This is a genomic window from Runella sp. R5_40 (assembly GCF_057652295.1).
In genome coordinates, this window is sequence record NZ_JBYFCH010000016.1 from 115,344 (window position 1) to 157,534 (window position 42,191).

General features: G+C 46.4%; 28 protein-coding genes (1 of these 28 only partly in view). 10 read left to right on the forward strand and 18 right to left on the reverse strand.

The annotated features are described in order from the left end of the window. The 15 genes from AC23N5_RS22460 to AC23N5_RS22530 all read right to left on the reverse strand — a co-directional run. Positions 1-433 carry the 5' portion of an OprD family outer membrane porin gene (locus tag AC23N5_RS22460; RefSeq protein WP_487757344.1) on the reverse strand. It extends 983 nt beyond the left edge of the window, so the window shows 433 of its 1,416 coding nt (coding positions 1-433); its start codon is at positions 431-433; its stop codon lies beyond the left edge, outside the window. 69 nt (positions 434-502) lie between these two features. Then, positions 503-2,164, reverse strand: coding sequence for a bifunctional metallophosphatase/5'-nucleotidase (locus AC23N5_RS22465; protein WP_487757345.1), 1,662 nt, complete (start codon positions 2,162-2,164; stop codon positions 503-505). 85 nt (positions 2,165-2,249) lie between these two features. Beyond that, positions 2,250-2,672 carry a DsrE family protein gene (locus AC23N5_RS22470; RefSeq protein WP_487757346.1) on the reverse strand — a complete coding sequence of 141 codons (423 nt, stop codon included), beginning with the start codon at positions 2,670-2,672 and terminating at the stop codon, positions 2,250-2,252. 19 nt (positions 2,673-2,691) lie between these two features. Further along, entirely contained in the window at positions 2,692-3,738 is a 1,047-nt protein-coding gene (locus tag AC23N5_RS22475) for a c-type cytochrome (protein WP_487757347.1), read from the reverse strand. 141 nt (positions 3,739-3,879) lie between these two features. After that, the gene (locus AC23N5_RS22480) at positions 3,880-5,559 is read right to left on the reverse strand and encodes a RagB/SusD family nutrient uptake outer membrane protein (RefSeq protein ID WP_487757348.1); all 1,680 of its coding nucleotides are present in this window, start codon (positions 5,557-5,559) and stop codon (positions 3,880-3,882) included. 4 nt (positions 5,560-5,563) lie between these two features. Beyond that, the gene (locus AC23N5_RS22485; RefSeq protein WP_487757360.1) at positions 5,564-8,524 is read right to left on the reverse strand and encodes a SusC/RagA family TonB-linked outer membrane protein; all 2,961 of its coding nucleotides are present in this window, start codon (positions 8,522-8,524) and stop codon (positions 5,564-5,566) included. 501 nt (positions 8,525-9,025) lie between these two features. Next, positions 9,026-10,444, reverse strand: a complete 1,419-nt coding sequence (locus tag AC23N5_RS22490; RefSeq protein WP_487757349.1) for an MBL fold metallo-hydrolase — start codon at positions 10,442-10,444, stop codon at positions 9,026-9,028. Positions 10,445-10,531: 87 nt separating this feature from the next. Continuing rightward, positions 10,532-11,338, reverse strand: a complete 807-nt coding sequence (locus tag AC23N5_RS22495) for a sulfite exporter TauE/SafE family protein (RefSeq protein ID WP_183973800.1) — start codon at positions 11,336-11,338, stop codon at positions 10,532-10,534. A gap of 86 nt (positions 11,339-11,424) precedes the next feature. Continuing rightward, positions 11,425-12,060 (reverse strand): Crp/Fnr family transcriptional regulator, encoded by a 636-nt coding sequence (locus tag AC23N5_RS22500; RefSeq protein ID WP_183973798.1) that lies wholly within the window; start codon positions 12,058-12,060, stop codon positions 11,425-11,427. A 242-nt stretch (positions 12,061-12,302) separates the two neighbouring features. Further along, positions 12,303-13,967, reverse strand: coding sequence for a hypothetical protein (locus AC23N5_RS22505; RefSeq protein ID WP_487757350.1), 1,665 nt, complete (start codon positions 13,965-13,967; stop codon positions 12,303-12,305). Positions 13,968-13,986: 19 nt separating this feature from the next. Next, a complete protein-coding gene (locus AC23N5_RS22510; RefSeq protein ID WP_183973796.1) occupies positions 13,987-15,216 on the reverse strand; it encodes a hypothetical protein in 1,230 nt (409 codons plus the stop codon). 96 nt (positions 15,217-15,312) lie between these two features. Then, positions 15,313-16,092, reverse strand: a complete 780-nt coding sequence (locus AC23N5_RS22515) for a LytR/AlgR family response regulator transcription factor (RefSeq protein ID WP_183973794.1) — start codon at positions 16,090-16,092, stop codon at positions 15,313-15,315. Positions 16,093-16,104: 12 nt separating this feature from the next. Beyond that, on the reverse strand, positions 16,105-17,169 hold the full coding sequence (locus AC23N5_RS22520) for a sensor histidine kinase (protein WP_183973792.1): 1,065 nt from the start codon (positions 17,167-17,169) through the stop codon (positions 16,105-16,107). 114 nt (positions 17,170-17,283) lie between these two features. Next, positions 17,284-17,493 (reverse strand): hypothetical protein, encoded by a 210-nt coding sequence (locus tag AC23N5_RS22525; protein WP_122931678.1) that lies wholly within the window; start codon positions 17,491-17,493, stop codon positions 17,284-17,286. A 104-nt stretch (positions 17,494-17,597) separates the two neighbouring features. After that, the gene (locus tag AC23N5_RS22530; RefSeq protein ID WP_487757351.1) at positions 17,598-18,704 is read right to left on the reverse strand and encodes a serine hydrolase domain-containing protein; all 1,107 of its coding nucleotides are present in this window, start codon (positions 18,702-18,704) and stop codon (positions 17,598-17,600) included. Between the two features lie 90 nt (positions 18,705-18,794). Here AC23N5_RS22530 and AC23N5_RS22535 point away from each other — a divergent pair, with 90 nt between their 5' ends. Further along, the gene (locus AC23N5_RS22535; protein WP_487757352.1) at positions 18,795-20,117 is read left to right on the forward strand and encodes a spinster family MFS transporter; all 1,323 of its coding nucleotides are present in this window, start codon (positions 18,795-18,797) and stop codon (positions 20,115-20,117) included. Here AC23N5_RS22535 and AC23N5_RS22540 read toward each other — a convergent pair. Next, complete coding sequence (locus tag AC23N5_RS22540; protein ID WP_028525216.1) at positions 20,114-20,686, reverse strand: DUF6962 family protein; 573 nt, start codon at positions 20,684-20,686, stop codon at positions 20,114-20,116. The two genes, AC23N5_RS22535 and AC23N5_RS22540, sit on opposite strands and share 4 nt — an antisense overlap. A gap of 280 nt (positions 20,687-20,966) precedes the next feature. On the opposite strand from AC23N5_RS22540, the gene sucD reads away from it, so the two are divergent. From sucD to porN, 8 genes are all read left to right on the forward strand, one after another. Further along, on the forward strand, positions 20,967-21,842 hold the full coding sequence (gene sucD, locus AC23N5_RS22545; RefSeq protein ID WP_122931681.1) for a succinate--CoA ligase subunit alpha: 876 nt from the start codon (positions 20,967-20,969) through the stop codon (positions 21,840-21,842). A gap of 104 nt (positions 21,843-21,946) precedes the next feature. Continuing rightward, positions 21,947-23,179: a DUF4271 domain-containing protein gene (locus AC23N5_RS22550; RefSeq protein ID WP_487757353.1), complete on the forward strand. Its 1,233-nt coding sequence runs from the start codon at positions 21,947-21,949 to the stop codon at positions 23,177-23,179. 11 nt (positions 23,180-23,190) lie between these two features. Continuing rightward, positions 23,191-23,973 carry a uroporphyrinogen-III synthase gene (locus tag AC23N5_RS22555; protein ID WP_183973783.1) on the forward strand — a complete coding sequence of 261 codons (783 nt, stop codon included), beginning with the start codon at positions 23,191-23,193 and terminating at the stop codon, positions 23,971-23,973. A gap of 162 nt (positions 23,974-24,135) precedes the next feature. After that, positions 24,136-25,095 (forward strand): PorP/SprF family type IX secretion system membrane protein, encoded by a 960-nt coding sequence (locus AC23N5_RS22560; protein ID WP_037301335.1) that lies wholly within the window; start codon positions 24,136-24,138, stop codon positions 25,093-25,095. A gap of 276 nt (positions 25,096-25,371) precedes the next feature. After that, positions 25,372-26,487, forward strand: a complete 1,116-nt coding sequence (gene porK / locus AC23N5_RS22565) for a T9SS ring complex lipoprotein PorK/GldK (protein WP_028525221.1) — start codon at positions 25,372-25,374, stop codon at positions 26,485-26,487. A 125-nt stretch (positions 26,488-26,612) separates the two neighbouring features. Beyond that, complete coding sequence (porL, locus tag AC23N5_RS22570; RefSeq protein ID WP_487757354.1) at positions 26,613-27,419, forward strand: type IX secretion system motor protein PorL/GldL; 807 nt, start codon at positions 26,613-26,615, stop codon at positions 27,417-27,419. 113 nt (positions 27,420-27,532) lie between these two features. Continuing rightward, entirely contained in the window at positions 27,533-29,086 is a 1,554-nt protein-coding gene (gene porM, locus AC23N5_RS22575) for a type IX secretion system motor protein PorM/GldM (protein WP_487757355.1), read from the forward strand. Between the two features lie 76 nt (positions 29,087-29,162). Further along, complete coding sequence (gene porN / locus AC23N5_RS22580; protein WP_487757356.1) at positions 29,163-30,236, forward strand: type IX secretion system ring subunit PorN/GldN; 1,074 nt, start codon at positions 29,163-29,165, stop codon at positions 30,234-30,236. Positions 30,237-30,300: 64 nt separating this feature from the next. Here the strand turns inward: porN and AC23N5_RS22585 are convergent, their stop codons facing one another. Beyond that, on the reverse strand, positions 30,301-31,311 hold the full coding sequence (locus AC23N5_RS22585; RefSeq protein ID WP_487757357.1) for a glycosyltransferase family 2 protein: 1,011 nt from the start codon (positions 31,309-31,311) through the stop codon (positions 30,301-30,303). 66 nt (positions 31,312-31,377) lie between these two features. On the opposite strand from AC23N5_RS22585, the gene radC reads away from it, so the two are divergent. Continuing rightward, entirely contained in the window at positions 31,378-32,088 is a 711-nt protein-coding gene (gene radC, locus AC23N5_RS22590; RefSeq protein ID WP_487757358.1) for a RadC family protein, read from the forward strand. Positions 32,089-32,177: 89 nt separating this feature from the next. Here the strand turns inward: radC and AC23N5_RS22595 are convergent. Further along, a partial coding sequence (locus AC23N5_RS22595; protein WP_487757359.1) for an HYR-like domain-containing protein occupies positions 32,178-42,191 on the reverse strand: 10,014 nt, incomplete at its 5' end.

A 42,191-nucleotide genomic window follows, 5' to 3' on the forward strand; every position in this document is an offset into this window, starting at 1 on the left:
GGTATAGTTCTTCCAAACGGTCTAAATCTTCGTGGTCGTTGGGTCGGCGAATATCAAACAATCCCACTTCGTAGCGGTTGATTTGCCCCGTTTTAGCATCAGGTTTTGATAAATCAGAAGACATCAAGTTGAACATAAAAAAACCGCTTAGTCCAACTTGAAAACGGTTTAAAATACGCGGCGTTTCGTAGCCAATACCCGCTCCCACCCCCCAAGCGTAGAAATTGCTCAAGCCACTTGCGTTGTCAGTTCCCATCCAATACGAACGGGCATGTCCGTGAAAATGACCTTTGGCAAAAAAATGACTCAGGTCTTGGATAGAGTCGGCGGGGGTTGCTTTGTGTTTATACTGCTGGTCGCTGTGTACCTGCGCCACTGCACTACTAACACTCCACCAAATACCCATCAACGGAAGTAAAAACGGCACTTTCATACAATTTGCGAGAATTTTATACAAAAGTACCGCCGCCCAAGCCCCTAGTCCGTGACAATTGTTACACTCCTACAAAAATTGATAATCGACCCCATGAACCTGCGATAAGAGTGTTTGGGGAGCATCCAAGACCTTCGCTGCTTGTCGCATCTTAGGACTCACGGGCGAAAACTCTTTTAAATATTCTTTCATCACACTATGAAGGGTATAAGAGGTATTCGAAGCTTCTTTCACGCCTTTCATGCGGCAAAGCATATCCGCAGGGTCGCCATCGCGCTCACAGGCGGCAATCGTATAGGTTTTTTCTAATTCAAGTGGTTTGTCGCCAATCATGACTTTTTTCACCCGTTGCCCCACGCGTTCAAAGGCTTTAAACTCTACTTCCATGCCTTTGAAACGCACCACCCAGCCACCAAAACGCTTGGTAGCATCTTGGGCGAATACGTTTTGAAGTTCTTTTTCGAGCCAATCGACCAGCTGCTGACCCGTGGCTTTCCCCACACGCACGGTCGCATCGACGGGGAGCATATCAAAAAGATAGCCTTCCGTAATGGCCACTTTCCCCGAAGCGTCGGGCACGCGTGGTGGGCAAAACCGAAAGCCATTAGAAAGCACCACTTCGGTATTAACTTTCCATTTGAGCGCATCCACGATGAGGGTATCAATCGTATTTTCGACCACCATGTTTCGGTACAACGGCTCGGTACTGTAGCCAATCACTTGATTGATTTGGGCATGATACGGCTTTTCGATTTCCTCTACCAATTTTTTAATCTCGGGTTTGGCAGGGTATTTTTTGGGGTTTACTTCAATGAGTTCGTACTTTTCCCCCACAATTTTCCCATCGGTGACTTGCAAATCAAGACGCCCCACAAATGACCCAAATGCCCCAGGTTCTACGACTTTCGCGTACTCACACTGGATTGGTTTTCTAACCCGCTCGTGGGTATCGGCCCCAAAAACATAATCCACTCCTTTGGCATCGGGGTTGTTGGCCAATGCAATTTGCTGCGACAACCCAATGTGAGCCAGAACAATCACAAAATCGCACTGCTCTTGTTGTTTTAGTACCTCTACCCAGTACTTGATGTTGTCTTCAGGTTTGGTATAAACAATGCCCTTGCTGTAATACGGCGACTGGCGGATAGGTACGAGGTGGTCGGTGTAGCCCAAAAAGCCAATTTTAACGCCCAGTTTATGAATAATATGATACGGCTGAAAAACTAGCTCTCCCTTTTTTCCCTCGCCTACATCGTGGTACATGTTGGCGCAAACTTTAGGCGCCATCAAGCCTCCCATCAGTTTTTGCATATTTTGTTTGTAATACACCACTTCCCAGTTGCCAGGCAAATACAAATCATAGCCAATGGCATTGAGCAAAGGCACAAATGCTTGTCCCGACGTTTTTACCGACAGCATACTTCCTTGAAACATATCTCCCGTATCCATCACGAAGGTATTGTCAGGGTTTTGTTTTCGGAGTTGGTCGATGGCCGTCGCTAAATGGGCGTAGCCGCCTGCTTTGCGAAAAGCAAGCTGGTTGTTTTCCCAAAAAAGCTCATCGTGTGCATGAAGCTGACAATGCACATCGGTGGTCTGGAGCAACGTAATGGTTCCATTTTGGGTCAAAATTGGTTTCATTTCGCTCTTTTCTTCGGCCAATACCTCCGAGCTTTCTGCGACTAATCCAGCCAATAGGCTTGCTTGAATGAATTTTCTTCTTGAGTGCATAATTATTGAACACGGATTGAATGGATTAGACACCGATTAATGGGATTTCTTGGTGTTTTTTGTTTGCTATTAATCGCCTACACTCCTAAAACCCCGCTTTGATATACGCCCAGCCATCCTCTTGTTTTAGGACTAACTCAGCAATACCAACGGGCACAAAAACAGCCTCTGGCAAAATCTCCGATTTGTCGATTTTACGTTGTTTTAAGGTATTTTCACAGACTGCGAACGTCACGCCTCGGGCTTTTAATGCCTCAATTTCTTTGGCAGTTTTGGCCTCATTTTTTTTCATAAATCCAATGCCATTGTTATGAACGACCACTTCGATTTGGGCATTTTTCCAATAATCCAACACATTAGACAGCTGTTTTGCCAATGCTTTATGCGCCAACGTATCGCTGGTAGCTAAGTGAAATACGATTTTGTGAACTTTATCGGTTTGTTGGGCAAACCCTTGGTTAACAAAAGCAAAAACAACTAATAATAAGGCAATTAGGTTCTTTTTCATTGAGAACTATGTTAAGTGTTTACGATTTTTTCTTGTGTTTTTCCTTCCATTCTTTGATGGGTTTGAAGGGGCCGTATTTGTGTTGCTGTTCCGAAAAAGGGTCAGCATAAGGACCAAAAGGATGGTCAAAAGGTTTGCCAGCGATGTTGGGCCAATCTTTGCTCAAATCTTTGCTAGGGCGCGGCATCGAATTGACAAAAGCCGCCACGTCCCACGACTCTTCGTCCGATAATTGAGGACGTTCGTAGGTTGCCCCAAAAGGCATGTTGTATTTTACATAGCCCGCCAAATTGGAAAGGCGAAACAAACCTGCGCCGTTGTTGTAGCTATGCTCGCCCCACAGCGGCGGATAAGTGTAAGTACGCCCGCCTTCGGCCATCACTCCCTCACCATTGGCTTGGTGGCAGCTTTGGCATTTTTGTTCATAAACAACTCTCCCTTTATCGGGGTCGGCGGCGCGTTTCATTAGTTTGAGTTTGTAAATGCCCGAACCGCGCGGGGTATATTTTTTAGGGACATCGCCTCCAATCCATTTGATATAGGCCAAAATTGCCTGCATTTCGCGGCTAGTCGAATCGAGGGCTTTCCCGTTAAGGCTACGTTCAAAGCAATCGTTGACTCGTTTTATTTGGTTTTCTACCGTCCCTGAGCGTTCACGGAATTTGGGATAATTGGCTTGTACGGCAAAGTAGTTGTTGCCCCAAGGCTGAGTACCCGCGTTGAGGTGGCAGTTTTGGCAATTCATTCCGTTGGAGCTCGCTTTTACTTTTCCTTTAGGCCCAAGGTATTCGGCGGTGTGCGCAATTAGCTCTCGGCCATAGTCGATTTTTCGGCGCTGCTCGGGTGCGAGTTTTGCCAAACGCCAATCGGCAGGCTGTGTCCAAAGCGCGTGGAAGTTGGTATCATAAGGAACAACGGCGGTGGTATCTGCCGTTGCGGAGGAGGCCGTATAATTTTTTAGCCAATCTGATGCGCCCAAAATATACGAGCCAATAAGACCTACCGCATACAAAGCGACAGCGATAATTAGCACGGTAAGAACGCGCACAACGTTAAGTAATTTCATACGGGCGAATGAGGTTGTAATCGAGGACGCTAAATTCTATATAATTTTTTCATTGAAATGTAACATTTGTCACAGTCAACAAAAAAAGGTGGCCTCTGCTAGAGAGACCACCTTCTAAAATAGTGATTTGCTTGCTATTTATTAGTAGCTTTCGTTTTGTTTAAGATAACCTACTAGGTTCGACGCTCCGTCGATGGCCGTTTGAGGAATCGGGAAAATACGTTTTTTCGGATCATTGTTGGTCTTCTCAGTCCAAGTTCCTTCGTATTTACCGAAACGAATCATGTCCGTACGGCGTTGGGCTTCCCAATAAAACTCAAACCCACGTTCACGGAAAAGCAAGTCGAGGGTCATGCTGGTCAAAGCTGGTGCAGGCGTACCTACTGCTTTGCGCGCAGCGCGTACCGTATTTACATCTGCCAAAGCCCCAGCGGCATCGTTGCTCTTGCGAAGTTTGGCTTCAGCACGCATCAAATACGCATCTGCCAAGCGGAAGATCACGAGGTCAGCATCGCCGAGGTTACGACCAGAAGATGATTTTTTGCTAAATTCATACTTCAACACACGATAGCCTGTGTTGTAATCGCTACCTGCCACGGTAAAGTTTACTTGTTCCGTAAAGTTCACGGCCAAGGTTGGGCGGTTACGCGTTACGTTGAAAAGTTTTCCTACTCGGTAGTTGTTTCCACAACGTACAAAAGCACCATTGACACGGATTAAACCGTACTGCGTTCCGCGCAAAATTCCACGGTTCATTTCAAACTTATCAGCTGCAATACACGAGTCAGCAGGCATCGTCCAGTTTTGTTTAAAGAAACGAGGGTCAATACCCGCAGGATCTTTTCCGTCGTTTGCCTGAACCCACGATTGATAAAAATCTGGAGTGATGGCAGGGCCGTCGGTTCCGTTTGCAGCAGGGAAGGCAGGCAATGGGAATTGATCACCCGACAACGAGAAATACGCCATACGGTTATGGCCGTTGAGTTCGGCACGTTGTTCTCCTACAAAAATCAACTCTTTGTTACTATTGTTATCGGAGTTAAACATTGAGAAATAATCGGCCGACAAACTATACTGACCTGAGTTGATGATTTTATCGGTGTATTCCACCACTTTGTCCATGTCCTCAGGTTTAAACTGGAAGCTGGTAGCATAGCGATCACGATAGACGGCGGCGTTGAGGTGCAAACGTGCCAACAACCCCCATACCGCCCCTTTGGTAAGGCGACCAGGCCCAACGGTTGTCAACAAACTCGGTTCAACGGCCAAAAATTCGGCTTTCAAGTACTCAACTGCTTGCTCTCCGCGCAAAATCACCGAAAGGCCATTTGGATCTTCTTTAGAGAATACCAATCCAAACAAATCCAACAACAACAAATTGTAGTAAGCACGCATCCCACGGGCTTCGGCGATGTAGGTCTTGGCGTTGGTATCGTTGATATTTGGCAACGCACTCATGGCCGTCACCGCGCGCGAAATCCCCTGCGTAAGTAGCAACCAAGTGTTTCTTATGTTGGGGTCGGTGCTGGTATGTGTGTGTTGGTGCATGGCCAAATAAATTCCATTATCACCCCAGTCGGTACCACCTCGGTAAGGCAAAATGGCCTCGTCCGAAGAAATTTCTTGGATGGCGAAGTAGTTGGTATGCAAGAAAATATTGGGCAATTGTGCGTACACGGGGGCAAGGCTACCGTCGGCCGCTTGCTTGTCGGTCAAGCCCGATGCCGATGATTCATCCAGTACTTTTTCAACCAAATCAGTACAACTGTTGAGGGTTAAAAGCGCACAAGAAATGAAGGATATGATAAGTATTTTTTTCATGTTCTTAGAAAGTTAAATTCAGGCTAAAAATAAACGAACGGGCTTTTGGATAGCTCAAATAGTCAATACCAAACGACGAAATACCATTCACCGTACGATCGGTATTTACTTCAGGATCGTAGCCATTGTATTTCGTAATGAGCCACAAGTTCTGACCAGTAATTGAGAATCTCGCCGCCGAAATCCAGTTGTTGATTCCGATTTTCTTGGTGTCGAGGTTATAGCCCAACGTCAGGTTGTTGAGACGGAAAAACGAGCCATCTTTCAAGAAACGCGTCGAAACTGGCGCGGCGTTGTTAATTGATTCGTTGGGTTCGCCTGCCGATTCTGCAATACCGTTCAAGTTTTTAACCAAACGTGCTTTGTAAAAATACGCGTTTGCCGTGTTGTCGTAGATTTTATTACCCGACACCCCGTTAAAGTTCGCGCCTAAATCAAAGCCTTTGTAAGCGATACTGGCGTTGATGTTAAACTGACGCGTTGGCAACGCGCTACCTGCTGCAATACGGTCTTTGTCGGTACCACCTGTACCGTCACCGTCGATATCAGCGTATTTGCTCACGCCTTTATCATCAATTCCGATGTACTGACGCAAGTAGAACGTACCAATCGGCTGTCCATTTACATAACCGTTCACGGTAGCAGATGTCAACCCTGGCCCTGTTGCCGAGCCTGAAGTAATCACGGTATAAGGAGAGTTGTTTACTACGTTTTTGATAAAGGTAATGTTACCACCAATGTCGAAACGCAGACCACTTTGGGCAATGTGGCGATAGTTCATATCTAGCTCAACTCCTTGGTTGGTGATGGTCATGTCAGGAACGTTTGTCCAGTAAGTCGAAGCAGGCTGAATAGGGTCAGCAGGGATAACTTCCAACAAAATTTTGCTTGACACCTTACGGAAATAGTCAACTGAACCCGTCAATGCACCTTTGAACAAACCAAAATCAAGCCCTAAGTCCATTTGAGAAGATAATTCCCACTGAATGTCTGGATTGGCTAGGCGAACGAAAGTTGTTCCTGCGGGATAGCTCGTCGAGGCATCCAACGGATAACTTGTTGTAGCCGAAGCACTTGAAGTAAAGAGCGCTTGAGTAATTTTCGACGGAATCTCTTGGTTACCCGTTTGTCCCCAACCTGCACGAAGTTTCAAATCGGTGAAAGGCCCTGACTGCATAAACGACTCTTCCGACAAGCGCCATCCTGCTGAGAACGACGGGAATATCCCGTATTTGTTATTGGCTCCAAATTTACTTGAACCATCGGCACGCACGGTCGCAGTAAATAAGTAGCGATCTTTGAAGGTATAATTCAAACGAGAGAAAAACGACTGCAACTCATTGATGACCGCAAAACCACCTGGGCGGTTGGTCGCCAACGTCAATTCTTGACCTAAGCTTGGGTTATTGGCTGGTTCAATCGGAGAAACTGCAAATTTGTTAATGCTCCAGTTGCGTCCTGCCAACGAAAATTTCTGGTAAGAGTGACCCGCCAAGGCATTGATGCTGTGGTCGCCGAAGCTTTCATTAAACGTAAAATAGTTCTCGACCAACACGTTGCGGTTGTCCAAGTAAGTTGCTTCCAAACGACCATCTTGCTGCGGCACTGTGCTTGGGAACACCTGTACGTCACGCGTAGAGCTTGAGTTGTCCACCCCAAGGTTCAGTTTGTACGTCAAATTTTTTAAGATTTTGAACGAAGGTGAAATACTTCCTACGATACGGTTGATGGTCGTAATGTCTTTGTTCAAATCAAGTGCCAACACAGGGTTGGTGAATGCCTGATAACGTGCCAATTGGCCATTAGCATCCCGTACAGGATAGGTTGGATTGGCCGAAAGCGCCGAACCAAGTACCCCTTCCACTGGCGGACGGTTGTTGATGGTCTGGCTTGCGGTCAAGTTCATGTCCACCACCAAGCGTCCGTCCATCATTTTCTGTGAAGCATTAAAACGGCCTGTATAACGCTTGAGTGAGCTGTTTTTCATCACCCCTTCTTGGTTTTGAGCTCCCACAGAGCCATAGTAAGTGAGTTTGTCCGTACCTCCACCAAACGACAAGTTGTGGTCTTGGGTAATGGCCTGACGCGTAATTTCTTTTTGCCAATCAGTGTTTGCCTTGAGGTCATCGAGCGTACCACCCACAGCCACTACTTGCTTGCGGAATTCATCAGCAGTAAACAAAGGCAAAGCTCTTGCGACGTTGGAAACACCGATGTTTGACGAAACCGAAATGTTGGCGGTGCCTGATTTTCCTTTTTTGGTAGTAATCAACACCACCCCGTTGGCACCACGCGCACCATAGATGGCCGTTGCTGACGCATCTTTCAATACGTCAATGGCTTCGATGTCTTGCGGGTTAAGGAAGTTCATGGGATTGGTTGCTCCACCCGTGCTTGAGTTGTCGAGCGGGATACCATCCAATACAAACAACGGCGTACTTCCCGTACGAACCCCACCAGGCCCACGAATGGTAATCGACTGACGACCACCTGGTTCACCACTTGCCGAAGTAACGTTTACCCCTGCTACACGACCTTGGAGAAGTTGCTCAGGAGAGTTGACAATACCACGGTTGAAGTCAGTGCTTTTGAGGGTTTTGAGCGCCCCCGTTGCGTCTTTTTTGGTGGTAGTTCCGTACCCAATCACCACCACTTGCGAAAGTTCCGACGCCGACGATTTGAGGGCTACCTCTACGTTGGTGCGGCTTCCTACGACAATTTCTTGTTTTTCATAGCCAATAAATCCAATGACAAGCACTGCTTTCTCGTCCGAGACCACAATGCTAAAATTTCCGTTTGCGTCGGTATTGGTTCCTTTTTGAGTACCTTTTACCACCACGTTACATCCCACAAGCGGCTCTTTGGTGTCCGCATCCGTCACACGGCCTTTGACAGTAATGTCTGCCACGGAGCGCGGTGCTGCTACGGGCATGTTGGCCTGCACATGGGTAGAAAAAAGCCCCATACATCCTAACATAAGGATGCTGAATAGAAGCTTAAAAGGAGGAGAATCGAAAAAATGTTGCATAAAAAAAAGGGTTGTTTGAAGTGTTGAATAAGATAATAATAAAAACTTCGCCCATTTGAGGCCGCAAAAGTGGGTAATATTGCCCACTGAGACTACCCTTGAGATGTTATGAAATCTTTAAATTATGGTTTATGGATGACAACTGGCTCAATGTCAACCCATGCCAACACGGGCATGGCGAAGTGCGTTCAAAGTAGGTAATCACTGGGTCGTTTTTGGTTAAATCAGGCACAATGATATAATAATATTTTTTATACGAAAAGCAACATCGCCCTATCACAAGATGCAAACGTTTGCAATTTTTATTCTTTGGCAAATTGGCATATTCCTCAAAACACAAAACCCCAGTACTACTGCCTATGCGGCTAGTAATACTGGGGAAAAACTAATTGTTCCCTAAAACCTTACTTTCTAGCTATTTTTTATCCTTTTATATTTTTACGACTTCTTCAACGTACTTGGACAAACATAGTCGGTCAACGTAAAGCGACCCGATTTTGAAATCGCGGCAAAACCGCCAGCAATGTCAATAAGGTTGTCGTACCCACGCGACTTCAGAATAGACGAGGCAATCATCGAACGATACCCACCCGCACAGTGAATGTACATGGTTTGATCTTTTGGAAATTCCGCCATTAACTCACTGATGTAGTCCAGCGGTAAGCTTTTAGCACCGTCAATGTGCTCTGCCGAAAACTCGCTTGGGCGACGAACATCAATGACCATCACTTTTTCCTCCGCCATTTTGTCCGCAAGTTCATCGGGCGTAATCGACGTTATCGTGTCCACTTCTTGTCCAGATGCCCCCCACGTTTCGATACCTCCTTCAAGATAACCAATCACGTTATCGTAGCCAACGCGCGCCAAACGCAAAATGGCTTCTTCTTCTTGGCCTATTTCGGTCACTAGCAAAATTTCTTGCTTCACGTCAGGTACCAATGCGCCCACCCACGGAGCAAAATCACCTTTAAGACCAATATTGATAGAATTTGGAATAAATCCTTTATTGAACACTTGGGCACCGCGCGTATCGAGAATCACCGCTCCCGTTTCGTTGGCGGCAGCTTCAAACGCCGCGGCGCTCAATGCCTGCGCCCCACGCTCCATCACGACGTCGATACTTTCGTACCCTTCTTTGTTCATCTTCACGTTTTGAGGGAAGTACTGAGGTGGTTTTGCCAAACCGTTGGTTACTTCTTCAATAAACTCCTCTTTCGTCATATTTGCCCGAAGCGCGTAATTGAACTTCTTCTGGTTTCCTAGCAAGTCGGTTGTTTCCTTACTCATGTTTTTACCACAAGCTGAGCCTGCACCGTGCGCGGGATAAACCACGACGTCGTCGGGTAAGGTCATTACTTTGTTGCGAAGTGACTCGTACAAATGACCAGCCAAGTCATTAATGGTCAAATCTGATTTTTGTGCCAAGTCAGGACGACCTACATCCCCAATGAAAAGGGTATCTCCGCTGAACAACGCTTTTTCTTGACCGTTTTCATCTATCAACAAATAACACGTTGACTCCATGGTGTGGCCTGGCGTATGCAACACTTTAAACTTCACTTTTCCCAGTGGAAACTCTTCGCCATCGGTAGCAATGTGTGCCTCAAAACCTGTTTTGGCATTGGGACCATAGACGATTGGCGCTCCCGTTTTTTTCGACAAATCCAAGTGGCCAGACACAAAATCGGCGTGAAAGTGAGTTTCAAAAACGTATTTAATGGTTGCACCGTCTTTGGCTGCACGCTCAATGTACGGCGTCACTTCACGAAGTGGGTCAATCACGGCTACTTCGCCTTCACTTTCAATGTAATAAGCTCCTTGGGCTAAACAACCCGTATAAATTTGTTCGATTTTCATGCGCTTTTGAGAATGTTATTGTTTGTGATGTAAAATTCCAACTTTTATTCGTCTTGTACCGTGACATTGGTCACACAAGTCTTTTTTTTAACTGAACATGAGTTCTTTAGCAATGATATACACACCCATTACCAATACAAACCAACCAAAGGACTTTTTAAGTTTCTCGCCAGGAATGTATTTTGACATGTAGGTCCCGACAAAGATACCCACCACCGACAAAGCGGTAAATTCGAGCAAAAACGGCCAATCCACTTGCATATTGGACATATCTCCAACAAAACCAATAAGTGATTTTGCCGCAATGATGAGCAACGACGTCCCCACGGCCATTTTCATCGGTAAGCGTGCCAATAACACCAAAGCAGGGATAATTAAGAAACCACCACCCGCTCCGACAATTCCCGTCAAAATCCCTACCACACCGCCTTCAAGGGCAATCAAGGGGTAATTGAATTTCAACTCCTCTGAATCATTTCCTTTGGCTTCTTTTTTATCTTTAATCATAGAATAAGAAGCAGCCAACATCACAAGCGCAAAAAAGACCATGATGGCGACATTTTTGGTAAATTCAAAGCCGCCCACCGTAAACAATGAGCTTGGAATCGAAGGCACCAAATACTTCCGCGTAAGATAGACCGCAACGAACGACGGAATCGCAAAAACAATCGCCGCTTGGTAGTTAACCAATTCCTTACGCATGTAGGTAAACGAACCAACCAACGACGTGGAACCCACAATAAAAAGCGAATAGGCCGTTGAGGTAACTGGGTTAAGATGAAGAAGATACACTAAAACAGGCAGGGTAAGAATACTACCACCGCCACCAATGAGGCCAAGGCTAACGCCAATCAAAATAGAGGCTCCAAAACCGAAAATTTCTAACGTGCTCATACGCTTGCAGAAGGATTGAATGATGCTGCAAAAGTAGAGCGACGCTTACGGGCAGTAAGTGATAATTATCACAGAGCCTCTTTTTTTTACATTAATTCAATTTTATTGCGTGAAAGCTTGACGCGACCGAGTTTTTCGAGTTGTTTGAGCAAACGTGAAATTACTTCGCGCGATGTGGCCAATTCGCCCGCAATTTCTTCGTGCGTTACCGTAAATACGCTGCATCCGCATTGTTTTGATTTGCGTTGCAACAAGCTCAAAAGACGTTCATCAAGTTTTCGGAAGGCAATTTGGTCGATGGCACCCAACAAATCGTCGAATCGTTTTTGGTAAGTGGCAAACACAAATTGTTTCCACGAAGAGTATTTCGACACCCATTCTTCGACTTTCTCGACGGGAACAGAAATTAGTTTTGTTTTTTCTTCCGCTACGGCAGTGATTTCACTTTTACGGCGGTTCAGGCAGCACGTCAATGACATAGCACACGAATCCATCCCTCCTAAATAATATAGTAATGCCTCTCGACCGTCGGTATCGGAGCGCAAGATTTTGATAGAGCCGCTCAAAATAATGGGTACACTACGAATATAAGCCCCTGGGCGCATCAGTACGTGCCCTTCTTCAATTTCCATGTAGGTGCCTACTTGCCCTAATTCTTTGAGCAAGTTTAGCTCAAACAAACCGTTAAAACGGGAGTGAAGAAATTCTATGTCTAGTTGCATGAAGTTTGCGATTGGGGTGTTTTTTATCAATAACGCCGTTCGCAAAATAATTAACTTTTTTTGATTTGAGTTCCAAAAATAGCCCTGTTGAGTCTGATTTTCTTTCTCAACTGTTCATGCGGTCTGACTGAGACGGGGTCAAACGATAGTCAGGCCACCCCGATTTGCAAGAAACTACTCATGCGGTCTGACTGTCGTCTGACCGAGACGGTGGTCAGACGATAGTCAGACCACCCCACTCACTACATCGCAGGAGCTTTCACAATGGCATCAAAAATGCCCGTCAAAACCTGTCCGTTTCGCTTGATTTGCAAGAAAATACGGTATTGTCCTTCCTTGGGAAAGGCATACGGAAACACAATTCGGTTTTTGTGTTTCATGCTGCCCATTTCGTGCGCGTTCATGCCCGTCATGGTTTGCATCAACAATTGGTCACGCTCCGAAGGTGCCATTGCCTTGAGGCTTGCCACGTAGCGGTCGATGCTATCTCGAAAAATCTTGGGAGAAGTCGTAAGGCGATAAATTTTGGTTGTATCCGCAATTCGGCTCTGCATACTTTGTTGGGCGGCCATCGAATACGTCCCCACGGGATGCAAATGGATATACACCTTCCCGTCCGATTTCACGATAGCCGCGTGGCCATTCATGCCCAAATACGGCTCCAAAATCGTAGGTTTGCCGCTAGGGTCAAACACTTCAAATGCCAGTTGATAGGGTTTCCCCGCTTCAAACGCGACGTTCGATTTTCCCTCCCACACGACCGTAGAGCCATCTTTTAGCTTGGTGCTTGTGCCAGGTTTGCCGCATATTACCACGTTTTCATCCACAGGAATCCGCTTGGGGTTGTTCAGCGGGTCTGACACCACATAGGTATCTTCGGGATCAGTTTTAGGAAAAATGTTTCCTTGAATAGCAGGAATTTCGACTGTATCGGTGATGGTTTCCGTAAATCCCGAGCGTTGCACAATGTCGGCATAGACGAGGTACTTACCTGCGGGAAGTTTTGGCAAATACGCCTCAAACGTAGCAGTATCTCGTCGCTCGGGATGAAGATGGGCGAAGGCGTCTAACGTGTGTTGACGTACCAAAAATAAGTGCATCAATTTCCCGTGATCGGGTATCAAAAAACTCAGCGTAGTTCGTTGCCTTGTTTTGAGCAAATGCGTCGTATCAATTTTGAGCTGGAAAAGTCGCTCCCCGCTTTGGTTAACGACCGCTGCTTTTCCTTCTAAGGGTTTGTATAAATGCTGTTTATAGTCATCAGCCCAGCTACTCCACCAGCTACTTCCTCCGTACAAAATGAGCGTACAGGCCACCACCGCAACGCCCATATTCACTAACCGAGCGCGTTTTTGCTTGGTCGTCAACGATTCTCCTGCTTTCAATAACCCATCGCTGGCACTAGCTCCGATGGTGGTTACTAACAATACCACCAACAACAATCCCAACACGCTCAACAACACCCCCAACCCCGCAGGCATTTCGCGTTGAGCCGTAGAAATAGCCGCAATGGGCACCACCAACTCACTTTTCCCTTTATCGCCTTCGATGGTGATTTGGACACTTGACGCCCCTCCCGCCATCAACCACACAACACCCTGAAATTGACCAACTTGGCCAGCAACCGCCGCAAGTTCGTCGGCCGACGGAGCGCCTTCATCTCCCGTTCGGAAATAAATCGGGCGCGCCATTACTTTTTTGGCATTTCCTTCTTCGACATACACCGTCACATTCGCCGTTCCTGGAATCACATCGGGTGGCATCAAGCTTACCAGCACCCGATACCCACCTGCTTGTCCTTGGTACAACACCCCCGAACTACCAACGTGCGCCTGCACTTGTATGACTAAAAACAGGGCGATAAAGCCGACAAAAGCAGCAACTTTTCTAATTTCTATCCTTTTCATACGTGTCTTCTCCCCTCTTTTATCGTTGAATAGTTCGCATCCATTTTCCCCACGCCAAGCCAATCCGAGACGACACGTAGCCGAAGCCCAACGCATATACCATTCCCAGCGCAAACTGTGAAGTGGTTTGCAACGTCCAAGGGGCAAATTTGTAGCGGTATTCCCAATTGGGGTCGTTACCAAAATAATAATAGTGTGTTCCAAAAATCCAGTTACGAGAATAGGGTGATTCGCGTAAAAAGCTCCCAAAAGGCCACTGTACCAACAACAAAACAAGTACAAAGGCCAGGCTCATAAGGGCGGCCAACTTCCAATCGTTTAGGTACGCAAAGCGGTGCATTAGCCAGTCCATCGCTAATGCAGGCAGTAACAACAAAATCGGAAAAGCAAATCCTTGGTAATGGTCGAAGTGATTCCAAATGGGGCCTAATTTAGGTTCAGCAGGAAACAACGGAATAATCCAAAGCGTCAAACACATCAAAGCAGTATAAACGGCCGTCACGGAAGTCATCGCCCAACGTCCGCCATTGCCCCGCCCCATTGCCAACAAAAAGATAGGAAACGCCATGGCCGACAATTTATAAAAACTCGCGTTGTGCATTTCCCAGCTCCCAAGTTCTTCCGACAACAAGGTGTACCACATCGTCATCAAAAAACCACCCGAAAGCGCAAACATCAGGTTGAGGCGTTTGAGCCGACGTTGTGAAAAATCCGTGTCTATTTGCGCGGTTTTCATCTGGTTTTTAACCGACATCACACTCACAATTGCTCCAAATTGCACCCCAATAATTCCCAAAGCCAGTACGGTATGCGGTGGAGAGAGAATCGTCACGTCGAGCCCATAAGTATTGTGCCACCAATCATCGAAAGGAGCCGATGTAAGCATCATCATCGCCCCCCAAATGCAAAACAGCGCCCCCAATGAGCTGTAGAAAAAGCCCCAAATCTTAACGCTTTTGGCTTTTTCGGTCGCACTGCCTTTGAAAGTAGTATATAACACTTGGTAGCCCGAAAATAGCCCAGACACAACCGCTCCCACGTAAATCACCACGTGCGGAGGCGATAGCAGTCCATCGCGGCCAATGCTCATGTGCCAACAAATGTCCCAAATCAAGCCCGTAATCACACAGAGCGACGAAAACACTACGGCGTATAAATAAGGGGGAATGTTAAGAAAAAAATCTCGGCTCGAAACAGCGGATTCATAACGAGAAGATTCGCCTGCGGCAGGCGATAAAGTACTGTCCATAACTGCAAGGGTTGTTGTTAGGTTTTATTGATGAATACTGGCTCAAAACAGAATTAGGCCATGAAACTACGAAAAACCTACGACAACTCTGTACGGTTATTCCCCCATCCAAAGCCGAAATTCTCCCGATTTATCTCGGCTAATAAACACTTCTTCGACAGTAGCGGGTTTTAAGTCGAGTTTTAGGCGGCTATTAAAATGTAGGTGTACTTTATCCACGGCTTTGGCACAAAGAATAATCTGGCGGTTGGCCCGAAAAAAACAACTAGGATTGAGGATACACTCTAATTCATCCAAAGTATAATCAATCACGTACGAACGTTCGTCCCAAGTTTTAACAAATGTTAGACGTTCTTGGCTGTAAAAATAGGCAATATCTTCGACCGCAATGGGAACCAAACGAGAGCCTTGTTTCAACAAAAAACGTTCGCGATAGTCGGTTTGTGGAAGCTTCGTTTGTTTAATTGCGTTCACCAGCTCATTGATGCTCAACGAATTATCTGACGTAGTTCCGTAGAGTTTTTTTAGTTCCTTAAATTTTTGCAAACTGCGTTGAAGGGCTTTTTCATCAATGGGTTTGAGCAGATAATCAATGCTATTGACCCGAAATGCCTGAATCGCGTATTCGTTGTAGGCTGTCGTAAAAATGACGGGACTTTTCACCTCTATTTGGTTGAAAATCTCAAAACTTTGCCCATCCACTAGTTCAATGTCCATCAACAACAAATCGGGACTTTCGTTGGCCTGCAACCACGCAACCGATGCCTCCACGCTGTCGAGCATGGTCACGACCTCAATACTTTCGTCGCATTCTTGTACCATGGCTTTCAGTTGTCGTGCCGCCAAGGCTTCGTCTTCAATGATGATTACTTTCATAGTCAGTTACGCTCAATACACTGCCCCCGCTGGCACAGCTACGTCGATGAGGGGGAGTTTCACTTCAAACATATCTTCTTTCTTGTAGATTTGAACCTGAGGTTGGCGCAGAAGACTGTATTTAGAAGTAATATTTACCAACCCTTTTTGGCTCGATGGCATCGAATTATTGGGTTTGCACTGCAAGTTATTTTGCACTACCAACTCCCCTATTTTATTTGTAAATATCTTGATATGCAATGGCTTAGAAACAGAAACAATGTTGTGTTTTACGGCATTTTCAACCAAAAGTTGCAGCGTCAAAGGTGGAATGTGCGCGTAGCGAAAAGCAGGGTCAATATTAACCTCAAGCGAAATACCATCTTCAAAACGAGTTTTTAACAGCCCAAAATACGCGTGGGTAAATTCCAGCTCTTTTTCGAGCGAAATCAACTGTTGTTCATTGCTTTGTAACAAATACCGATACACCTGCGATAGGTCTCCGATAAACTTCACCGCCGTTTTGTTTTCGTTGGACTTCACCAACGCTTGAAGCGTATTGAGGCTATTGAACAAAAAATGGGGCTGCACTTGGTTTTTGAGCGAATCGAGCTGCATTTCTAAGTTGGCGCGGCTCAATTCTTCGGTTTCTCGCTTGCTAATCAGCCACTCACTGAAGAAATAACGGCTTTCATAAACGGCAAAAATAATGGCCAAATAAAACAGATTAAGCCCCACCATAAAGAGGGTTTCGGGATGCAACCAATCGAATTTGGGATAATTGCTATAAACAAAATAATCGAAGAAAAGCAAACGCTGAATCACCAATATAACCACCGCAGGAATGCACAAAAAACCCAGCGCAATCAGGCGTTGTTTGACTTTTTCTAGCCCTGGATTTCGGTGCCGCACCGCCACAATGAGCCAGCGCCCCATAAACCATGAAAAATAAACCGAAGCAAGGCTCGCCATCAAAAACTTGGCAGCCGTCCAATTGTCTTTACAAAGGGTAGGTAAATTAAAAAAAACCGTCGCCACTGCCCACAATACCAAGGGGCCGAGAAATAAGAGTTTTCTATCGTTTAAGCGGGTTCTCATGCGTGTGAATCAACGGTCATTAACAAAAATAAACACGTGCGTTCGCAAGTCTCGTTATTTGCGTACGAAAGTGCTAATTTAGAAACTGAACCGTCGTAAATACTAAATCAACGGTTAGATGATGGGTCGAGTACGGGGACAACGTTCGGGTGTCTTTTTACAACAAACCAAGTCCCCTTCTTTGCATTTAGGCGTTGACGATTTGATGGCCGACTGATGCAGGATTTCTTTGAGCGAAACCGATTCGGAACTAATGCTACAGCTACTAATAAAAAGTACGCCGATGAATAGCCAACTTTTTTTCCAAGGTAGTTTTTGAGCCATGGACGTATCGTTTTGGGTTGTAAGAATCTTATATATGAACGTACGCTTTACGCACAAAAGTACGCGATTGTCGCAATTATTTCACTATTCTTCGGCAGAATGAATTAGTTGGTTAAATTCACCATCTTTAAAAAATCAAACGAAGTATCATAGACGTTGTGTTTTTTGACAAGCGAAATCAACTTTTTCTCAATACCATGATTATCGGCAATATTAGAAAAATATAAAAACAAATACTTTCGACTAGGAACGACTAGCACGCCATTGCTAAAACCACACGTACTTCCTGTATGATACAGCGCCAACGGTTCGGTTTCATTTTTCTGAAAAAACCAGCCCAAACCATATTGCCCTTGCGATGGGCTTGGTAGCTGAATTGCTACTTTTTTCAACTCTACCTCCAAAGAAATCAACTTGTTATTTATCAATCCATTATACCATTTATAATAATCTTCGAGCGAGGTATAAACACAGCCATCCCCTTTGGTCGCGCTGGTAATACTTTGGTCAGAAGCGATGAGGGCTCCTTGTTTATTTTTGGCATACCCCATGGCTCGGTGCGGAATACTCTTCCCCGCTTCATAAATTCGGGTGGAAGACATGCCAAGCGGTTTAAAAATGTGTTTTGTTATAAAATCTACATACGACATCCCTGACGCTTTTTCGACCATTTGTTCCAACACGCAAAAACCCGAATTGCTGTAACGAAAGGTTGTCCCGGGCTCAAAATACGTTCGGGTTTCTTTGCTCAACATTGCCACTACCTCAGCATCCAAAATTTGGGTAGTACGCTCCTCGGGCAAGCTATTTTCATAATCCCATATCCCCGACGAATGCGTTAGCAAATGCCGTACTTTGATTTTTTCTCCAACAGTTGCCTCAAAATCAGGGAAAAATCGAAGCAAATTATCGTCATAAGAAAGACGCCCTTGCTTGGCCAACAACATGATGCACATGGCCGTAAACTGCTTAGACACCGACGCCATCCGAAAGTTAGACTGTGAACTGAGCGGTTCTTTGGTATCCGCATTGGCCATTCCTACTCCTTTTTTATAAAGCAATTTTCCCTCCTTAACCACCATGACGGCGATGCCTGCTTGATTCTTGTCAAACCGCTGATGCAGGAGTTGGTCAAGGTCTTTTTCGAGGTTCATTTGGGCAAAAAGTAGATTATCTACGAATAACAATAAAAAAAAGAGGATTTTTCGCATTTCTGTGGCCTTTAATAGCTTCCTATTAGTATATTGTGAAAGTACAAAAGTAAGCCGACGCATACTCATCTCCTAAACCTTTCCGACTTCATGAATTCAACTCCCAACCTCCGCTACGCATGGTACGTAGTAGCGGTGCTCATGCTTGCCTACATTTCGTCGTTTATCGACCGCCAAGTACTCACCTTGCTTGTCAAACCCCTCAAACGAGATTTTAACGTTACCGACACCCAGGTGGGACTACTCATTGGCTTTAGCTTTGCCATTTTTTACACCTTTCTCGGCATTCCCATTGGCCGCATGGCCGACCGAAAAAACCGCAAACGCATTATCGTTTGGGGTATTACTATCTGGAGCATCATGACTGCCCTTTGCGGGGTCACGGGCAGTTACAATCAGCTCTTTATTGCACGCGTGGGCGTAGGCATCGGCGAAGCTGCCCTGTCGCCCGCGGCTTATTCGCTCATTACCGACTTATTTCCGCGCCAAAAACTGGGTACAGCCCTAGGTATCTATAACATTGGTGTTTATTTAGGCTCAGGTTTGTCCATTTTATTGGTAGCCCTCATCCTGAAACTCGTGAGCGTCGAAGGGACTTGGAGCATCCCTTTCTTTGGAGATATTTATCCGTGGCAAAGCGTATTTTTTATTGTCGGAATTCCAGGGTTACTCATTGTTGCGCTTATTGCCTTCACCATCAAAGAGCCCGAACGCCAAAACGCTTCCAAAGCCGCCGTTTCAACCCAAGAAGTTAAACGGTATTTTGCGGCCAACCGTCAGGCTATTTTGTGTTTGTTTTTCGGCATTGCCTTTATGGCTTTTGGCTCGTACGCTACCACCTCATGGACACCTACGTTGCTCGTTCGCCACTACGGCCTCACCGAAGCCCAAGCGGGGCTGTTACTTGGGAGCATCGTTACCATCTTTTCCACGGGAGGCGTTATTGTAGGTGGTCGTTACAGCGACCGACTTACCCAACAAGGCAAAGCCGACGCCAAAATGCGGGTAGGTTTCATCGGAATGTCCATTGGGCTATTTTTAGCCTTGATTGTCCTTGTTTTTTTCACCCTTACGCCTGCCCCCATTCAAGGTTTTGTGGTGTTATTGGCACTTTGCTGTTTTGCCACCTCCATGCCCTATGGCGCAGCTACGGCAGCGGTTCAGGAAATGATACCTGCGCCTATGCGGGCTACTTTCTCTGCTTTGTTTCTGTTTGTGGTCAATTTACTTGGCTTGGGCGGTGGTCCGCTCATGGTCGGGCTTCTCAACGATAAGCTCTTTCACGACCCCAATCAAGTGCATTTGTCTTTCGCCATCACGTTGGTCATGGCAACAGGATTTTCGTGCTTCCTTTTATATACAGGGCTAAAACCTTTTGTTCAAAGTATCGAAAATGCCAAAGCCGAAAGCTAAACGGCTTTACCAAAACAGACAACCATGGCCGCCAACGCATAGTGATAGACATCCGTGGGATTGAAGGGGAGGTGATTGTTAGCTACTTTTGTTGCTAACCCAATAATCATCACCCCTACCACAATCCAAACCGCTTTTTGGTATTTTTTCATTAGCCCAAAAACAGCGATGAGCATGACCAAAAGCATAGAAAATGCTTGTATCACCGAACCAAACACTTCGTAAGCGGGGTCGAGCAACGTCACAAAAATCAACAACCCTACTCCTACCGAGCTTACCACCACCCACTTCGACATGCTTTGGCGCATCACCAATGCCCAAATAGCCACCACCACTGCCACCAACCCCACACTTCCTGCCAAGGTAGAAAGCGAACGATGCGTAGCCGTCAAATCTTTGACGCCCAAATACCTAAAAACACCAGCCGCCGCTGCCAGTGCCGTCGTGACCAAAAAAATGCCCCACAAAATTCGATTATAAAAAGGTTGCCGAGCAAAAAAGCGAAAAAAAGCAACAATACACACAAGCGCTAAAACGGCGTCGGAAATGGCATTGGAAAGATGTAGCATGAAAAAAGTAAGTTTAGGCTAGGTTCAAAAACCGTTTAATACAAGGCTCTGACGTAAAAAAACTACCCAAAATCCCTGTCTCAAGGGCTTTAACAAGGTAGGGGATATTCTCCATTTTCGTCGCTAATTGGGGCGTTTTTTTTTGAATTTAAAATTTTTCTTGACGAATAACTTTTGTACTTTCTTCATTTAAACCTACTTTTACTGGAAAATTTTAGACTCCTGTCTTGAATAAAATAAAGTTAACATCTTGAATCACGCAATTTTACACTAACCACCAATGAGCGTATTAGTCAATAAAAATTCCAAGATAATTGTACAGGGATTTACAGGTTCGGAAGGAACCTTCCATGCTCAACAAATGATTGAGTACGGTACGAATGTTGTCGGAGGCGTTACTCCAGGTAAAGGAGGACAATCTCACCTTGAGCGTCCTGTGTTCAACACAGTCGCTGATGCTGTTGCAACAACCGGCGCTGATGTCTCAATTATTTTCGTTCCACCTGCATTTGCAGGCGACGCTATCATGGAAGCGGCTGATGCGGGTATCAAGGTGATTGTTTGTATTACCGAAGGTATTCCTACCAAAGACATGATGATGGCCAAAGAGTACATCCGTACCAAAGAGTGCCGCCTCATCGGACCTAACTGCCCAGGTGTTATGACTGCCGACGAATGTAAAGTAGGTATCATGCCTGGCTTTATCTTCAAAAAAGGAACGATTGGTATTGTGTCTAAGTCAGGTACGTTGACCTACGAAGCCGTTGACCAGTTGAGCCGTGTAGGTCTTGGCCAAACTACTGCCATCGGTATCGGTGGGGACCCAATCATTGGTACAACGACCAAAGAAGCGGTTGAATTATTAATGAATGACCCTGAAACAGAAGGTATCGTCATGATTGGTGAAATCGGTGGAAGCATGGAAGCTGACGCTGCTCATTGGATCAAAGAAAACGGAACAAAACCTGTCGTTGGTTTCATCGCAGGCCAAACAGCGCCAAAAGGTCGCCGTATGGGTCACGCGGGTGCCATCATCGGTGGCGCAGACGACACTGCCGAAGCAAAAATGCGTATCATGCGTGAGTGTGGTATCCACGTGGTAGAATCTCCTGCACTTCTTGGCGAAACGATGTTGAAAGCATTGGGCAAAGCCTAATAAATACCGTCAAAATGTATAATTTTGCAGGCAATTATCGCAAACGATAGTTGCCTGTTTTTTTATTGTCTGATTATATCATCGACAAAAGCCGCCCAAACACGTTGATTTTTTTAACACATAGTACTTCCAACTATTCTAGCTTAGGAACGTTGTTTTCCTTGGTCAAATCGCGTGTTTTTTACCCAAAACGCTGCTTTTTCCTGTTTTTTATTCTTTTTTCATTGGCTGCCAAAGCCGAGGTAGGCCCCAACAAGCAGTACTTCTTGGTCAAAGATTTGACCCAAGATTGGCTAGTGTATGACCAACGCGAAAAAGAATACGTTCCCTACGTGGCCGAGCAGCACAATACCCAACTTTCCATCAATACCATTGTTGACATTGAAAGCAATCGGCATTATGAATTATTAATCTATGTCGATAAAAACAATTATTTGTTTTTGAATAGCTCCTTGAGACAAAACCTAAAAGGGGGACAGTGGTATGTAATGAGCATTGATAGTTTGTACAAAGCGTATCGCCGTCCGCAGCTAATGCTTACACTTTACGGCACCCCGGGGCAAGTTGGCAAGACGATACTCATTGGCCATAAAAAAGCCGCCATCGAAAAACTCATCACCATCGAGGAAGAATCGTTCTTAAATCTTCTTCCCAAAGAAGATGCCCGCATTTCCAATTTTTTCATTCTTGGAATGTTGTTTTTGCTCTCCTTTGCGGCCTTTCTTTTCAACGGTTATCCGCGCGCCTTCGAACGGCTCTATAGCCTCCCCGATTTGTTTCAGGTAGATGTCCGTGACGAATCGTTTTTAATCAACAAGCCCTTTAGTCGGGTCAACTTGTTGTTTGTGTTACTCTTGTGTTTTGAACTTGGCTATTTATACATTTTTACCCAAGACAAACAATATAATTTATTCTCGTCCAAAGAACTCATTCTCTCTGGCCAATCGCTTTTTGATACTTGGGTTGATTATGTCAAGGTCGTCTTTATTTGTTTGGGCTTACTGTTTGCAAAATACGCGGGACTGTACATTCTTGGCACTTTATATAACCTAGAAGGCGTAGCGAACATCCACTTTTTCAAAATCCTCCAATCTTCCCTACTATTTTACAGCAGTCTGCTTCTTTTGGCGGCCTTAACGTCGTTTTATATCGTTGATTGGACTGTTTTGGTACGTTCTATGCTGCTTATACCAGGCGTAATTTTCTACGTTTTGAGGATAATTCTCATCTTCTTTACAATTAGCAAGAGCACAACTGTTAAAAGTTTATATTTAATTTCGTACCTTTGCATCGTCGAATTAATCCCCCTCATCATCGGGGTTAGGTATGCCCTGTAGGAAGTTCTGATATGAGTGAAACGATTTTGATGCAACAAGACCGATTGAATAAAGTAGAGAGTATTCTTGTCTCACAAGCTCGTCCGAGTGACGAAAAATCCCCTTACTTCGAGTTAGCGCGCCGGTACAACCTCAAGGTTGATTTCCGTCCGTTTATAGAAATACAAGGGATATCATACAAAGATTTTCGTAAACAGAAAATCAACATTATGGACCATACGGCTATCATCTTTACGAGCCGTAACGCTGTTGACCACTTCTTCCGAATCTGTAAGGAGGCCAAGCTCGAAATGCCCGCAGAAATGAAATATTTTTGCGTGACCGAGCAAACCGCCAACTATTTGCAGAAATATATTCAGATTCGGAAACGCAAAATTTTTGCGGGTCAAAAAACAGCAGCCGATTTGCTTGATCTTATCAAAAAGCACAAAAACGAAAAGTTTTTATTCCCGTGCTCTGATAAGCGTCGCAATGATATTCCTGAGTTTATGGGCAACCATGAATTACACCTGACGGAAGCAGTCATGTACGAAACCGTGTCAGCCGATTTATCCGACTTGACCGATGTGTATTACGACATTTTGTGCTTTTTCAGTCCATCAGGAATTACGTCTTTGTTCCGTAACTTCCCTGATTTTGAGCAAAATAAAACCCGTATTGCTGCCTTTGGCCCAACAACCGCCAAAGCTGTAACGGATGCAGGTTTGATTTTGGACATTGAAGCACCAATGCCCAACGCTCCTTCCATGACAGGGGCACTCGAAATTTACATCAAAAAGGCCAATAACCTTTAAAAGTAAAAGCAACCAAACACCAATCCAATGAACTCTTGGGGGTAGTTGCAACATTAGAATCATTTTATGCGTTAATGATAAGGGTTGAAGATTCAACCCTTTTTTTATATCAAATTTTTTTCCCTAATTGTCGTTTGTATTGAAAATACCCCCTTTTTCTATATGAAATACCCACGGCTACTTCTATTGAGTATTATAAGTTGGTTAGGACATTCTGCCATCTCGCACGCCCAGCAGGACGCACAGTTTACGCTTTTTCCTTTCAGCCAGCTTTATTTTAACCCAGCTACGGCAGGGGAAGACGGTACGACGCGTTTTCAGCTTATCAACCGTATGCAATGGCAAGGTTATCAAACCTCCAGCGGCGAAGGTGGCGCACCCAATACCCTGATGTTTACGGGAAGCGTACCACTTAATTTTATTAAAAGCGCCATTGGGGTCAATTATGTAAACGACCGACTTGGCGCCATGGGCAGCCAAGAAGTGCAGTTGTCGTATGCTTACAAGATGAACATCAACGATAATACCTTAGCGCTTGGCGCTCGCGTTGGCTTTCAGAACCGTTACATTGATTTTAATAAATTAATCTCGCGTGACCCAGGAGACCCACTAATTCCAACTGGACGACTGGGACAAAGCCAGCCCGATATTGCCTTAGGGGCTTTTTACGATGCTACCACCTTTTACGTGGGTGCGAGTATCAATCACCTCAACCGTCCGAAGTTTAGTTTGAGTGGAGATGCTCAAAATGCCTTAGAACCCAACGCTTATCTAACCGCAGGTTATCGTTTTGAACCCATTTATGGTCTGATTGTTCAACCGATGGTGCTTGTAAAAACACCCGTTAATTTCAGTACCAAAACCCTTTCTATCGAAGGAGGTGCCATGGCGACTTGGAATGACTGGATTTTTGGAGGCATTACCTACCGCTTACAAGAATCGGTTAATTTGCTTGCGGGGGTCAATTGGCAATCATTTCGATTGGGTGGTGCGGTCGATTTAACAGGTTTTGGTAGAACAACCAAAGCCCCTGCATCGTTTGAAATGATGTTATCGTATGCCTTACCACCATTTGTTAAGCGCAAAGCAATGCCCGTTCGTACACCACGATTTAGATATTAGAAACAATCATAATTACCCTATTTATCAACTGTATTCTACTATTTGCTGAAACTTTTTTACTACGACAAGCCATTTGGCAGAATTATTGTTAGACCACCAGTACAGGTTTGATAAAAAGTTATCGCTTTTTTAGTAATTTTGGGCTGTTTTTAGAATTTTTAGGGCTCAGTAGCGAACCAATTGCGATAATAAACAACAGAAATTTAAAAACAAGCACACAATAAACTCATAGAACTTCGTTTCTATACTGAAATTTTGAATCTAACGGGAATAACCATGAACAAAAGGGGATTTTTCGGCTATGCCACCAAAGGAGCTTGGATTGTGATGGTAGCAGTTATGCTACAAAGCTGCGGTTTTGTCAAAGACAAATTTGGCGGTAAAAACAGCAAAGGAGGAAGTAAAGGTGGCAAAAAAGGAGCCAAACAAGAGGTCGGTGTTCGGAATGGGGAAGTCATTGCAGCTGGTCGTAAAGATTACAAGCAAGATACGCCCTATGGTATGGTCTTGATTCCTTCGGGCTCGTTCATGATGGGACAAGCTGATGAAGACGTAGCAGCAACGCAGGTGAACTTCAACCGCCGCGTGACAATTACTTCTTTCTACATGGACGATACTGAAATCACCAACCACGAGTACCGTCAATTCGTCACTGCTTTGATGACCGACTCACTTTCTGTACTAGGTGAAGAAGAAATCATGGCAAAGTATCACCCAGACACAACAGTATGGCGGAAAGACTTCACCTACCACAATGGTGACCCAATGACCGAATACTACTTTTCTCACCCAGCCTTCGATACGTACCCTGTTGTAGGTGTTAGCTGGAAAGCCGCTCGCTATTTCTCAACTTGGCGCTCTAATCTTTACAACGATTACCGTTCAAAAGAAGGAAAATACAGCTCGCCTAAGTTCCGTCTTCCGACCGAAGCAGAATGGGAATGGGCAGCGCGTGGTGGTCGTGCTTCGGCCAAATACCCTTGGGGTAACCCTTACGTAGCCAACGGCAAAGGTTGTTTCCTTGCGAACTTCAAACCACAACGTGGTAACTACGACGCCGACGGGTATCCTTACACCGCTCCTGCCAATGCCTACAACGCCAACGACTATGGCCTCTATAACATGGCAGGTAACGTAGCCGAATGGACACTAGATGCTTTTGCTGATAATGCCACAGTTGTTAACTGGGATATGAACCCGATGAACGATAACCCTGACGAACCACGTAAAATTATCCGTGGGGGTTCATGGAAAGACGTCGCTTATTTCCTCGAAACAGGAACACGTAGCTGGGAATACGAAGACAACAAACGTGCTTTCATCGGTTTCCGTTGCGTCGTTGAAAACCTAGCAGGCCGTGCAGCTACTGCCCGCGGAGGACGTAAAAGATAATCCATCAAAATGATTTTACTGAATTGGGGTGCTGCCCATAAAGCGGCACCCCAATTTTTGTCCCCCTTCTATATTAAAACAAACAATTTCTAACTGATCTCATAACCAATTTTTTTGATTAAATCATGGCAGCACAAAAGCAAGGTATTTTCTGGAGTAAAATAGTCCCTACTGCTTATGCGCTCGGTGCAGCGGTTGTTATCATCGGTGCCTGGGCAAAAATTACTCACGTCGAAGGTGGCGGTGAGATTCTAACAGTTGGTCTTTTGACTGAAGCTTTCATTTTCGTATTATATGCAGTTCAAAGTTTTCTATATCCTGCTGCCGACGAATACGCTTGGGAAAAAGTATATCCTGAATTATTAGATGATTCGGCTCCCGTAGCCGCTCCTCGCAAAGAAGAGAAAAAAGGTACTGGCTTAACTGCCAACATGGACAAAATGCTTGCTGAAGCAAACATCACTCCTGAGATTTTCCAAAATTTGGGTAAAAGCTTTAAGAGCTTGACGGATAATGTTTCAAAAATCGGCGATTTGACCGACGCAACCGTAGCTACGAACGATTACGCTAAAAATGTAAAATCAGCATCTGGCGCAATCAACGAAATGAACAAGTCGTACGGAGTGGCTATCAACGCCATGTCATCAATGGCGGATGCGACCAAAGACGCACAACAATACCGTGAGCAGTTTCAGCTCATTACTAAAAACATGGGCGCCCTTAATGCAGTTTACGAACTAGAATTGCAAGATACTACGAAACATTTGAAAGCGATGAACGCTTTCTACGGTAATTTGACGACTGCAATGTCAAACATGGCTGATGCGACGAAAGAATCACAGCAGTTCAAAGCCGAAATGTCTAAGTTGACTACCAACATCACGTCGCTTAACAATGTGTATGGTAACATGCTTGCTGCCATGCGTGGCTAAAACGTGTTCTTAGGTGTCGTACCAAGAGCAAGTATCTGTAATACCGTAAACTAAAACTGTAATCTACAAAAATGGCAGGAGGAAAAGAGTCACCCCGGCAGAAGATGATCGGGATGATGTATCTAGTACTAACAGCGATGTTGGCCTTGCAAGTGAGTTCGGCGTTATTGGAAAAATTCCAATTGTTGAACACAAGTATGGAAGGTTCGGCAAATGCTGCCAATAAAATAAATCAAAGAACGGTTGAAAGCATCCGCGACAAAGTGGAAAAGTCTGGAAATCGTGCGTTTGAAGTCGCTATCGTAAAACAAGCCGAAGATGTGCGCAAAATCGCCAGCGGGATTGTATCAGAGATAGATGCCATCAAAACAAAACTTATCGACGAAGCGGGCGGTGGAATTGACCCTGAAACGGGCAAAGTGAAAAACCCCAACGAAGAAGATAAGGTGGCTATCTACATGATTGGTCCTGGTAAAAATGGAAAAGCGTATGAGCTTAAAAGCAAGTTGAACGGTTTTGTTGACCAAATGAACAAGCTTGCTGGTACGAACTTTGCTCCGTTGGCTCTCGACGGCAAAGACGATCCTCTCGCTAAACGTGATGCTGATCAGCGCAACAAAGATTTTGCAGCTATCAACTTTGAACAAACGCCAGTTCCAGCAGCGTTGGCGGTATTGAGCCAACGTCAATCGGAAATCCGCCGTTTGGAAGCCGAGGTGTTGGATGCGCTCGCCGCAAAAGTAGGGGCAAAAGACATCAAGTTTGATAAAATTTTGGCCATGATTAGCGCCGAGTCTAAAGTAGTAGTAGCTGGGACGAAGTTCAAAGGCGAAATGTTTATTGCCGCTTCTTCTAGCGCCCTTACCCCACGCATGAGCTTGGGTGGTTCTCCAGTACGCGTTCAAGACGGAAAAGGAATCATTGAGTTTACGGCCCAAGGTGGTGCATACGACAAAGATGGTTTGGCTACGAAAGTATTGCAAGGGGTTATTTCATTCCCAACCCCAAGCGGACGTGACACTTCTATTTCAATGAAATATGAGTACAAAGTAGCTCGTCCAACGTACCAAATTGAAACAGGAACATTGCCTCCGCTTTACCTTGGTTGTAAAAACGTGTTGAGCGTACAAAGTGCTGCACTTGGTGCCTTGTGGAATCCATCATTTGGTGGCGATGGTGCCGAATTTATCAACAACGGTAAAGGGAAAGTAATCATCGTACCAAACAGCAGAAACGTAACCCTTAGCATTTCAAACCAAGGAAATGTAATGGGTAATGAGCCATTCCGCGTTACACCAGTTCCTCGTCCAAGTCTTGAGTATTACATCAATGGAGCCTTGGCAGATGAGCGTAAAGGTGTTCAGGCAAGTATGGCACGTAATATCCGCGTTGATGCCGTTGCTGACCCTAGCTTTAAAGCTTTCTCGCCTGAAGACGCAAGCTTCCGCGTTTCAGAAATGACCATTCGACTTGTACGTAACAACCGCCCTGTTGGTCAGCCTGTGGTTATTAGTGGCCCTAGTGGTTCTATTGCCCCATTGGCATCACAAGCGCAGGCTGGTGACCGTCTTTTCATCGAGGTTTCGGGCGTTCAACGTAAAAACTTTAAAGGAAGTGTAAACGATGCGGGGTTACCTACCCAGTTGAGAAACATTCCTTTGAACTAATATTTTTGCAGGAAACAAGCATATCGTTTGTAACAAATTGTTCGTTAATACCCTAGCGAATTAAATACAAAATAAAATGAACAGAGTCAAAACCTTATTGGGATGCGTAGCATTAGCTACTGTGAGCTTAGGAGCGTTGGCGCAGGAGAAAGATAACCGTGGGGTTAATCCGCTCTCAGTACGTGAATTTAATGATGCAGACATCATGATGAAACGTACACTGTGGCGTCGGTTGGATTTGAAGGAAAAGCAAAACCAGCCCATGTTTTCAAAAGGTAACGAAATCACCAAGTACATCATGGATGCCGTGAAAGCGGGCCTTTTGGATGCTTACGTTGACCAAGATATGACCAAGAAAATGACGATGGATGATTTTGTCAAAAAACTCCAAATCCCTAATCAAGGTCAGGTACTAACGGAGGAAGAAAAGAAAGCGGGCTTTGGGCTTGACAACGCTACTACAGGTACAGACGGCTGGGGCGACACCAAAAAGGATGACAAAAAAACAGCTGCCAAACCTGCTGATGATGGCTGGGGTGGTACTCCTAAAAAAGAAACGCAACCCGTTGACGATGGTTGGGGTGCAACTCCTAAAAAGAAAACCACTAAAGGCAAAAAAGGAGCTGTTGTAGCGAAAGTTCAACCTCCTAAAGTGGATTCTACAGAAATCAAGAAGAAGATGGCCGAAGAAGCTGCTGCAAAAGCCGCCGCTGAAGCTACTGCGCTTGCCGAGAACATGTACTTCCCTGATCAACTTTCTGTCTTAGAAATAAAAGAAGACTGGGTGTTTGACCGCAAACGTTCTCGTCAATACTATGACATTCAGACAGTGACGATTTACATTCCTGCCGATGTACACCCAGCTGGTCTTGAAATGCCTGTAGCTACGATTAAGTACAAAGATTTGGACAAGCTTTTCCGTAGTGACCCGAAAAAATTCATTTGGTTTAACGAATACAACACCGCACAACACAAAAACTTAGCCGATGCATTCGACTTACGTTTGTTTAACGGTCGTATTACTAAACTTTCAAACCCAATGGATCGCGACCTTATCAGTATCTATGGTAGCGAAAAATCAGCGCTTTGGAAATCAATTCAAGTTGAAAACGAATTGATGGAACTAGAGCACGGTTTGTGGGAATACTAATCAAACGAAACTACAAAAAAGGCGACCCGAGGGTCGCCTTTTTTGTTTTCCAACTTTTCATTTTCTAAGAAGGATATTCAATATGAGCACCTGTTTCGCGGTGCGTTTTACTTTCAAATAAGCGTTTCCAACCTTCTTGAATAAACCCAAAACCGTAGCCAAACAACTGAACAAAAGCCGCGATGACACTCAAAAAACCAACTTTTACACTTTTGGATTGACGGATAGCATCCATAAAAAGGAGCACAACATAAAGACACAAGAAGCCAGCCCCAAAATAAAACAACCACGGATGAATTAATCCTAAAAAAGGAATACTCAGGCAACCCAACGTAAACAACAACGGAAAGGTGTGTACCAATTTTAGCTCAGTAGGATAAAATCGTCCAATATTGATGCGAGCACGCCCAAAAAAGCGCAATTGCCGAAAAAAAGCCGCAAAGCCTGTCCTTCGCTTATGGTATATAAAAGCTTCGGGAATAAGGGCTGATTTGAAACCGAATCGTAATGCCGAAATACTGAAAATAATATCCTCCCCCATTCGGCTGATTTGAAAACCACCCGTTTTTTCCCACACTTTTCTCGACAATCCCATATTAAAACTTCGCGGGTGAAACGTACCGCCTAAATTGCTTTTCTTTCCCCGAATCCCGCCCGTCGTAAAAACGGAGGTCATTGAGTAGCTAATCGCTTTTTGAATGGGTGTAAAACTTGGATGGTCGGTATCAGGGCCACCGTACAAGTCCACATAATCGGTATTTAAGCGATTGTCAACGATGGCTAAGTAATTGGGTTCTAAGAGGGCATCCGAATCTAAGAGAATAAAATAATCGCCTTTGGCTCGTTCAAAACCATAGTTTCTCGCAAACCCTTGCCCGCCGTTTTCTTTGTAATAGTAAGCAATTTTCAAGTGTGACTTAAAGGAGTCAACAACGTCTTTACATTTGATTTTGGAGCCATCTTCCACCACCACAACCTCAAAATTTTTGAAGGTTTGTTGGGCAAGGCACTCCAATAACTCGCCTAATTCATCGGGGCGATTATAAACGGGAATGATAATACTATAGTTGCGCATATCGCATGATTTACCACGGCAAGTTACTATAATTTTCAGCAAGATTGACCAACCTCCCCTTTGAACATGACTTTTGAAGAAACAGCGTACAACAACTCACGGAGAATTTTAAGTTGGGCAGAAGAAGACCGTCCCCGCGAAAAACTATTGTTAAAAGGAAAAGGAGCACTATCTGATGCCGAGCTCATTGCCATTTTAATTGGCTCGGGCACGCGAGAATTATCGGCGGTTGATTTGTCAAAAATTATCCTTCAAAAAGCGAGCAACAACCTCAATGAGTTAGCCAAACTTAGCCTGAAGGATTTGATGAAAATCAAAGGAATTGGCGAAGCAAAAGCCATTTCAATTGCCGCAGCCTTGGAATTAGGAAGGCGCAGGAAAGACAGCGACGTAGTGCGTCGCCCCAAGATAACTTCCTCTAAAGATGCTTATGAACAAATCAGGTCGTACTTGATGGATTTGCCCCACGAAGAATTTTGGGTTTTACTCCTCACCCGTTCCAATGAAGTCATACGCCCCGTTCAAATTAGTCAAGGAGGCATTTCGGGTACCGTTGCCGACCCCAAAATCATTTTTAAATCAGCTTTAGAACACCTTGCGAGTTCGATGATTTTGGTGCATAATCATCCTTCTGGCAACCTAAAACCAAGTGAGGCAGACAAAGAGCTTACCCGTCGGCTGGTAACTTCAGGCAAATTACTTGACATTCCGATTTTAGATCATTTGATTATCTCTGAACTTGGCTACCTAAGTTTTGCCGATGAAGGGCTGTTGTAACCAATGTCGAATTTTCTCTATAAAAAACCTCCGTAGGTGCAAAACGTATCACGCCTACGGAGGTTTTTATGAATTTTGTGCTCTTAACCTTACTCCACTTTCACCACCTTTAGCGTCGCTTGCTGGTCAGCCGTCGAAACCTTCAAGAAATACATCCCCGTCGGTAACGCATTTACCCCAAACTCCTCTTGGTGGGTGTTCGTCTCGGGCACAAATTGACGGCTTAAAACGTCACGCCCTGCGGCATCGGTTAATACCGTTTGCACCACTTGCCCCTTGCTATCTTGCACCTTCAAGCGAAGCGTATGCGTAACAGGGTTGGGCAGAACCGTGGCGAATGCTCCGTTATCAGTTATCTGTTTTCCGTTATCCGACCCATTGCCGTGCGACGGTCCGACCCTTGCTCCTTGCCCTTTGCTTTTTGCCTCTTGCTCCTTGCCATTTGCCCCTTCTCTCGCTGCTCCCACACCTACCCCATCTTTCGACTGGATTCTGAACCAATATTCTTGATAGGCTAACACGTTCCCTTGCGGTTTGCGGGTCGATGGGTAAATGCTGCCCCAGCCTTTTTGGTCCCAATAACGAATGCCTAACTTGTACAACCCTTTCGGTAAACCTGCATCGTAGGAATTTTCGCCCGCACCGTTGTCTTGGTAAAAACCGTAGGCGGGGTGGTTTTGAGCGTACAACTCCGTCCAGCCTTCACGGTTGGCGTACATGAAGTAAGGCGCATTGTTTTCGTGCGTATTGAAGGAGCGAATTATGCCCATTTCGGGCGTCGCCAACATGTCGAACGTCAACGAGCCGTCGGTGCTTAATCCACACGCTTCTACGTTGATCGTCCAATAGCGTGGCGCTTGTTTATTGGCGTTTTCTACGTAATACAAAGTCGGATTTACCTGCGTACTTTGTTCCAATTCGGGGCCGCCGTCGCGCGTGATGAATTGACTTGACCAAACACTTGGGTCGTTGGTTTTTATCGCTGATTTGCTCTCGCCAATGTTTATCAACGTCACTACGAACGCGTTCCAGTACACATCTTTGCGAATACTTTCGGCGCTCTGACAACCGCCTTCAAAAAGACACTTTGCCCAATACGTCTGCTTGGTCACGTTGCTGAATGCTACCTCAAAACTGGAGGCCGTTACGCCCGTGTTCCAGAACGTTTGACTTCCTGCGGGACAGTTGGCTGAAATTTTCACCGTTGTTCCCGTACAAACGATGTCTTGACTTGCCGTAATCGCTGGCGCGACGTGAATTGGCGTCACTGTGAATGTCACCACATTGCTCTTTTCACTCACACAGCCATTTTCCGTCTGACAACGAGCGTAGTATGAGATTGTTTCCAGAGGTAAGCTCGCAGGCAAACTTGGCAAGGCCACATTTGTGCTAGCATTGTACCAAACCGTCCGCAAACTTCCGCATGACGATTGGCCACTAAAGCTTGAACCACTGTTGCAGCTTCCCGTCGAGGACAACGATACCGTCGGTGCCGATGGAATTACTACCAATTTTAACCGCATCACTCCTGATTCTGATTCCACACAGGAAACCGTTCCACCTAATTGGCGACAACGTACGCGGTAATTGTGGTACTGATTATCCACCAAACCAACGGGCACACCAGCGCTGTATTCACCGCCATCCACCGAATAAAGCACTACTTCATTTGCCCCACAATTGGTCGTAAAACTAAGTGGTATATTCACCAAACTACACACCTCCTTGGTCTCTCCAACGGCTACACTCACACCATCCACTAGCATTGTTACATTTTGTGGTACCGTTGAACGGTAATTAATCGTCAACTCAATCGGACTCGTGTACGTCACTGGACAACTCGCATCACAGGCCGCTTGGTAGCGGTGGGGTTGGTTAGTGGAAGACTGGGAAACTGGAGCATTGGGTGACCATGCGCTCCACGAACCACTGCCCACTTGAACTCGCCAAACGGGCGACCCCGAAACACAAGAACCCGAAACCGTAAACTGTAACCCGTTAACAGGATTCGCATCCGTGTCGCAGAAGGTTTGGCTGTTGCCTTCGTTAAGCGTTTGTTGTAAAGTAGTCAACGTAATCGTAGGTTTACTTATCACTGTCACCGTAAACGAACACTCCGCTGTCTGACCATTCGCCGCCGTCACTTTGAACGTATTGGTCGTTATTCCTACGGGAAAAACACTGCCCGTGGGTAAGCCCGCGATTTGCGTCGTCACTGCTCCCAAACAATTATCCATTCCCACGGGAGGGGTAAACGTAATCGTCTGACCTGCACATCCAACCACGTTTGCTGGACACGAAATCGTGGGCGCAATATTATCAAGAACCGTATAGACAAAGCTCCAGACTGCCGTATTCCCTTCACAATCCGTGTAGGTATAAGTATAGGTTCGTGTTCCTTCGCACAACAGCGGATTTGGACTGTTGGTTATCACGGGCGCACTCGGAGTTAGCACCTCCCCACAAGCACTCATCACCGTCGGTGGCGTTGGAGCTACCGCTAACGCGGGGTCATACACCGTTGCCGAACCATTCGCTACAACAATCGTAAACGGCTCCCGTTCAATGGCATAGACAAAACTCCACGTCGCCGTAGCGCTTCCACATACGTAGCTATACGTGTAAGTACGCGTCCCTTCGCACGTCAGTGGGTCGGGGTTGTTGGTAATTACAGGGGCGGATGGTGTAATCGGATTGCCGTTACAATCATTGACCAAGGGAAGCGTTGGAGCAATGGCCAAAGCAGGGCAAGACACCACGGCCGAGCCATTGACAGGAACCACCAACGCAGGCACCGTCCCTGGGACAGTCGTCACCGATGACTCTGGACTCATTTGATTCGCATCAGAATTGCACACACAACGCGTTTTGATGGTTTGGGCGGGTCCCGTCTGTGCATAGGTCGGTAGCGTCGTACTCCAACCGCCGACATTGAGCTGGTATTGTAAGGTCGAGCCCACAGGGCAACTGCCACTTGGTGCGAAAATACTGCCGCCACCTATCATACAACCTGCCTGACAAACACTGTTGGTCACTTGCACCGCTGGCGCTACTGCTGTCAACACGGGACAAACTGGGCACGTGCCTGGCACGGTTGTCACGGTGCTCATTGGACTTGATTTAGTCACGTCGGCAGTACAGTTGCAACGCGTTACTATCGTCTGCGCGGGGCCTGTTTGCGCGTAAGTCGGCAAAGTCGTGCTCCAATTTCCGCCGTTGTCGGTCGAATATTGTAGAGTCGAACCTGCGGGACAACTGCCACTTGGCGAGCTGATACTACCACCCGATGCCGTTCCGCCATAAGTCGTGCAAACACTGTTGGTCACTTGTACCGCGGGCGCTGCTGCTGTCAAATCGGGACAAGCTGGGCACGTGCCTGGTACGGTTGTCACGGTGCTCATTGGACTTGATTTAGTCGCGTCGGCAGTACAGTTGCAACGCGTTACTATCGTCTGTGCGGGGCCTGTTTGGGCGTAAATCGGCAAAGTCGTGCTCCAATTTCCGCCGTTATCGGTCGAATATTGTAACGTAGAACCTGCGGGGCAGCTGCCACTTGGCGCGCTGATAACGCCCCCTGAAGCCATTCCATTAAACGTTGTACAAACACTGTTGGTCACTTGTACCGCTGGGGCTGCTGCTGTCAAATCGGGACAAGCTGGACACGTGCCTGGGACGGTCGTTACCGTGCTCGTCGGACTTGATTTAGTTGCGTCAGCAGTACAGTTACAACGCGTTACTATCGTCTGCGCGGGGCCTGTTTGCGCGTAAGTAGGCAAAGTTGTGCTCCAATTACTGCCGTTATCGGTTGAATATTGTAAGGTCGAACCTGTGGGACAACTGCCACTTGGCGCGCTGATAACGCCCCCTGAAGCCGTTCCGCCATAAGTCGTGCAAACACTGTTGGCCACTTGCACCACTGGCGCTGCTGCTGTCAAATCAGGACAAGCTGGACACGTGCCTGGAACGGTCGTTACCGTGCTCGTTGGACTTGATTTAGTCACGTCGGCAGTACAGTTGCAACGCGTTAAAATCGTCTGCGCAGGGCCCGATTGTTCGTAAGTCGGTACCGTTGTGCTCCAGTTACCACCGTTATCGGTTGAATATTGTAAGGTCGAACCTGTGGGGCAGCTGCCACTTGGTACGCTGATAACACCTCCCGAGGCCGTTCCATTAAACGTTGTACAAATACTGTTCGTCACTTGTACCGCTGGGGCTGCGGCTGTCAACACGGGACAAGTTGGGCACGTGCCTGGTACGGTTGTCACGGTGCTCATTGGGCTTGAGTTAGTCACGTCAGCAGTACAGTTGCAACGCGTTACTATCGTTTGCGCAGGGCCTGTTTGCGCGTAAGTAGGCAAAGTTGTACTCCAATTTCCGCCGTTGTCGGTCGAATATTGTAAGGTCGAACCTACGGGACAGCTGCCACTTGGTGCGCTGATAACGCCACCCGATGCCGTTCCATTAAACGTTGTACAAACACTGTTCGTTACTTGCACCGCTGGGGCTACTGCTGTCAAATCGGGACAAGCTGGGCACGTGCCTGGAACCGTCGTTACTGTGCTCGTTGGACTTGAGTTAGCTCCACAATTGCAACGCGTTAAAATCGTCTGCGCGGGGCCTGTTTGCGCGTAAGTCGGCAAAGTCGTGCTCCAATTACCGCCGTTATCCGTTGAATACTGTAACGTAGAACCTTCGGGGCAACTGCCACTTGGTGCGCTAATAACACCACCCGATGCCGTTCCATTAAAAGTCGTACAAACACTGTTGGTCACTTGTACCGCTGGGGCTGCGGCTGTCAACACGGGACAAGTTGGGCACGTGCCTGGTACGGTTGTCACGGTGCTCATTGGGCTTGAGTTAGCTCCACAGTTGCAACGCGTTACTATCGTCTGCGCGGGTCCCGTTTGCGCGTACGTCGGCAGGTTTACACTCCAGTTACCACCGTTATCCGTTGAATATTGTAAGGTCGAACCTGCGGGACAACTGCCACTCGGCGCGCTGATAACGCCCCCCGAAGCCATTCCCCCATAAGTTGTACAAACACTGTTCGTCACTTGCACCGCTGGCGCCGCTGCCATCAAATCAGGACAAGCTGGACACGTGCCTGGTATGGTTGTCACGGTGCTCATTGGGCTTGAGTTAGCTCCACAGTTGCAACGCGTTACTATCGTCTGCGCAGGTCCCGTTTGCGCGTACGTCGGCAGGTGTACACTCCAGTTACCACCGTTATCCGTTGAATATTGTAACGTAGAACCTGCGGGGCAGCTGCCACTTGGCGCGCTGATAACACCACCCGATGCCGTTCCATTAAACGTTGTACAAACACTGTTGGTCACTTTTACCGCTGGGGCCGCTGCCGTCAAATCAGGACAAGCTGGACACGTGCCTGGGACAGTCGTTACCATGCTCGTTGGGCCAAAACTTGCGGGATTGGTATCACATGTACAACGAGTCAAAATCGTCTGAGCAGGACCTGTTTGAGCATAAATCGGTAAGGTTGTACTCCAGTTACCGCCGTTATCGGTCGAATAGTATAAGCTCGAACCTGCGGGACAACTGCCACTTGGTGCGCTGATAACGCCACCTGAGGGTGTTCCTCCATAAGTTGAACAAACACTGTTAGTCACTTGTACCGCGGGCGCTGCTGCTGTCAAATCGGGACAAGCTGGGCACGTGCCTGGAACCGTCGTTACTGTGCTCGTTGGACTTGAGTTAGCTCCACAGTTGCAACGCGTTAAAATCGTCTGCGCGGGGCCTGTTTGCGCGTAAGTCGGCAAAGTCGTGCTCCAATTACCGCCGTTATCCGTTGAATACTGTAACGTAGAACCTTCGGGGCAACTGCCACTTGGTGCGCTAATAACACCTCCCGATGCCGTTCCATTAAAAGTCGTACAAACACTGTTCGTCACTTGTACCGCTGGCGCTGCGGCTGTCAACACCGGACAAGTTGGGCACGTGCCTGGTACGGTTGTCACGGTGCTCATTGGGCTTGAGTTAGCTCCACAGTTGCAACGCGTTACTATCGTCTGCGCGGGGCCTGTTTGGGCGTAAGTCGGCAAAATTGTGTTCCAATTACCGCCGTTGTCAGTCGAATATTGTAAGGTCGAACCTGCGGGGCAGCTGCCACTTGGTACGCTGATAACACCTCCCGAGGCCGTTCCCCCATAAGTTGTGCAAACACTGTTCGTCACTTGTACCGCGGGCGCTGCTACCGTCAAATCGGGACAAACTGGGCACGTACCTGGAACCGTCGTTACCGTGCTCGTTGGGCTTGAGTTAGCTCCACAGTTGCAACGCGTTACTATCGTCTGCGCAGGCCCTGTTTGCGCATAAGTGGGCAAAGTCGTGCTCCAATTTCCACCGTTATCGGTTGAATATTGTAAGGTCGAACCTGTGGGACAGCTGCCACTTGGCGCAATGATACTACCACCCGAGGCCGTTCCCCCATAAGTCATACAAACACTGTTCGTCACTTGTACCGCTGGCGCTGCTACCGTCAAATCGGGACAAGCTGGGCACGTACCTGGAACTGTCGTTACCGTGCTCGTTGGACTTGAGTTAGCTCCACAGTTGCAACGCGTTAAAATCGTTTGTGCAGGCCCTGTTTGCGCATACGTGGGCAAAGTCGTGCTCCAATTCCCACCGTTATCGGTCGAATATTGTAAAATCGAACCTGCGGGGCAGCTGCCACTTGGCGCGCTGATACTACCACCCGATGCCGTTCCATTAAACGTTGTACAAACACTGTTCGTTACTTGCACCGCTGGGGCTACTGCTGTCAAATCGGGACAAGCTGGGCACGTGCCTGGGACGGTCGTTACCGTGCTCGTTGGGCCAAAACTTGCGGGATTAGCATCACATGTACAACGAGTCAAGATTGTCTGCGCAGGGCCTGATTGTTCGTAAGTCGGTACCGTTGTGCTCCAGTTACCGCCGTTATCGGTCGAATAGTATAAGCTCGAACCTGCGGGACAACTGCCACTTGGTGCGCTGATAGCGCCACCTGATGCCGTTCCATTAAACGTTGTACAAACACTGTTCGTTACTTGCACCGCTGGGGCTACTGCTGTCAAATCAGGACAAGCTGGACACGTACCTGGGACAGTCGTTACCATGCTCGTTGGGCCAAAACTTGCGGGATTAGCATCACATGTACAACGAGTCAAGATTGTCTGCGCAGGACCTGTTTGAGCATAAATCGGTAAGGTTGTACTCCAATTACCGCCGTTATCGGTCGAATAGTATAAGCTCGAACCTGCGGGACAACTGCCACTTGGTGCGCTGATAACGCCACCTGAGGGTGTGCCCCCTACTGTTGTACAAGTACTGTTAGTCACTTGGGCTATTGGTGCTACTGCGTCAAACGTACCCTGATATTCGTACGCGCCCATATCTACCCTGCCACTATTGTAAAACCGTGGATTTCCTTCCAAATCTAAACTCCCTACCGTAGCTGAAGTAGTAGCAGGGTCACCTGCATTGATGGCGGGGGAGCATTGTTGAAGGCGAAAATCACCGTTGGCAGCATTGATAAAAAGTGGATCAGCAGGCAAGTTCCCCGTACCAGTATAACCACCCTGCACAATGGAGTAAGTGACACTTGAGTTGCTATTAGTCAAATTATGTTTTCCCCAAATGATACAATTAGTAAAGAACGGGAACCCTGAACCATAATAAATTTCAGTCGGAGAATTGCCAGAAAATGTACAGTTTATAAAATTTGGGTTCGCTGACAAACTGTTGTTTATCCCCCCGCCGCTAAATGCTGAATTGCCAAAAAAACGACAATTGGTCACAACAGGAGAGGATATGTAGTTGTATAGCCCACCGCCAAATATGCTCGCTGAATTACCAGAGAAACTACAGTTAGACACCGTCGGGGAGGAAGCGAAGTTAACCATTCCTCCGCCACCTTGGTCTGGATAACTACCATTTGCGTTACCCATCGTAACGGTAAAACCATCAAGAATGGCAGTATTGTTCAAGCCATTGTCAATATTAGCTATGACATGATAGCTATTATCGCTGTTATTACCTGCCTCTCCAATATCCCCACTAAGGGTAGTTACGTTTGTTCTCCAATTCCTCTGTGAAAGCTGCGTCTCTGTACCAATAAAACCTCCATAAATAGCCACCCCGTTTACCATCACAAAGGTTTTGGTGCGGGCATTGGCTGGGGACGTATTACCTGAAGCATCGGCACTAGGTTTATACGTTCCCGCCGCTACCCAGATTTGGGAAACGCAAGAAGGATTGGCACGAGCCACGCTAAGCGCTGATTGTAAATCCGTGTAAGCATTTGCCCAAGAACGGCCGTTGTTGCTGCCAGAAGCCGACGCATTGACAAAGACAATGCCATTATTACTGATACAAGCGCACACATCATAGGTAGATTGATATTCGTAGGCACCTATATCAATTCTACCATTATTATAAAAACGTGGATTTCCCGCTAAATCCACATTCCCCACCGTAGCAGAGGTAGTGGCAAGAGCACCTGCATTGATGGCAGGAGAGCAGGGTTGTAGGCGAAGATCCCCCGATGCACCAAGCCCAATAGATGGCGGCAAAAGGAAGAATGGATCTGCATTACCATCTCCATTTGGACAGTTGACACAATTACCCCACCCTCCTTTTATAATGGAATTATTTACTGATGGAGTAGAAGAAATAGCAACAAGCATTTCTCCACCACCTCCTCCATTTCCCCAGATGATACAATTAAAGTACGAAGGTGACGGAGTGGAAATATTGTGCACAGCAGCAGATATACTGGAATTGCCAGAAAAACTACAATTGGTATATAATGGAGCAGATTCATAGCTAGCAACTGCGCCCCCAAAATCTCCTTTGTTACCAGTAAAAATGCAATTGCTGATTACTGCATTAGCATTATAGACGTTTAGTATCGCACCACCATATACAGAGGCATTATTATTAGTAAAGATACAATTTATAATCGTAGGAGAAGTATTATAATTAAATATTCCACCACCATAACGTTGATAAATCATCTCATCACTGATTAAATTGGCATTCCCTTTCGTAATAGTAAAGCCGTCTAAGACGGCGTTAGAAGGGGTAAGTCCATTGTTCATGTTGTAAATCACGTGGTAACTATTATCCCTATTGTCACCTAGTTCACCAATGTCACCACTCAAAATAGTAGAATTCGTTGTCCAGTTTCTATCTCCCATCGTAGGGTTACCCGAATTGGGAAAACCACCATAGATAGCAACATCTTTGACCATCACAAACGAGGCATTACGGTCAGATGCGTGGGGTTTATACGTCCCTGCTGCTACCCAAATTTGCCCCCCTGGGCAAGTCGAAATTAATGCATCTTGTAACGAAACAAACGCATCTGCCCACGAACTACCATTGTTAGCCCCGGCTGTAGCATTGACATTGACGTAAATCGTCGTGCCCCTAGCCCCAATCGTATAAGTTTGATCCGTAAAAAGATCGGGATTGTATTTGAGGCGAATCCGCACGGTATAGGTTCCTGGCGTCGTGCCTGTGCCAGTTGTCACGTCAAACGGTTCGGCGGCGATACTCGTAAAGGTTGGATTCCCCGAAAAGCTGGTTCCCGAAACAATGGCGTATTCCACAACGTCGTTGGGAAAACCGTTGAGGTCGCCCGTTAAGTCAATGTTTATGCTGCCTTGGTTAGAACCACAATTGGGCAACGTCGGCGTAACGATGGCCGAAAACGCCGCCGTACCGAGGCACTGAATAATCACTTGACCACCTGAGGAGTTGGCGTTCGGAAAATTACTTTGATTGGTTCCAATATTATAAGACCCGCCGCCGCTGCCACCACTGCCGCTGCTGGTGCCCGCATTGCCACCGCTGTAGCCGCCACCGCCGCCACCACCGCTGCTGCCACCACTACCACCAGCCCCAAATCCGCCGCCACCAAATCCAACATCACTACTGTTCATTGGGGCAGAGCCGCCAGTACCATCGTAGCCGCCGCCACCCGCTAAACTGTTGGTGCCGTTTTGGCCATTTCCGCTCAAACCACCACCGCCACCACCGCCGTTGCTGGCACTGCCGCCGTTGGTACCTGAGTTGGTAATGGGCGCACCTCCGCCATCACC

Bases quoted from the DNA above. Each gene is read 5' to 3' on its own strand.
- AC23N5_RS22465 (WP_487757345.1), bottom strand. From the start codon at position 2,164: ATGCACTCAAGAAGAAAATTCATTCAAGCAAGCCTATTGGCTGGATTA.
- AC23N5_RS22470 (WP_487757346.1), bottom strand. From the start codon at position 2,672: ATGAAAAAGAACCTAATTGCCTTATTATTAGTTGTTTTTGCTTTTGTT.
- AC23N5_RS22475 (WP_487757347.1), bottom strand. From the start codon at position 3,738: ATGAAATTACTTAACGTTGTGCGCGTTCTTACCGTGCTAATTATCGCT.
- AC23N5_RS22480 (WP_487757348.1), bottom strand. From the start codon at position 5,559: ATGAAAAAAATACTTATCATATCCTTCATTTCTTGTGCGCTTTTAACC.
- AC23N5_RS22485 (WP_487757360.1), bottom strand. From the start codon at position 8,524: ATGGGGCTTTTTTCTACCCATGTGCAGGCCAACATGCCCGTAGCAGCA.
- AC23N5_RS22490 (WP_487757349.1), bottom strand. From the start codon at position 10,444: ATGAAAATCGAACAAATTTATACGGGTTGTTTAGCCCAAGGAGCTTAT.
- AC23N5_RS22495 (WP_183973800.1), bottom strand. From the start codon at position 11,338: ATGAGCACGTTAGAAATTTTCGGTTTTGGAGCCTCTATTTTGATTGGC.
- AC23N5_RS22500 (WP_183973798.1), bottom strand. From the start codon at position 12,060: ATGCAACTAGACATAGAATTTCTTCACTCCCGTTTTAACGGTTTGTTT.
- AC23N5_RS22505 (WP_487757350.1), bottom strand. From the start codon at position 13,967: ATGAAAAGGATAGAAATTAGAAAAGTTGCTGCTTTTGTCGGCTTTATC.
- AC23N5_RS22510 (WP_183973796.1), bottom strand. From the start codon at position 15,216: ATGGACAGTACTTTATCGCCTGCCGCAGGCGAATCTTCTCGTTATGAA.
- AC23N5_RS22515 (WP_183973794.1), bottom strand. From the start codon at position 16,092: ATGAAAGTAATCATCATTGAAGACGAAGCCTTGGCGGCACGACAACTG.
- AC23N5_RS22520 (WP_183973792.1), bottom strand. From the start codon at position 17,169: ATGAGAACCCGCTTAAACGATAGAAAACTCTTATTTCTCGGCCCCTTG.
- AC23N5_RS22525 (WP_122931678.1), bottom strand. From the start codon at position 17,493: ATGGCTCAAAAACTACCTTGGAAAAAAAGTTGGCTATTCATCGGCGTA.
- AC23N5_RS22530 (WP_487757351.1), bottom strand. From the start codon at position 18,704: ATGCGAAAAATCCTCTTTTTTTTATTGTTATTCGTAGATAATCTACTT.
- AC23N5_RS22535 (WP_487757352.1), top strand. From the start codon at position 18,795: ATGAATTCAACTCCCAACCTCCGCTACGCATGGTACGTAGTAGCGGTG.
- AC23N5_RS22540 (WP_028525216.1), bottom strand. From the start codon at position 20,686: ATGCTACATCTTTCCAATGCCATTTCCGACGCCGTTTTAGCGCTTGTG.
- sucD (WP_122931681.1), top strand. From the start codon at position 20,967: ATGAGCGTATTAGTCAATAAAAATTCCAAGATAATTGTACAGGGATTT.
- AC23N5_RS22555 (WP_183973783.1), top strand. From the start codon at position 23,191: ATGAGTGAAACGATTTTGATGCAACAAGACCGATTGAATAAAGTAGAG.
- AC23N5_RS22560 (WP_037301335.1), top strand. From the start codon at position 24,136: ATGAAATACCCACGGCTACTTCTATTGAGTATTATAAGTTGGTTAGGA.
- porK (WP_028525221.1), top strand. From the start codon at position 25,372: ATGAACAAAAGGGGATTTTTCGGCTATGCCACCAAAGGAGCTTGGATT.
- porL (WP_487757354.1), top strand. From the start codon at position 26,613: ATGGCAGCACAAAAGCAAGGTATTTTCTGGAGTAAAATAGTCCCTACT.
- porM (WP_487757355.1), top strand. From the start codon at position 27,533: ATGATGTATCTAGTACTAACAGCGATGTTGGCCTTGCAAGTGAGTTCG.
- porN (WP_487757356.1), top strand. From the start codon at position 29,163: ATGAACAGAGTCAAAACCTTATTGGGATGCGTAGCATTAGCTACTGTG.
- AC23N5_RS22585 (WP_487757357.1), bottom strand. From the start codon at position 31,311: ATGCGCAACTATAGTATTATCATTCCCGTTTATAATCGCCCCGATGAA.
- radC (WP_487757358.1), top strand. From the start codon at position 31,378: ATGACTTTTGAAGAAACAGCGTACAACAACTCACGGAGAATTTTAAGT.